The organism is Halomarina litorea (assembly GCF_024227715.1).
Lineage (GTDB): Archaea > Halobacteriota > Halobacteria > Halobacteriales > Haloarculaceae > Halomarina > Halomarina litorea.
In genome coordinates this window covers 1,197,098-1,253,895 of record NZ_CP100448.1, presented here as the reverse complement: position 1 = coordinate 1,253,895, position 56,798 = coordinate 1,197,098, and the positions used below count along the sequence as shown (strand labels likewise).

The 56,798-nt window shown below is 68.8% G+C and carries 53 protein-coding genes and 1 tRNA gene (2 of these 54 running past the window's edge); 44 read left to right on the top strand and 10 right to left on the bottom strand.

Translation table 11 applies throughout. The features are described from left to right. On the bottom strand, positions 1–179 hold the start of the coding sequence (locus NKG96_RS06880; RefSeq protein WP_254537776.1) for a DUF7289 family protein. Its footprint begins 1,387 nt before the window's first position; only the first 179 of its 1,566 coding nucleotides appear in the window; the start codon lies at positions 177–179; its stop codon lies off the left edge, out of view. 146 nt (positions 180–325) lie between these two features. On the opposite strand from NKG96_RS06880, the gene NKG96_RS21240 reads away from it, so the two are divergent. Further along, positions 326–427 carry a DUF7989 family protein gene (locus NKG96_RS21240; protein WP_497007240.1) on the top strand — a complete coding sequence of 34 codons (102 nt, stop codon included), beginning with the start codon at positions 326–328 and terminating at the stop codon, positions 425–427. A gap of 90 nt (positions 428–517) precedes the next feature. On the opposite strand, the gene NKG96_RS06875 is transcribed toward NKG96_RS21240, so the two are convergent. Then, entirely contained in the window at positions 518–3,622 is a 3,105-nt protein-coding gene (locus NKG96_RS06875; protein WP_254537775.1) for a PAS domain S-box protein, read from the bottom strand. Between the two features lie 9 nt (positions 3,623–3,631). Beyond that, positions 3,632–4,393, bottom strand: a complete 762-nt coding sequence (locus NKG96_RS06870; protein ID WP_254537774.1) for a response regulator — start codon at positions 4,391–4,393, stop codon at positions 3,632–3,634. Between the two features lie 310 nt (positions 4,394–4,703). Here NKG96_RS06870 and glpA point away from each other — a divergent pair, with 310 nt between their 5' ends. From glpA to NKG96_RS06855, 3 genes are read left to right on the top strand one after another with little or no spacing between them, the layout of a single operon-like run. Continuing rightward, positions 4,704–6,392, top strand: a complete 1,689-nt coding sequence (gene glpA, locus NKG96_RS06865; protein WP_256558114.1) for an anaerobic glycerol-3-phosphate dehydrogenase subunit GlpA — start codon at positions 4,704–4,706, stop codon at positions 6,390–6,392. A 3-nt stretch (positions 6,393–6,395) separates the two neighbouring features. Beyond that, entirely contained in the window at positions 6,396–7,652 is a 1,257-nt protein-coding gene (gene glpB / locus NKG96_RS06860) for a glycerol-3-phosphate dehydrogenase subunit GlpB (RefSeq protein ID WP_254537773.1), read from the top strand. Beyond that, positions 7,649–9,022, top strand: coding sequence for an anaerobic glycerol-3-phosphate dehydrogenase subunit C (locus tag NKG96_RS06855; protein WP_254537772.1), 1,374 nt, complete (start codon positions 7,649–7,651; stop codon positions 9,020–9,022). The genes glpB and NKG96_RS06855 overlap by 4 nt, the downstream gene beginning before the upstream one ends. A 10-nt stretch (positions 9,023–9,032) precedes the next feature. Here NKG96_RS06855 and NKG96_RS06850 read toward each other — a convergent pair whose 3' ends face one another. Beyond that, positions 9,033–11,450: an MEDS domain-containing protein gene (locus NKG96_RS06850; RefSeq protein ID WP_254537771.1), complete on the bottom strand. Its 2,418-nt coding sequence runs from the start codon at positions 11,448–11,450 to the stop codon at positions 9,033–9,035. Positions 11,451–11,822: 372 nt separating this feature from the next. Between NKG96_RS06850 and NKG96_RS06845 the strand changes: the two genes are divergently transcribed. From NKG96_RS06845 to NKG96_RS06835, 3 genes are read left to right on the top strand one after another with little or no spacing between them, the layout of a single operon-like run. Beyond that, a complete protein-coding gene (locus NKG96_RS06845) occupies positions 11,823–12,065 on the top strand; it encodes a HalOD1 output domain-containing protein (protein ID WP_254537770.1) in 243 nt (80 codons plus the stop codon). Next, the gene (locus NKG96_RS06840; protein WP_254537769.1) at positions 12,058–12,267 is read left to right on the top strand and encodes a DUF7576 family protein; all 210 of its coding nucleotides are present in this window, start codon (positions 12,058–12,060) and stop codon (positions 12,265–12,267) included. Before NKG96_RS06845 ends, NKG96_RS06840 begins: the two co-directional genes overlap by 8 nt. A gap of 4 nt (positions 12,268–12,271) precedes the next feature. After that, positions 12,272–12,412 (top strand): DUF7563 family protein, encoded by a 141-nt coding sequence (locus NKG96_RS06835; RefSeq protein ID WP_254537768.1) that lies wholly within the window; start codon positions 12,272–12,274, stop codon positions 12,410–12,412. Positions 12,413–12,710: 298 nt separating this feature from the next. Here the strand turns inward: NKG96_RS06835 and NKG96_RS06830 are convergent. Further along, positions 12,711–12,782 (bottom strand) — tRNA-Ala (locus NKG96_RS06830). 278 nt (positions 12,783–13,060) lie between these two features. Here NKG96_RS06830 and NKG96_RS06825 point away from each other — a divergent pair. The 4 genes from NKG96_RS06825 to NKG96_RS06810 are packed head-to-tail and all read left to right on the top strand — an operon-like array spanning position 13,061 to position 15,595. Further along, positions 13,061–13,525 (top strand): 30S ribosomal protein S15, encoded by a 465-nt coding sequence (locus NKG96_RS06825; protein WP_254537767.1) that lies wholly within the window; start codon positions 13,061–13,063, stop codon positions 13,523–13,525. 3 nt (positions 13,526–13,528) lie between these two features. Further along, positions 13,529–14,674, top strand: coding sequence for a hypothetical protein (locus NKG96_RS06820; protein WP_254537766.1), 1,146 nt, complete (start codon positions 13,529–13,531; stop codon positions 14,672–14,674). Further along, on the top strand, positions 14,671–14,967 hold the full coding sequence (locus tag NKG96_RS06815) for a KEOPS complex subunit Pcc1 (protein ID WP_254537765.1): 297 nt from the start codon (positions 14,671–14,673) through the stop codon (positions 14,965–14,967). The genes NKG96_RS06820 and NKG96_RS06815 overlap by 4 nt, the downstream gene beginning before the upstream one ends. Continuing rightward, positions 14,960–15,595: a 30S ribosomal protein S3ae gene (locus NKG96_RS06810; protein ID WP_254537764.1), complete on the top strand. Its 636-nt coding sequence runs from the start codon at positions 14,960–14,962 to the stop codon at positions 15,593–15,595. The genes NKG96_RS06815 and NKG96_RS06810 overlap by 8 nt, the downstream gene beginning before the upstream one ends. Positions 15,596–15,670: 75 nt before the next feature. Here the strand turns inward: NKG96_RS06810 and NKG96_RS06805 are convergent, their stop codons facing one another. Continuing rightward, positions 15,671–16,081 (bottom strand): cupredoxin domain-containing protein, encoded by a 411-nt coding sequence (locus NKG96_RS06805; RefSeq protein ID WP_254537763.1) that lies wholly within the window; start codon positions 16,079–16,081, stop codon positions 15,671–15,673. A gap of 108 nt (positions 16,082–16,189) precedes the next feature. Here NKG96_RS06805 and NKG96_RS06800 point away from each other — a divergent pair, with 108 nt between their 5' ends. The 3 genes from NKG96_RS06800 to NKG96_RS06790 all read left to right on the top strand — a co-directional run bounded on the left by NKG96_RS06800 (position 16,190) and on the right by NKG96_RS06790 (position 20,058). Then, positions 16,190–16,936 (top strand): protein sorting system archaetidylserine synthase, encoded by a 747-nt coding sequence (locus NKG96_RS06800; RefSeq protein ID WP_254537762.1) that lies wholly within the window; start codon positions 16,190–16,192, stop codon positions 16,934–16,936. A gap of 39 nt (positions 16,937–16,975) precedes the next feature. Then, positions 16,976–18,292 carry a HEAT repeat domain-containing protein gene (locus NKG96_RS06795; RefSeq protein ID WP_254537761.1) on the top strand — a complete coding sequence of 439 codons (1,317 nt, stop codon included), beginning with the start codon at positions 16,976–16,978 and terminating at the stop codon, positions 18,290–18,292. 86 nt (positions 18,293–18,378) lie between these two features. Further along, positions 18,379–20,058: a phospholipase D-like domain-containing protein gene (locus NKG96_RS06790; RefSeq protein ID WP_254537760.1), complete on the top strand. Its 1,680-nt coding sequence runs from the start codon at positions 18,379–18,381 to the stop codon at positions 20,056–20,058. A 39-nt stretch (positions 20,059–20,097) separates the two neighbouring features. Here NKG96_RS06790 and han read toward each other — a convergent pair whose 3' ends face one another. Further along, positions 20,098–21,993, bottom strand: coding sequence for a Hef-associated nuclease (han, locus tag NKG96_RS06785; protein WP_254537759.1), 1,896 nt, complete (start codon positions 21,991–21,993; stop codon positions 20,098–20,100). 108 nt (positions 21,994–22,101) lie between these two features. On the opposite strand from han, the gene NKG96_RS06780 reads away from it, so the two are divergent. The 4 genes from NKG96_RS06780 (at position 22,102) to NKG96_RS06765 (ending at position 25,386) form a co-directional block, all read left to right on the top strand. After that, positions 22,102–22,629, top strand: coding sequence for a Mov34/MPN/PAD-1 family protein (locus NKG96_RS06780; protein WP_254537758.1), 528 nt, complete (start codon positions 22,102–22,104; stop codon positions 22,627–22,629). Next, positions 22,626–23,120 carry an FAD synthase family protein gene (locus NKG96_RS06775; RefSeq protein ID WP_254537757.1) on the top strand — a complete coding sequence of 165 codons (495 nt, stop codon included), beginning with the start codon at positions 22,626–22,628 and terminating at the stop codon, positions 23,118–23,120. The genes NKG96_RS06780 and NKG96_RS06775 overlap by 4 nt, the downstream gene beginning before the upstream one ends. Before the next feature lie 48 nt (positions 23,121–23,168). Beyond that, complete coding sequence (locus tag NKG96_RS06770; RefSeq protein WP_254537756.1) at positions 23,169–25,052, top strand: S9 family peptidase; 1,884 nt, start codon at positions 23,169–23,171, stop codon at positions 25,050–25,052. A 91-nt stretch (positions 25,053–25,143) separates the two neighbouring features. After that, on the top strand, positions 25,144–25,386 hold the full coding sequence (locus NKG96_RS06765; RefSeq protein WP_254537755.1) for an Rdx family protein: 243 nt from the start codon (positions 25,144–25,146) through the stop codon (positions 25,384–25,386). A 15-nt stretch (positions 25,387–25,401) separates the two neighbouring features. On the opposite strand, the gene NKG96_RS06760 is transcribed toward NKG96_RS06765, so the two are convergent. Beyond that, positions 25,402–26,553 carry a pyridoxal phosphate-dependent aminotransferase gene (locus NKG96_RS06760; RefSeq protein ID WP_254537754.1) on the bottom strand — a complete coding sequence of 384 codons (1,152 nt, stop codon included), beginning with the start codon at positions 26,551–26,553 and terminating at the stop codon, positions 25,402–25,404. Continuing rightward, on the bottom strand, positions 26,550–26,951 hold the full coding sequence (gene ribH / locus NKG96_RS06755) for a 6,7-dimethyl-8-ribityllumazine synthase (RefSeq protein WP_254537753.1): 402 nt from the start codon (positions 26,949–26,951) through the stop codon (positions 26,550–26,552). Before ribH ends, NKG96_RS06760 begins: the two co-directional genes overlap by 4 nt. A 144-nt stretch (positions 26,952–27,095) precedes the next feature. Here ribH and NKG96_RS06750 point away from each other — a divergent pair, with 144 nt between their 5' ends. From NKG96_RS06750 to NKG96_RS06625, 26 genes are all read left to right on the top strand, one after another. Continuing rightward, positions 27,096–28,928: a flippase activity-associated protein Agl23 gene (locus NKG96_RS06750; RefSeq protein WP_254537752.1), complete on the top strand. Its 1,833-nt coding sequence runs from the start codon at positions 27,096–27,098 to the stop codon at positions 28,926–28,928. 25 nt (positions 28,929–28,953) lie between these two features. Then, positions 28,954–30,108 (top strand): 5-(carboxyamino)imidazole ribonucleotide synthase, encoded by a 1,155-nt coding sequence (locus tag NKG96_RS06745; RefSeq protein ID WP_254537751.1) that lies wholly within the window; start codon positions 28,954–28,956, stop codon positions 30,106–30,108. A gap of 57 nt (positions 30,109–30,165) precedes the next feature. Further along, positions 30,166–30,795 (top strand): 5-(carboxyamino)imidazole ribonucleotide mutase, encoded by a 630-nt coding sequence (gene purE, locus NKG96_RS06740; RefSeq protein WP_254537750.1) that lies wholly within the window; start codon positions 30,166–30,168, stop codon positions 30,793–30,795. Between the two features lie 168 nt (positions 30,796–30,963). Beyond that, positions 30,964–31,371, top strand: coding sequence for an NADH-quinone oxidoreductase subunit A (locus NKG96_RS06735; protein ID WP_254537749.1), 408 nt, complete (start codon positions 30,964–30,966; stop codon positions 31,369–31,371). 47 nt (positions 31,372–31,418) lie between these two features. Beyond that, complete coding sequence (locus NKG96_RS06730) at positions 31,419–32,054, top strand: NADH-quinone oxidoreductase subunit B (protein WP_438267417.1); 636 nt, start codon at positions 31,419–31,421, stop codon at positions 32,052–32,054. A 79-nt stretch (positions 32,055–32,133) separates the two neighbouring features. Then, positions 32,134–33,816, top strand: coding sequence for an NADH-quinone oxidoreductase subunit D (locus tag NKG96_RS06725; protein ID WP_254537747.1), 1,683 nt, complete (start codon positions 32,134–32,136; stop codon positions 33,814–33,816). After that, on the top strand, positions 33,813–34,955 hold the full coding sequence (locus NKG96_RS06720; RefSeq protein ID WP_438267400.1) for a complex I subunit 1/NuoH family protein: 1,143 nt from the start codon (positions 33,813–33,815) through the stop codon (positions 34,953–34,955). Before NKG96_RS06725 ends, NKG96_RS06720 begins: the two co-directional genes overlap by 4 nt. Before the next feature lie 49 nt (positions 34,956–35,004). After that, a complete protein-coding gene (locus tag NKG96_RS06715; protein WP_254537746.1) occupies positions 35,005–35,466 on the top strand; it encodes a NuoI/complex I 23 kDa subunit family protein in 462 nt (153 codons plus the stop codon). Between the two features lie 448 nt (positions 35,467–35,914). Continuing rightward, positions 35,915–36,190, top strand: a complete 276-nt coding sequence (locus NKG96_RS06710; protein ID WP_254537745.1) for an NADH-quinone oxidoreductase subunit J — start codon at positions 35,915–35,917, stop codon at positions 36,188–36,190. Next, positions 36,190–36,582 (top strand): hypothetical protein, encoded by a 393-nt coding sequence (locus NKG96_RS06705; RefSeq protein WP_254537744.1) that lies wholly within the window; start codon positions 36,190–36,192, stop codon positions 36,580–36,582. The genes NKG96_RS06710 and NKG96_RS06705 overlap by 1 nt, the downstream gene beginning before the upstream one ends. Further along, complete coding sequence (gene nuoK / locus NKG96_RS06700) at positions 36,582–36,884, top strand: NADH-quinone oxidoreductase subunit NuoK (protein ID WP_254537743.1); 303 nt, start codon at positions 36,582–36,584, stop codon at positions 36,882–36,884. The genes NKG96_RS06705 and nuoK overlap by 1 nt, the downstream gene beginning before the upstream one ends. 2 nt (positions 36,885–36,886) lie before the next feature. Further along, complete coding sequence (gene nuoL / locus NKG96_RS06695) at positions 36,887–38,923, top strand: NADH-quinone oxidoreductase subunit L (RefSeq protein ID WP_254537742.1); 2,037 nt, start codon at positions 36,887–36,889, stop codon at positions 38,921–38,923. Further along, the gene (locus tag NKG96_RS06690; protein ID WP_254537741.1) at positions 38,923–40,497 is read left to right on the top strand and encodes a complex I subunit 4 family protein; all 1,575 of its coding nucleotides are present in this window, start codon (positions 38,923–38,925) and stop codon (positions 40,495–40,497) included. Before nuoL ends, NKG96_RS06690 begins: the two co-directional genes overlap by 1 nt. Next, positions 40,498–42,003 carry an NADH-quinone oxidoreductase subunit N gene (locus NKG96_RS06685; protein ID WP_254537740.1) on the top strand — a complete coding sequence of 502 codons (1,506 nt, stop codon included), beginning with the start codon at positions 40,498–40,500 and terminating at the stop codon, positions 42,001–42,003. 125 nt (positions 42,004–42,128) lie between these two features. Next, positions 42,129–43,628 carry a DHH family phosphoesterase gene (locus tag NKG96_RS06680; RefSeq protein WP_254537739.1) on the top strand — a complete coding sequence of 500 codons (1,500 nt, stop codon included), beginning with the start codon at positions 42,129–42,131 and terminating at the stop codon, positions 43,626–43,628. 205 nt (positions 43,629–43,833) lie between these two features. Beyond that, positions 43,834–44,643 carry a CBS domain-containing ParB/RepB/Spo0J family partition protein gene (locus tag NKG96_RS06675; RefSeq protein ID WP_254537738.1) on the top strand — a complete coding sequence of 270 codons (810 nt, stop codon included), beginning with the start codon at positions 43,834–43,836 and terminating at the stop codon, positions 44,641–44,643. A 127-nt stretch (positions 44,644–44,770) separates the two neighbouring features. Beyond that, positions 44,771–45,748 carry an ABC transporter ATP-binding protein gene (locus NKG96_RS06670; protein WP_254537737.1) on the top strand — a complete coding sequence of 326 codons (978 nt, stop codon included), beginning with the start codon at positions 44,771–44,773 and terminating at the stop codon, positions 45,746–45,748. Next, positions 45,745–46,548 carry an ABC transporter permease gene (locus NKG96_RS06665; protein WP_254537736.1) on the top strand — a complete coding sequence of 268 codons (804 nt, stop codon included), beginning with the start codon at positions 45,745–45,747 and terminating at the stop codon, positions 46,546–46,548. The genes NKG96_RS06670 and NKG96_RS06665 overlap by 4 nt, the downstream gene beginning before the upstream one ends. A gap of 55 nt (positions 46,549–46,603) precedes the next feature. Beyond that, positions 46,604–48,307: an acyl-CoA mutase large subunit family protein gene (locus tag NKG96_RS06660; RefSeq protein WP_254537735.1), complete on the top strand. Its 1,704-nt coding sequence runs from the start codon at positions 46,604–46,606 to the stop codon at positions 48,305–48,307. 101 nt (positions 48,308–48,408) lie between these two features. After that, on the top strand, positions 48,409–50,397 hold the full coding sequence (gene acs / locus NKG96_RS06655) for an acetate--CoA ligase (protein ID WP_254537734.1): 1,989 nt from the start codon (positions 48,409–48,411) through the stop codon (positions 50,395–50,397). Between the two features lie 252 nt (positions 50,398–50,649). Then, positions 50,650–52,098, top strand: coding sequence for an ABC transporter substrate-binding protein (locus NKG96_RS06650; RefSeq protein WP_254537733.1), 1,449 nt, complete (start codon positions 50,650–50,652; stop codon positions 52,096–52,098). Positions 52,099–52,186: 88 nt separating this feature from the next. Continuing rightward, positions 52,187–53,191, top strand: a complete 1,005-nt coding sequence (locus tag NKG96_RS06645) for a branched-chain amino acid ABC transporter permease (protein ID WP_254537732.1) — start codon at positions 52,187–52,189, stop codon at positions 53,189–53,191. Then, a complete protein-coding gene (locus tag NKG96_RS06640) occupies positions 53,188–54,366 on the top strand; it encodes a branched-chain amino acid ABC transporter permease (protein WP_254537731.1) in 1,179 nt (392 codons plus the stop codon). The genes NKG96_RS06645 and NKG96_RS06640 overlap by 4 nt, the downstream gene beginning before the upstream one ends. Continuing rightward, positions 54,366–55,124: an ABC transporter ATP-binding protein gene (locus NKG96_RS06635; RefSeq protein WP_254537730.1), complete on the top strand. Its 759-nt coding sequence runs from the start codon at positions 54,366–54,368 to the stop codon at positions 55,122–55,124. The genes NKG96_RS06640 and NKG96_RS06635 overlap by 1 nt, the downstream gene beginning before the upstream one ends. After that, positions 55,121–55,870, top strand: coding sequence for an ABC transporter ATP-binding protein (locus tag NKG96_RS06630; RefSeq protein WP_254537729.1), 750 nt, complete (start codon positions 55,121–55,123; stop codon positions 55,868–55,870). Before NKG96_RS06635 ends, NKG96_RS06630 begins: the two co-directional genes overlap by 4 nt. Further along, positions 55,867–56,580, top strand: coding sequence for a thioredoxin family protein (locus NKG96_RS06625; protein ID WP_254537728.1), 714 nt, complete (start codon positions 55,867–55,869; stop codon positions 56,578–56,580). The genes NKG96_RS06630 and NKG96_RS06625 overlap by 4 nt, the downstream gene beginning before the upstream one ends. Here NKG96_RS06625 and NKG96_RS06620 read toward each other — a convergent pair. After that, on the bottom strand, positions 56,565–56,798 hold the 3' portion of the coding sequence (locus NKG96_RS06620) for a DUF7520 family protein (RefSeq protein ID WP_254537727.1). 54 nt of this gene lie beyond the right edge of the window; 234 of the gene's 288 nt are visible here — the last part of the coding sequence; the start codon falls outside the window, past its right edge — the gene reads right to left on this strand; the stop codon is at positions 56,565–56,567. The two genes, NKG96_RS06625 and NKG96_RS06620, sit on opposite strands and share 16 nt — an antisense overlap.

Below are 56,798 nucleotides of genomic sequence, written 5' to 3'. Positions count from 1 at the left end.
GCATGTTCCCCTCGCTGGAGTTCGGACCGCTGTTGCGTGTCCTCCAGTGCCACCGACCCGAGGGCCACCACCGCGGTCGTCCCGAGCAGCGTCAACCCGAGGAGCAGGACGACCCCGATGACCGACGCTTCCCCGCGCGCAGCCCCGATAGACCGTCCACTCGCCGACGGCGAACTCATATCGTATTACGTGATATTCCCGTAAGCATAAAACAAGCGGCTATACGGATTTCGCCGCCGCCCCGGGAATCGATTAAGGTTCTCTAAGGTGTCATTGTCACACTCATGAAGGCCTTAAGTAGCGAGCGTTGCTATCACTTCGCACGATGGCCCGAGAGACGCTGAAAGACGTGAGCCACACACCCCCGAGCGGGGAGCGAGTCGACCGAGTCTGGGAACGAGGCGAGGAGAAGCACCCCGAGGAGTAACCGACGAGCCGAGTTCTCCGGGACCACCGAACCGCCGAGCGACCGCACCGCCTCCTCTTCTCGACGCGCTGCGCTCCCGTCGCGCGTCCGTCACCCGAGCACGTCGTCCCCCGTCGGGAGCGACGGCCGGTCGTCGACCACCTCGAACCGCGCGCCGCCCGTCTCGCCCTCGGTGGCGGCGACGGCCCACGAGTGGGCCTCGACGATGTCGCGGACGATGGCGAGGCCGAGGCCGGTGCCGCCCTGCCGGGTGGTGTGGCCGTGGTCGAACACCGCCTCGCGCTCCTCGGGCGGAATGCCGGGCCCGTCGTCCTCGACGTAGAACCCGCCGGAGAGCGGTCCCACCCGCACGGTCACGTCCCCGGCGTGTTCGACCGCGTTGCGAAACAGGTTCTCGAAGACCCGGAGCAGTCGTGCCTCGTCGGCCGGAACCGACCCGACGTCGGGGGCGATCTCCAGCGTCGCCCCGCGGGTGTCGACGCTCTCCCAGGCCGCTCGGGCGACCCGTTCCAGGTCGACGAGGGTCGTCTTGCCGACGACCCGTCCCTGGCGGGTGAGGGTGAGCAGGTCGTCGATGAGGCCGTTCATCCGCCGGGTCGCCCGCTCGATGGCGTCGAGTCGGGTGAGGTCCTCGTCGCGACGGGCGAGGTCGAGGTTCAGCGAGACGACGTCCAGCGGATTGCGCAGGTCGTGGCTGACGATGCTCGCGAAGTCCTCCAGTCGCTCGTTCTCACGGCGTAGCCGACGCTCGTGGGTCTCGCGTTCGACCTCGAAACGAATCCACTGGAGCATCAGGCTCACGAACGTCTGTTCGGCGTCGCTGAACGTCTCTCGGGGGGCGTCGCTGACGAAACAGAGCGTCCCGACCACCTCGTCGTCGGTCACCATCGGCACGCCGATGTACGACCCGAGCGACCCCCATCGGTCGCCTCCGTCGGTGAGTCGGGCCGCGTCGTGGACGCTGTGGACCGAGCGCGCGGCGACCGTCCGGGCGCAGGGCGTCGTCGAGAGGGACGTCACCCCCGACGGGGTCAGTTCGTGGTCGCCGCTGGTGGCGACCACCTCCCGTTCGTCGGCGGCCTCGCTGACCCGCGTCAGGTGCCCGTTGTCCATCCCCAGCCGTTCACAGCCGATGACGAGGATGCGAGGGAGCTTCTCGTCGAACGTGAGGTCCATGCGCGAGGCGACGTCCGCGAGACGACGGAGGGCGCGTTCGCCCGCCCGGAGTTCCCGCTCCATCCGGTGGCGCTGGGTGATGTCGGCGATGAACCCCTCGAGCGCCCGGACCTCGCCGTCGTCGAACACCCCCTGTCCCTGCTCCCAGACCCAGCGCACCTCGCCCGCGCTCGTTCGGATGCGATAGGTCAGTTCGAACGGGTGTCGGCGGTCGAGCGCGGTCTGGACGGTCTCCCAGACGGCCTCGCGGTCGTCGGGGTGGACGACCTCCCCCCACGTCGGGTCGCCGGCCTCGATGGCCCGCGGGGGGTAGCCCGCGAGTTCGCGGCTCCCGTCGCTGACGAACTCCATCGGCCAGTCGGGTTCGTTCGTACAGCGGTAGGCCATCCCCGGCAGGTTCGAGAGCAGCGTGGAGTACTGCCGGCGGCTCTCGCGGAGTTCCCGTTCGATGCGGACCCGCTCGGTGATGTCGCGCGCCTCCGGGATGAGCAGGTCCACCTCGCCGTTCTCGTCCGTGACCGGCTTGATGGAGAAGTCGGTCGTCACCACGTCGGTCGGCCCGTGGACTTCGACCTCGCGGCGGACGAACTCGCCGCCCGCGGCCTGCTCGACCAGGTCGCGCAACATCGCCTGCGTCGCGTCGTCGTCCGCGAACCATCCCGTCTCCCAGATGGGCTTGCCGACGACGGCCTCGCGCGTGAGGCCGCCGAACGCGAGCGCCGTCTCGTTGGCCTCCAGCAGGGTGCCGTCGGGCGAGAGCAACCCGGTGAACTGGTAGGTCTGGTCGAAGATGGCCTCGTAGCGGCGCTCGCGCTGTCGGCGCTCGGAGACGTTCCGGAGGATGCCGACGGTGCCCCGCAGTTTCCCCTCGGGACCCCGCGGGAGGAACGAGAGGGTGAGTTCACAGGGGACCCGTTCGCCGTCCCGGCGGACGATGACGACCTGCGTCTGGGTGACCCGGTGGGTCGCCCCGCTCTCCATCAGGTCGTGGATGACCGTCTCGATACGCTCGACCTCCGTGCCGTCGAGGACCAGCGAGACGTGTTCGCCGAGGAGGGTCGTCCGGTCGTAGCCCGTGATGCTCTCGACGGCGGCGTTGCAGTCGATGAGGCGGCCATCGAGGTCGAGGAGGTAGAGGCCGTCGCCGATGGCCTCGAGCATCTCCCGGTAGCGGAGCAGTTCCTCGCGGCGCTCCTCGCGTTCGGTCACGTCGATGAGCGACCCGAGGACGGCGGGGGCGCCCTCGTACTCGACGTAGCTCCCGTGGACCTCCACGAAGAGCGTCGACCCGTCCTTGCGGAGTCCCTCGAAGACGTACTGGGCGTCGGAAACCCGCCCTTCGAGGCGGTCGCGGAGCCGGCTCCTGACGACGTCGCGGTAGGACTCGGAGACGAGGTCCGCGGGCGAGATACCGTCCAGCAGTTCGGACTGCTCGTAGCCGAACAGTTCCGCGAGCCGGGGGTTGACGTACCGGAACCGGTCGTTCTGGATGAGGTAGATGCCGACGAGATTCTGCTCGACGAGGGTGCGATAGAAGCCGCCGCCCGGTCGTGTCTCGCCGTCTCCCGGAGACGGGCCAGTCGTCCTGACCCGGGCGCTGGCGACGGCCTCGCGGAGTCGCTGGCCGAGCGTCTCGAGCGCCGCCGTGCCCCCGCCCTTCCGGAGGTAGTCGGTCGCTCCGGCCTCGCGGGCGGCCCGTTCGACGGTCGCCCCGCCGCGCCCCGTGAACAGCACGAACGGGAGCGTCGGGTCCCTGACACGGACCGCCCGGAGGAACTCGATGCCGTCCATCCCGGGCATCTCGTAGTCGCTCACCACGCAGTCGGCGCCGTCGAGTCGGTCGAGAGCGGTGGCGGCGTCGGTGACCGCGTCGACGACCACGTCGGCGTACTCGCGTTCGAGGAAGGCCCGCGCGGTGTCGAGGTACGCGGGGTCGTCGTCGACGTAGAGGAGGCGAATCGCGTCCGCTCCCGGCCGGTCAGCCCCGCGATTCGCGTCGGAGGCGTTCTGCTCGGCCATCGCCCGGGGTTACTCGTCTCCGGCCACCGCGTCGCGGATGGACCGGGCGAGTCGGTCGTACCCCTCGGGCGTCGTCTCCTTGCGGACGAAGTCGCTGGCCCCGATGGCGATGGCCTCGCCCGCCGCCTGCTCGCTCCCCTTGTTCGTCAGGAGGATGAACGAGACGTCGGGGTACTCCTCGCCGACGGCGTCGAGGAACTCGATGCCGTCGATGCCGGGCATCTTGTAGTCGCTCACCACGCAGTCGACGGGTTCACTCTTCAGGACGGTGAACGCGTCGGGGGCGCTGGTCGCCGTCGCGACCGAGAGGTCGTCGTGTTCGCGTTCGAGGAGGTCGCCCATCGCGCTCACGAAGTCCATCGAGTCGTCGACCAGCAGGACGTGGATGCGGTCGTCGTCCGACTCCGGTCGCGGCCTGGTCGCCGTCGGACGGGGGACGTTCGTCGCTCGCTGGGCGGTCTTCAGGTCACGGCGCATCGCGAGGTCGAGCCACGCCCCCACCTCGTCGGGGTTGGCGGTCAGTTCGACCTGGTCCGCGAACCGGTCGTAGGAGACGAGACCGATGTCCTCCAGCATGGGGAGGTGGTCGTCGAGGAGGTGGTCGCGGGTCGTCGTTTCGTCGTCCTCGGCCGCGATGGCGGCCAGTTCTTCGGTAGTCGCGAGCCGGTTCTGTCGGAGGTGGAACAGGACCTTCCGCCGGTTCCGGTCGGCGAGTGCCGCGAAGAGTTCGTCGCTCGGGATGTGGTCGCCACCGTAGTCGTGCTGTTTCATGGTTCCTCTACATCGGAGCGGTGGCGGACGACCGCCGACTCGCCCCCGTCGGCGCAGACGTGTCTGTCCCCCACCACGTTCCGTCGTACGTGCGTATATCGACGTTCCATACGCTTAACCAAACGGTTAATTATCCGATTTATCCTGCGGGGAAAGATAGTGATGGCCGGTACCGTCCAGCGCGGGACGAGTCGGGGCGAAGCGGGCCACGCGCACCCCGGGCCGTCACCCGCGACGCCGCCGTGCCCGCGCAGATGTCCGATTGCGTGAGTGAAGGGTGAAGTGGCCTCCCCCCGGAGACCCGAGCGACGTGAACGCACCAGCCCACGTGGTCGTCGTCGGCGGGGGGTCGACGGGGACGGGCATCGCGCGCGACCTGGCGATGCGCGGTCTCGACGTGACGCTCGTGGAGAAGGGCAACCTCACCCACGGGACGACCGGCCGGATGCACGGCCTCCTCCACTCCGGGGGGCGGTACGCCGTCTCCGACCGCAAGTCCGCCCGCGAGTGCATCGAGGAGAACTACGTCCTTCGCGACGTCGCGAGCCACTGCGTCGAGGAGACCGGCGGCCTGTTCGTCAAACGCCCCGAGGACACCGACGAGTACTTCGAGGAGAAACTCGCGGGCTGTCGCGCCTGCGACATCCCCGCCGAGGTGCTCTCCGGCGAGGAGGCCCGCGACCTCGAACCGCACCTCGCGCCGGACGTGGACCGGGCCATCCACGTCCCCGACGCCGCCATCGACCCGTTCCGCCTCTGCGTGGCCAACGCCGTCGACGCCGAACGCCACGGGGCGCGCATCGAGACGCACGCCGAGGTGACCGACGTGCGCATCGAGGCGGGCGAAGTCGTCGGGGTGACGGTTCGCCACGAGTCCGGGCCGGGGTCGCGGACCCACGGGAAGGCGGGGGAAACCGAGCGAATCGACGCCGACCACGTCGTCAACGCGACGGGCGCGTGGGCCGGGCGACTCGGTGACCTCGCGGGCGTGGACATCGAGGTGCGCCCCTCGAAGGGCGTGATGACCGTGATGAACACCCGGCAGGTCGACACCGTCGTCAACCGCTGTCGGCCGAAGGGGGACGCCGACATCATCGTTCCCCACGAGACGGCCTGCATCCTCGGCACGACCGACGAGGAGGTCACGGACCCCGAGGACTACCCCGAGGAGGGGTGGGAGGTGGACCTGATGATCGACGAACTGTCGAAACTCGTCCCCATACTCGAAGACGCGCGGACCATCCGGTCGTTCTGGGGCGTCCGCCCCCTGTACGAACCCCCCGAGGTGGGCAGCGCGGACCCGACGGACATCACGCGGGACTTCTTCCTCCTCGACCACGACGGCCGCGACGACCTGCCCGGCATGACGAGCATCGTCGGCGGGAAACTCACCACCTACCGGATGATGGCCGAACGCATCGCGGACCACGTCTGCGAGCGCTTCGGCGTGCGCGCCGACTGCCGGACCGCCGACGAACCCCTCCCCGGGAGCGAGGACCACGAGGTCTTAGACGACGCGATGCGCCGCTTCGGCCTGCGCTCGCCCGTCGCCCGGCGGTCCTCCCAGCGTCTCGGGTCGCGCACTGAGGCCGTCCTCTCGTCGTGCGACCCGAACCCCGTCCTCTGTTCGTGCGAGGCCGTCTCGCGCGCCGAGGTGCGCGACGCCGCCGCCCAGTCGGGGACCGACCTCAACGCCGTCCGCCTCCGCACGCGGGCGTCGATGGGCAACTGTCAGGGCGCGTTCTGCTGTCACCGGATGGCGAGCGAACTGTACCCCGCACACGACGAACCGACGGTGGACGACGCGCTCTCGGAACTCGTCGAGGAGCGCTGGAAGGGCGAGCGCCACGCCCTGTGGGGCGAACAGCTCTCGCAGGCGGCACTCAAGTACACCCTGCAGGCGACGACGATGAACCGGGACGCGGACCCCGTCGGGACCGACGTGGCGTGGGGGGACTTCGACGCCGGGGAGCGACCGGCCACCGACGGGGGGCGGTAGCCCGTGGCCATCGAGGACGACGTCCTCGTCGTCGGGGGCGGACTCGCGGGCGCGACGGCCGCTCTCGCCGCCGCGCGCGAGGGCGCGCGGGTGCGACTCGTCTCCCACAAGGAGAGCACGCTCCGGCAGGCGACCGGACTCGTCGACGCCCTCGGCGCCGTCGATGGGAGCCTCGTCGCCGACCCGTTCGGCGCCGTGAGAGACCTCCCCGAGGGACACCCGTATCGGACGCTCGGTGTGGACGCCCTCCGGGCGGGCCTCGGCCTGTTCGACGAGGTGGTCGAGGGCTATCTCGGGGCACACACCGACGCGAACGCTCTCGTGCCCACCCACGGCGGGTCGGTCAAACCCACCGCCCGGTACCCCGAGTCGGTCGCGCCGGGACTGGCGAGCGCTCCCGACGACACCGTGCTCGTGGGCTTCGAGACGCTCACGGACTTCGACGCGCCGCGGGCGGCGGCCCACCTCGACCGGGCGGGCGTCCCGTTCGACGTCCGAGGCGTCACGCTCCCGTTCCCCGCCGACCTGCGGGCGGACGCGACGGTGACGCGCTACGCGGACGTACTGGACGAGGGCGTCGAGGGCGAGTCGGACGCGCTGTCGGCGCTCGTCGAGTCGGTGAAACCCCACCTCGGCGGGGCCGAACGGGTCGGCTTCCCCGCGATACTGGGGCACGACGAGGGGCCGGCGGTTCGGCGTGACCTCTCGGACGCCCTTGACGCAGCCGTCTTCGAGGTGCCGATGGGGCCGCCCTCCCTGCCGGGGATGCGACTGGCCGACCAGTTGTACCGCGCCCTCGACGAGGCGGGCGTGCGCATCGAGACGGGCACCCCCGTCGTGGACGCGACGAGCGAGGACGGGCGCATCGAGACGGTGACGGTCGAACACGTCCACACGGCAGTGCCCTACGCCGCCGCCCAGTACGTCCTCGCGACGGGCGGACTGGTCGGGAAGGGCATCGGGTCGGGCCGTGGGGCGGTCCGCGAACGGGTGTTCGACTGTCACGTCCCGCACCCGGAGGACCGCTACGACTGGTCGGCGGCGGCGGCCTACGGCGACCACGCGTTCGCCCGGTTCGGCGTCGTCGTGGACGACGAGGCCCGACCGCTGGACGCGACGGGCGCGGTGGAGTACGCGAACCTGCGGGCCGCGGGCGGCGTCGTTGGCGGAGCCGACATCGCCGCCGAGAAGTCCGGCAGCGGCGTCTCGCTGGCGACGGGATACACCGCCGGCCGACTGGCCGGCGAGGAGGCGACATGAGCACACCAGACACGAACACGAACGCGGACGACGCGAGTGCGGACGGGGAAACGACGGACGACTGGACCTACGTCTTCGGGGACCCGGGGTCGCTGGCCGGCGGCGAACCGGACCTCCGGCCGGGGTCGGACAACTGCTACAAGTGCTCGTCGTGTGACGTCTCCTGTCCCGTCGCCGAGGTGGACGACGAGTTCCCCGGCCCGAAGTTTCAGGGGCCGGAGCAGTGGCGACTCAAGCGACAGGGCGACCACGACATCGACCCCTCGGTGTCGAAGTGCTCGAACTGCATGCGCTGTGACGACGCCTGTCCCTCCGGGGTGCCCCTCTCGCAGATGCACAACACCGCCCGCGCCGAGTACGTCGAACGCCACGTCAGCAAGCGCTCGCTGAAGTACTGGCGCAACCGCGTGCTGTCGAACTACGGCATCCTCGCCCGCCTCGGGTCGAAGGTCCCCCGCCTCACGAACCTCGTGATGGGGTCGCGGGTCACCCGCTACCTGAACGACCGCCTGTTCGGCGTCACGGCCGAACGCGAGTTCCCCGAGTTCGCGGACGAGACGTTCCGCGAGTGGTGGGACGACCGGGGCGGCGACGCCGGGTCGCGCCGCCGGGCGAGGCGGGCGCGCACGCGACGGGACCTCCCCGAGGACGCCGACAGGAAGGTGGCATACTTCCACGGCGACTACTCGAACTTCAACACGCCCCACGTCGCGAAGGCGATGGTCCGGGTCTTCGAGTCGTACGGCTACGAGGTGGCTGTCCCCGATCAGCGCTGTTCGGGCACGCCGATGTTCGCCAACGGGATGCTGGACGACGCCCGCCGGGCCGCCCGGTTCAACGTCGAGACGTTCCACGCCCTCGTCGAACGCGGCTACGACGTGGTCTGCTCGTGTACCTCCTGTTCGATGGCGCTCCGACAGGAGTACCCCGAACTGTTCGACTTCGAGGGCACGGAGGAGGTGGCCGCCCACACCTACGAGGCCCTGGAGTTCCTGCGCATCCACGAGGACCTGCGCGGGGACGTCGCCGCCGCGGACGTCGAGTTCCCGGACCTCGCGTACCACGCGCCCTGTCACGCCCGCAACCAAGGCCTCGAACGGCAGGCCGTCGAACTGTTCGACGACCTCCGGGGGGTGGACGTCGAGGACGTGGGCGACTCCTGTTCGGGAATCTCGGGGACCTACGGGTGGAAGACCGAGAACTACGACACCTCGATGGCGATCGGCGAGGAGATGTTCGAGCACATGGAGGCCGCCGAAGGCGAGACGGGAATGACCGAGTGCCCCACCTGCGCCATGCAGATGAACCACGGGACCGGCTACGAGATTTGCCACCCGCTGGAGGTGCTGGAGGCGGCACTGGTGGAGTGAACAGTAGTAGTCAGTCCTCGAACAGGAGTTCGAACACCTTCCGCTCGCCGACCCGGAGGTGGCCCGTGAACGTCGGCTGTGCGACCCCCATCGCCGTCGCCACCTCCGTCGCCGTGCTCTCCCGGGGCCACTCGAAGTAGCCGTTGTGGTACGCGAGCCGCAGCGCCTCCAACTGGCGCTCCGTCAGTCGGTCCTCGACGGAGCTGTAGAACGACTCGCGCGTCTGAAGTGGCTGTTCGACGCGGCGAATCGACTCGACGGACGCCGTCGACTGCTCCGCGACGAGTTCGTCGGCGAACGCACGGACGTTGGCACTCGCCGGGAGGTCGACGACGACCGTCACGGCGTCGGGCGTCGCCGCCACCTCCGTCACCACCCCGTTGAATGCCCGAACGGTCGGTGGAATCACGTGGTCCTCGTCGAGGATGGCTTCGAACAGCGACGCCCCCTCCCGGTCGGAGATTCGGCGAATCGACGAGATGCTGTTGGCGCGTTCGCCGACCGCGAGGACCTCGTCGGCGTCGTTCCCGGGGACGGTGAGAAAGAGCCGAACCGAATCTCCGTCCATCGGCACGATCGTCTTGACGTCGACCTCGCTGTCGAGGCGGGCCGCGAACTGATGCAACGGGTTGTTCTCGGCGGCCAACCGATAGCTGACCTCGGTCACGCGGTTCGTCCGGAGGCTCGCTTTCGTCTCGGTCGCGTCGATGGCGTAGGCGATCGTCGCCCCGAGTTCCTGCAAGACGGTCCGCTCCATCTGGTTCATCCCGTTGGGCGTCGCCTGGTAGACGTTCAACACGCCCTCCGGGTGGCCCTTCTCGTGGACGAGTGGGACACTCAGCACGGACTTGTGTCCGTTCTCGAGCGCGACCCGTCGCCACTCGTCGAACCCGACGACGGTGAGAGCGTTCGGGACGTACTGTGGCTCGTTCTGGTCGAGCGCAACGCGCGTCGGCGTCGGAACGTCGTTCGTCCCGGTCGTCGCTCCCCCTTCGCTCCGGTCGTCGTCCCCCGGTTCCGGATACAGTTCGTCGAGATACGCCACCCCCGACCCCGCCCACTCTCGCGGTCGAACGCGACCGGTGAGTGGGTCCGTGCCACCGATCCAGGCGAACTCGTAGGAGTCGGCCCCGGCCAGCAGGGAGCAGACGGCTTCTTCGATCTCTGCGCGACTCGTGGCACGAACGAGCGCCTGGTCGATGCGGCGAATCGTCCGGTTGATGCGGTCGAGCTGCTGAAGCTGCGCGTTCTGCTCGGCGAGGTCCCGTTCGTTCTCCACGCGGTCGAGGCCGGCCACCGCCGAGTGGGCGACGGTCTGGATGGCTTCGACCGCCGCCTCGTCGAACGCTGTGGCCCGTGTCGACGCGACGAACAGGACGCCGTGTCGACCGAGTGGTGACACCACACCGCTCTGGAGCACCACGTCCAGTGCAGGCAGTCGCTCGGACGGCTGACTGTTCGACACGACGATATCCTCTCCCGCGACGTACGCCTCCCAGAGGGCCTCTCGATAGCGGTCGGGCAACGAGACATCGTCCGTGTCGACGCTCTGGGGAGTCCAGACGGTGTTCGCTTCGAGCGAGTCCGTCGCGTCGTCGTAGACGAACCCGGCGACCAGCGAGGGTGACGCCACGGTACCGATCGTCTTCACCGCCCGCTCGAGGACGGCGTCGGCGTCACCCGACAGGAACTGGTGACTCGACTCGGCGAGCGTCGAGAGCGTCTCCTTGTGGTGGTCGCGCTGGCTCTGGGTCCTGAGACGGTCGAGGTGGAGGTCGACGACGTCTGCCGCGTCGACCGAGCCCCGTTCGGTCGCGAAGAACTCGTCGGGCGGAAGATACGAGAGGTTCTGCGTGACCGTCGCGTCGTACACCTGGTGGGGGTGCGCCCGGATGATGTCGTGGAGCAACTCCCCGGGGAAGCGCGTGCGGTCGTACTGGCAGAGCCCGACGACCGGCTTGTCCGGGTAGAAGTCGTTGAGCTTGCCCTCGTACTCCACCAGGTGAGCGAGCGTCGACTCGTCGGCCTCCAGCGCCCACGTCATCTCGCCGGTGATGCGCAATCCATCGTACCCGTCGTCGTGGACGGCGGCGCGCGCCGTCTCGTCGAGGAACGATATCATCGCGTCGGGGTCGAACGTCCCCCCGTCGTACTGCTCGTCGGTCGAGTGGACGCTGAGGTCATCCGCCTCGAGTGCCGCGTCGACGTCGATGCCCGCTTCCCGAAACGACGTGAGAAGCGAGTCACGGGGCGTCTCGTGGGCGACGTACATGACGCGTTCACCCCGGTTGAGCCCCGCTCTGACGAACGGGATGACCCCCGCGAGTTGCTCTCGAGGGGTCTCGAAGACCAGTGCGAGGTGGTTGGTGGGTCCGCTGGGAGACGTCTGCGAGTCGTGGGGTGCCGTCTCTTCCCCCGACCCGTTCATGGCCACGAAGAGGGGATCTGGTAAGACATCACGTGAGCTGCGCGAATATCTTATGTGTTCCTGTTCCAGATACAAATAGTTGGGGGGACACGAGAACGGACGTCCGGTACCGAGTGGATTCGTCCCCCTGCCGTGCTCGAACCTATGCTGATAGGCACCCGTCCGCCGGGGCCGATGAGGAGAGGGTAAAGCGAGACCAAGGACGGGACGTCTCTCTAGCCAATGGAACTTCGCTCTCGAAGCTACCCCCGTTCTCGCCGGTTCCCTTCTGGGTTCGGAGGGGACACGGACGCACCCGAACCGCGAGACTCCGTCGGCACCATCGACCGCACGGAGAGGTACGATACCGACGGGCCGGTAGAACGCTTGCGCGTGGCGCCAGCCCTCTTCGAGGAGGAGGACGCAGTCGGGGCCGTCCTCGCCGAGTTCGTCGCCTCGCTCCTGAACGAGAGCGCGCTGACCATGGAACCGCTCGGTTCCGCGGTCGACCTCGACGCTCTAGTCACCCTCCTCCGGAACGCCGAATCGCGCGTCGAGGTCGGGTTCCCCTACGAACCGCTGTACGTGACGGTGTCGTCGACGGGACTCGTCACGGCCGAGGTCGTCGATGGGTGAGGGCCCGGACTCGTGGCTCGACGAGTGCGCTCGATGTCACCGTCCGCTGGAGAAGGACGTCTGGTACCCCGTTCACACGTCGTGGAACGAGGGCGGTACCACGCTCCGTTCGTTCTGCACCCAGACGTGTCTGCGTCTCTGGGTCACGGCCGCCGACCGGGACGGGGCGGGGACCACCAGCGCGAGGGTGGAGGAGGACTGACGCGATGCCGAAGTGTGGACACTGCGACGCGCACGTCTCGCAGCGGTTCGTGACGGTGTTCAGTGACGCCGACGGGCGGGTGTTCGCCTGCCCAAACTGCTCGGCGACCGCCGGAATCGCGGAGGTCTCCGAGCAGCGGAAGTGACGCGCGCCGTTGGAAAACGAGACGCCGTGCGTCTCGCTGGCGCTCGCTCGTATCGTGCCCGTGAGAACGTCAGTAGACTCGCCGGGATTTGAAGCAGGGAGCGAACAGAGTGAGCGACTGGGGTTCCCCGTCTCGCGTTATCGATTTCCGACTCACGAGGTGGCGAGCACACGCTCCGCGGTGCTCGCAAGGTGGTTCGTCGGAAAACCCGATGGACTCGCCGGGAGTCACGTGAGCGTCAGCGAACGGGACTCAGGCGAGTCCACTGACCGAAGTGAGCGAAGCGAACGAAAGGAAGTGGACTCGCCGGGATTTGAACCCGGGGCCTCTCCCATGCCAAGGGAGTGATCTACCACTGATCTACGAGCCCTCGCAACCCTCTCTACCCAATCCCCTCACTTAACCCCATCGAAGCGACGGGGGCCGTGCGAGGGCGTGCCGTCCGGGGCTCTCCGCGAAATCTATCGACCACATAGTAACCGTTTTGTGCGCCTCGGCCCCAGCGTTCGGTGGGAACAGTACGGCCGCATATCCGACATCGCCGCGGGTGACTCGTTTCGGGGCTCCGCCCCACCCCGCGGCTCTGGGAGTGCGGAAGTGCACTGGGCCGACAGGCCCGCAGCGGTTCGTGCGGTTCCAATCCTAGCTATGGCACGAATGCACACCCGCCGTCGAGGGTCGTCCGGTTCGGACCGCCCCGCGGCAGACGAACCACCGGAGTGGAGCGACGTAGACAGCGGCGCCGTCGAAGAGCGCGTCGTCGAACTGGCAGAGCAGGGCCACGACCCGAGCCAGATCGGCATGAAGTTGCGCGACGAGGGCGTTCAGGGCACGCCGGTCCCGAACGTGAAGCTCGCGACGGGCAAGAAGGTCACCGAGATTCTCGACGAGCACGACGCCGGCGAGGACCTCCCCGAGGACCTCCGCAACCTGCTGGCCCGGGCCGTCCGCCTCCGCGAACACATGGAGGAGCACCCCGGCGACAGTCAGAACAAGCGCGCGCTCCAGAACACGGAGTCGAAGGTCCGCCGGCTAGTGGACTACTACCGCGGCGACGTCCTCGCCGAGGACTTCAAGTACTCCTACGCCGCCGCACAGCGGCTCCTCGAATAAGGGATGTCGGCCGCCCGTGAGTCGGAATCGGAGCCGGACGCCACCGCCGCCAGCGTCGCCGACCGGTGTCGCGACAGCGAGTTCGTTCGCCTGCTCGCGACGCCCGACGGCGACGCCCTCGCGGCGACGGGACTGCTCGCCGACGCGCTCGCCAGCCACGGCGTCGCGTTCCACGCGAGCGTCACCCGGCACCCCGACCCGACCACGGAGGCCGACCTCACCGTGACCGTCGGCCACGCGGGAGGCGACTGCTCGGTCGCCCCCCCGCTCTCGATCACCGCCCACGCGACGGCCGAGCAACTCGACGCCGCGCCCGACCCGGTGCTCGCGCTCGCGGGTGCCGTGGCCGCGGGCGACATCCCCGGGACGCACGCCGACGTGCTGGAGGCCGCGGGTATCGAGTCCGCGCCCGGTCTCGGCGTGCCGACCGACGACGTCGCAGAGGGCCTCGCGCACACCACGTTCGCGCACGCGGCGTTCTCGGGGGACCCCGAGGCGGCCGCCTCGGCACTGGCCGGTGTCGACCGCGACGGTCGGACGCTCGCCTCGCTGCTGGCGCTGGCCGCAGTCGAGAGCGACGAGGCGCCGCCCCGGGCCGCCGAGGCAGTCGAGAGAGCGCTCGGCGCGCATCCGCTCGACGGGCCGTTCACCACCCTCGAAGGGTACGCGGACGTGCTGGACGCCGTCGCCCGGGAGCGGCCGGGAACCGGCGTCGCGCTCGTCCTCGGGACGCCCGAGACGTACCGCGAGGCCGCCCTCGACGCGTGGCGCGACCACGCCGTCGCCGCCCACGCCGCCGTCCGCGATGCGACCCTCGCCCGCCACGACGGCTGTGTCGTGGCGCACGTCGACGCCGCACCCGGCGCACTGGAGACGGCCGCCCGACTGCTCCGGGACTTCCGGTCGCCGGAACCGGTCGTCCTCGCCGTCGAGGCTCGGGAGGACGAGAGCGCCGACGACGGCGACACCGGGGACGACGAGTCCACGACGCACGTCGCGTGCGCGGCGGACCGCGACGTCTCGACGCTGGCCCGCGAGGCGGCCACCGCCGTCGGCGGGACGGCCGTCGCTCGCGGTGAGCGAGCGACCGCACGCGTAGACGCCAGCGAGACGGACGCCTTCGTCGCGGCGGTCCGGGGGGCGCTATGACGTCCGGCCCGGAGTCGACCCCCGACGCAGGCACGGACCCGACGCCGCCCGCGGCGGGCGAGCGCCGGGCCACCGTCCGCACGTCGTTCGCGGACCCCGAGACGGCACGGGCCGTCGCCGACGCCCTCGCGCCGGACAACACCGCCGAGATGCGCGTCGCCGTCGACGGCGACACCGTCACGGCGGCTATCACGCGCGAGACGACCGGCGGCCTGCGCTCGACGGCCGACGACTACGTCACGAATTTGCAAGTAGCACAGCAGTTGACCGACACAGACACCAACCATGAGTGAACGATCAGTCTCACGACGAAAACAGGAGAAACGCTGGTACACCGTGCTCGCGCCCGAGCAGTTCGACCGGGCCGAACTCGGTGAGACCACGGCCAACGACCCCGAACAGGTCTACGGCCGAACCATCGAAACGACGCTCGGCGACCTGAAGGACGACGCCGGCGAGAACAGCACGAAACTCACGTTCAAGATCAACGACGTGGGCTCGGACTCGGCGTACACGGAGTTCGTAGAGCACGCGCTGACCCGCGACTACCTCCGCAGCCTCGTGCGCCGCGGCTCCTCGAAGGTCGAGTCGTTCGTCACCGTCCTGACGACCGACGACTACCGCGTGCAGGTCCAGCCCGTCGCCTTCACGACGAAGAAGGCCGACCACAGCCAGGAGCGCGCCATCCGCAAGCTGATGACGGAGATCGTCGAGGAGGCCGCAGAGGAGCGGTCCTTCGCCGACCTCGTCGACAGCGTCGTCGAGGGCCGCCTCTCGTCGGCCATCTACGGCGAGGCGAAGACCATCTACCCGCTGCGCCGCGTCGAGATTCAGAAGCTCTCCCTCGAAGCGCGACCCGACGAGGTCGCCGAGGAGGAGGAGACCAGCGTCGACGTCGACGAGGAAGACGCCGAGGTCTGATTCGGCCACACGCCGCACCACGGCAGCTTTCTTCACGTCCGCCGCGCCCGAGCGGCGCGACTCGGAGCGGTCGGACTACTCCTCGACGGTGATGCTGCCGACCATCCCGCCGCGCAGGTGGGGGATGCAGTAGTAGTTGTACGTCCCGGCCACCTCGAAGACGTGTTCGTACGTCTCGCCGGGCTGGATGCCGCCGCCGTTGGGCCATGCGTCGTCCGCCGCCTGCTGGGAGTCGTAGCCGCCGGAGGCGAAGTACGACGCACCCTCGGGGAGGCCGTCTTGGAACGCAGTTACGGTGTGCGGGCGCGATCCGCTGTTGCCCCAGACGACGGCGTCGCCCACCTCGACGGTGTACTGTTCGGGCCGGAAGGCGTTGGTCTCCATCCCGACGTCGTACTGACTCGCCGAGAGGCTACTCCCGATACATCCAGCGAGCGAGACGGTGGAGAGGCCGGCGGCCGTCGCGAGGAACGTTCGCCGCTTCATGCGTGCGCGTAGTCGGGTCGGACGTATAGCCGCCGCGATTCTCCACTCCCGTCAGTTCGAAGTCCCGAACCGAAACGACCTAACCCGCCGTCGTCCGAGTGCCGACACATGATGCCCCGGTTCGTCGGGCGACTCGGTCCCGCCGACGCGGTGACCGTGGCGAACGCCGCACTCGGCTTCGCCGCCGCCGCGGCCGTCCTCGTCGACCCGGGACTCGCGGCGCGACTCGTCTTGCTCGCCGCCGTCGCCGACGGTCTGGACGGAGTTCTCGCCCGCGAGACGGGGGGCACCGAAATCGGTCCGTATCTCGACGCACTGGCGGACGTGGCCTCCTTCTGCGTCGCGCCCGCGCTGTTCGTCTTCGCCGTCGCCGCGGACGCGTGGGGGGCCGCCCCGCCCGCCGTCGTCGCCGCCGTCGCGGTACCCGCGCTGTTCGTCGCGATGGGCGTCGTCCGCCTCGGGATGTACACCATCCACGACCCGGCGGGACCCGTCACGGTCGGAGTCCCCACGACGCTCGCCGCGACGGTCCTCGCCGCGCTCTACCTCGCGGGCGTGACGAACCCGACCGTCCTGCTCGGTCTGACGGGCGTGTTCGCCTACCTGATGGTGACGAGCGTCGAGTACCCCGACCTCTACGCCCGCGACGCCCTCGTGATGGGTGCGGTGCAGGTCCTCGCCGTCGCCGTCCCGGGCGTCCTCGGGCGTGCGTTCCCCCGAATCCTCCTCGCGGGCGCACTCGGCTACCTCGTCCTCGGGCCGCGGTTCTACTGGCGGGACGTCCCGACCCGGTCCGAGTCGGGACCCGCCGACCGGTCGCGGGCGGAGACGCACGGTCCCGGCGAGGGCACCTGAAAGGAAACGCTCTTGACTCGCACTGCCGGAGTCTCCCACATGAGCGACGGGGATGACGAACCCGAGGAGACGCCCGAGGAGTCGGCCGACGAGGCCGAGTCCACGGAACCGGCGGCCTCGCCAGAGGAACTCGACTCGCAACTCGACGAGGTCGAGGCCGAACTGGAGGACGCCGAGACCGAGGACGACCTGGACGAGGTGGAGTCGCAGGTCGAGTCCATCGAACGCCGCGTCGAGACCCTCCCCGAGGCCGAGGAGGACGACGAGGAGGACCCGCGCGGCGACCTCGAGGACCGCATCGAGGAGGTCCGCGCGACCATCGAGGACCGGCGCGGCCCGTACGCCGAGGACGTCGCCGAACTGGTGACGGAGGCCGCCGGAACCGTCCGTGACACGCGCTGGACCGACACCGGCGAGGTCGAGGTCCGCGCCGCCGTCGAGGACTTCCTCGAGACGGCCGACGAGACGGTCGACCAGGACGTGGGCTTCGACGGCACCGCGCCCGAGGACCTGGAGGACCACGCCGCCGCCCTCGAGGACGCCGCAGGAGCCATCGAGAGCGCGGGCTACGACGCCGACGAGGACGCCGAGACCATCGCGACGCTCCTCGAAGCCGCCGAGACCCTCCAGTCGGACCTCGACGACGCCCAGGAGTGGTCCGACCTCACCGTCGTCGAACAACTCGACTACCAGGGGTTCTACGACCAGTTGACCGGCAAGACCCGGAAGGACTTCCCGCCGGAACTGAGCGTCGTCCGCATCGCGGAGTCCGAGCGCAACGCCGAGCGCATCCTGCTGGCCCTCGACAACCTGACCTCCGACTTCATGCAGGAGAACTGCATCGCCGCGCTCCGACGACTGGGCGCGCCCGAGGCGTTCGACGAGATGAACGCCCGCGCCCAGAAGCGCAACAAGGAGCCCATCAAGGTCCTCGGGAAGATCGGCGACCCGCGCGCGCTGGAGACGCTCCTGCCGTACATCGACGGCGACTCCGACCCCGCGCTCCAGCGGGTGACCCTCCAGACCATCGGCGAGATCGGCGACGACGAGGCCACGCAGGCCGTCGCCGACCGCCTCGTCGCCGAGGAACCCGAGGTGCGGACGAACGCGGCCCGCGCGCTCGGTCTCATCGGCGACACGCGCGCCGTCGACCCCCTCGCGAACCTGCTCGCGGACGACGAGGACGACTCCGTCCGCACCAGCGCCGCGTGGGCGCTCAACCAGATCGGGACCGAGAAGGCCCTGGAGACCGCCGCCGAGTACGACGACGACCGCTCGTTTATCGTCCAGAACGAGGCGCGGAAGGCCCGTGACGCCCTCGGCTCCGACGAACCCGAGCCCGAGGCGACGGCCTGAGTCCGGACGTTCCACGGACCTCACCCCCGAGTCCGACACCGGGCGTCTCCTGACCTTTTTACCCGAGGACGGGACCACCCCGCCGTGTGTCCCACAGGGTCCTCACCGTCGCACTCCTGACGCTGTTGCTCTGTGGCCCCGTCGCGGGCGGGGCCACGGCGCTCGACGCTTCGGCCGCCGGGGTGCCCGCCGACGGGTCGGCCCTATCCACCCCGGCACCGACCCTCGTCGGCCTGTACCCCAACCCACACGCGACCGATGACCGCGGCGAGTTCGTCGTCCTCGACGTTCGTGGAGGTGCGGAACTGGGCGACTACCGCCTCTGCGACGGCGAGCGGTGCGTCTCCCTCCCGAACCGAACTGCCGAGACGGGGAGGGTCGTCCTGTCGGCCGCTCCCGACCGGGTCGGGAATCTGACCGACACTCCCGTCACCAGCCTCCCGACCCCACTCGACCTCGCCAACGGGGGCGAGACGGTCCGACTGCGCCGAGGCGACACCACCGTCTCGACCGCCCGCTACGAGGACGCCCCCGAAGGGGAGGTGTACGCGCGGACGACCGCTCCCGGAGCGCATCCCCGGTGGACGTGGCGACCCATCGGTTCGACTGACCGCCCCGTCGTGGAGAGCGGGCCGGCGAGCGTCGAGGCGTTCGTCCTCCCCGACGCGCCCGGGGTACCCCTCCGGACCGTCGAGTCCGCGGAGGAGCGACTCCTCCTCGCCGGCTATACCTTCTCTTCGGAGCGAGTCGCGGACGCCCTCGTCGCCGCCCACGACCGGGGGGTCGCCGTCCGGGTGCTGGTGGAGGGGAGTCCCGTCGGCGGGACGACGACCCGGCAGGCGGCCGTCCTCGACCGACTCGTCGCGGCCGGTGTCGAGGTCCGCGCGGTCGGCGGGCCGTGGGCGCGCTACCGCTTCCACCACGCGAAGTACGCCGTCGCCGACAACCGGGCGCTCGTGCTGACGGAGAACTGGAAACCGTCGGGCGTCGGCGGGCGGTCCAGTCGCGGGTGGGGCGCGGTGGTGGACGACCCGACCGTCGCCGAGGGACTGGCGGACACCTTCCGCGTCGACTGGAGGTGGCGCGACGCCGTTCGCTGGGCCAAGTTCCGTCGCGGCCGGTCGTTCGTCCGCGAGCGGGCGGCGAACGGGACGTTCCAGACGCGCCACCCGCCCGAACGGGTCCGGGCGGAGTCCGTCCGCCTGCTGGTCGCCCCGGACAACGCCGAGTCGGGCGTGGTCGGCCTCGTCGACGGCGCGAACCGGTCGCTGGACGTGCTACAGGTGTCCCTCGGCGGGCCGGACGGCCCGTTCACCCGGGCGCTGGTTCGTGCCGCCCGCCGCGGCGTCGAGACCCGAATCCTGCTCTCGGGGGCGTGGTACGTCCGCGAGGACAACCGGGCGCTGGCCGACCGTCTGAACGCACTGGCCGACCGGGAGGACCTCCCGCTGACGGTCCGACTCGCCGTGCCCGGCGAGCGCTTCGGGAAGGTCCACGCGAAGGGCCTCGTCGTCGACGACCGTCACGCCGTCGTCGGGAGTCTGAACTTCAACGCCCACAGCGCCCGCGAGAACCGCGAGGTGGTCCTCGTACTGACCGGCGAGGCTGTGGCGGGGTACTACGGTGACGTGTTCGCGGCCGACTGGAAGGGTAACGATGCGGGGCCACCCGGGGGCGTCCCGGTCGGACTGGTCGGTGCCCTCGGCGTCGCCGGCCTCGGGGCGATGGCACTGGCCAGGGGCATCGAGTTCGAGGGCGGAACGTGAGTCGGAGGAGCGACGCGGGCCGAAAGGCGAAGGCGGCTATCAGTCGTCGCGCAGGAGTGTCGAGCGCAGGTCCTCGTCGATTTCGGCCTCGCTCATCTTCTCGACGAGGGCGTCGAGGACCGCCTCGCGCTTGCCGGGGACGAACTTGATGGACCCGACGACGAGGTGGCCGCCGCCGCTGACGCCCGCGCCGGGATGCTCGTCGGTCAGTTCCGTCACCATCTCGGGGATGTCCAGTCGGACGCCGTCCGAGCGGAGGACGGCGAAGTCCGGGCCGTAGCCGATGGTGATGACGGGGTCGCCGTCGTGCTCGCGGACCTTGTGGTCGTGGACCGCGCCGGTCGTCTTCCCCGGTGCGGGGTAGGTAAAGCGGTGGGCGTGGTTCTCCACGTCGATTCGATAGAGGTTCGCCCCGTTGTCGAGCGTCTCCGCTTCCAGGTGCGGGAGGGTGACGTCGAGTTGGCGGTCCCGGTCGCGTTCGGCACGCGTGGCGAGGAACTCGACGAGTTCCTCGTGGCGCTCCCTGTCGTCGCAGGCGACGTTCAGCACGTCGTTGACGAGGTCGGTGCCGTCGTTGTAGCGCAGGCGGAAGGCGAGGTAGTCGAGGGCCTCGCCGACGTCGTCGAGGGCGTCCTCGTCGTAGCCCTCCTCGGCGGCCAGCGCGAGGTAGTCGTCCATGACCTCGGCGCGCGAGCGGTCACAGAGGCCCGCGACGGCGGGGACGTGGCGTACCTCGTCGGTGATGTCGGGGTCGATCATCCGCGCGAGTTCGACGCACATCATCCCCGTGGTGATGCGGTAGTCCTCGCCGTGGAGGTACGGGTTGACGTGTTCGGCCACGAGGGGTTCGACCGCCTCGGGGTCGGGGTGGTGGTGGTCGACAACGACGATGGGGATGTCGTACTCCGCGAGGGTGCGGTAGGCGGGCGTGTCCTCCTCGGTCGACCCGTTGTCGAGCATCAGGAGGAGGGGGAGTTTCTGGCCGTGGCGCTCCTCGTCTTCCAGCGCGTAGTTCAGGTCGCGCGTGACGTCCTCCATCTCGTAGAAGGGGGCCTTCGACGGGAGGCGACGGAGGTGGTGGCGCGGGGCGCCGACGTCCGCGTGGACGCTCTCGATGTAGCGTTCCAGCGCGTGCTGGAGGGGGACGCTGGCGCACATTCCGTCGCCGTCCGCGTGGTGGCGCATCCGGATTGGTCTGCCGTCGAGGACGGCCCGGCGGAGGGCCTTCGCCACGGTCCGGAGGTCCTCGAAGACCGGCTCGAAGGCCTCCCACTCGACGAGGGGGGCGACGTCGTGCGGTTCGGCGGCCTCGTCGAGGGCGGCGTCGAGGCGTTCGCGGACGGCCCCGGGGTCGTCGACGGGGGACATCGACTCGACTTCGACCTGCACCGAACCGTCGTGTTTCTCCGCCTCGCCGACGAGGGTGACGAGGTCGCCGACGTCGAACTCGGGGTACGTGCGGACGCCTGCCTCCTCGAAGGCCGCGCTGGGGGCGATGCCCGTCTCGTCGCGGACCTGGAAGATGGTCGGGCCGCCCGTCTGTCGGATCTGGACGATTTCACCCGTCAGCCGCACGGTCCCGCCCTGATGGTCGGCGAGGGCGTCGACGGTGACGTCGCTCTCGTCGGATATCGCCTCGGTCTGGTAGTCCTCGAGGGTGGCCTCGCTGAAGCTGAGGTCGCCGTTCTCGCGCACCTCGTCGAGGCGGACGATGAGCGAGTCGCCCACGCCGTACTCGCCCTGCAGGACCGACTCGTGGACGAGTCCGGAGACGTGGTCCGAGACGTCCACGAAGACGCCGTAGGGGACGACGCCGTTGACCGCGGCGTGGTAGTGTTCACCGACGTCGACCGACTCTGTTGTGCAGTCGGGAGCGAGGTCGTAGACCGTGGTAGTAGAGACCGTGCCGGAACTTCCGGCATGCGATGGAGACATTTGCCAACTCTCGGTCCCGCCCGTTTTTAACTTTTGGCAAGCAGTCCCGCCGGGGGCCCGCCCCGCGGTTCCGGAACCCTTAGATGGAAACCGCGACTCTCCCAACACATGCGGCTGTTCCGTTCCGGCGAGGTCCTCGGCATCGCCGAGGCGACCCTCGAGTTCGTCATCGAGGCCTCCGCCCGGACCCACCCCAACGAGTACATGGGCCTCCTGCGCGGCGAGGACGCCCGCTCGCTGGGCCTCGACGAGGAGGGGACGGTCATCACCGACGTGCTGGTTATCCCCGGCACCGAATCGAACCCTGTCAGCGCCACGGTCAAGACGAGCATGGTCCCCAACGACCTCCGTGCGGCCGGGTCGGTCCACTCCCATCCCAACGGCGTCCTGCGCCCGAGCGACGCCGACCTCGCCACCTTCGGCTCCGGGAAGGTCCACATCATCGTCGGCGCGCCCTACGGCCGCGACGACTGGCGGGCGTTCGACCGCGAGGGGGAGCCCCGTGACCTCGACGTGCTCTCGGTCGGCCTCGAGGACCCACAGGAGCGCTTCTTCGACTTCACCCAGGAAGACATCGACGAGGAACTCGAATCCGAGTCCCCCCACGACCGCGGGTGGGAACGGGAGGGCCCATGAACGGGGACGAGTCCGCCGCGGACGGTCCGGACGTCGAGGCGGTGGACCCGGAGACGCGGCGCGTCGTCGCGCAGGGCACCTTCGACCTGTTGCATCCGGGCCACCTCCACTACCTCCGCGAGGCCGCCCAGTTGGGCGAACTCCACGTCATCGTCGCCCGGCGGGAGAACGTCACCCACAAGCCCAAACCCGTCCTCGCGGACCGCCAGCGCCGTGACATGGTGGCCGCCCTCGACTGCGTCCACGACGCCCACCTCGGCCACCTGGAGGACATCTTCGTCCCCATCGAGGCCATCCGCCCCGACGTCATCCTCCTCGGCCACGACCAGCACCACGACGAGGCGGCCATCGAGGGCGCCCTCGCCGAACGCGGCATCGACTGCGAGGTGCGCCGGGCCTCGGGTCGGGAGCCGAACTTCGAGGGCGAACTGTACTCGACGGGCGCCATCATCGACCGCATCTGCGAGGAGCGCTGCCCGCCCGGGGAGTGAGGGCGGCACCCGGTAACGCCTAAGGGGGCCGTCCACGCACGTCGTGGCATGTCGGAGCAGTACCCGCTCGAAGCCCTCGCCAGCCTCCCGTCGTTCTATCATCCCACCGTCTCGCCGGACGGGCAGCGAGTCGCGTTCTACTACGACGGCTCCGGGCGAAACGAACTGTACGTCCAGGACCTCGCGTCGGGCGAACGCACGCGGGTCAGCGACGGGACCGTCCCCCGCGACGCCCGCCACGGCATCGCGTGGGACGCCGACGGGGCGGGCGTCCTCTTCCACAGCAACGAGGGCGGCGACGAACAGACCGACGTCCACCGGATGGACCTCGACGGCACCACCGAGGCACTGGTCGAGAGCGACGGACAGAACACGCTACAGGGCGTGACCGACGACGGCCGCTGGCTCTACTTCACCAGCACGGACGGCGGGCGCTACGACCTGCACCGACTGGACCGCGCGTCGGGCGAGCGCGAGCAGGTGACGGCGTACGACCAGCCGGTGTGGGCGGCCGAAGTCGCCCCGGACGGCGAGCGAATCGCCTACGTGACCAACGAGTCCGCAGACCGGGAGAACCGCGACGTGTATCTCGCGAGCGTCGAGTCGCGCTCGACGGACGACCGGCCGCTGGCCGGTCGAGACGGCTCCGACGCCCGCCGCCTCGACATCGGCGAGGCGGGCGCGGAGGCCTCCGTCGCCGACTGGTCGGCGGATGGCGCTCGACTGCTTGTCGGGGACAACTCCCCCGACACCGACCGCGTGGGCGTCTACGACCTCGACGCGGACACCGTCGAGTGGTTCGGGACCGAGGAGTACGAGGAGCGACCCGTCGCGTTCGCGGGCGACGGGTTCCTCGGTATCAGGTTCCGCGAGTCCGCCGTCGTGCCTGTCGTGTTCGACACTGACGGGGCGAGCGAGGGTCGGGAACTCGACGCGCCCACGGGCGTCGCCGCCTTCCCCGGAGACGAACCCGTCGTCGGCGACGGCACCGTCCTCCTGAGTCAGTCCACCCCGGCGACGCGGGCCGAACTCCTCCGCTACGACCTCTCGACCGACGAGTACGAGCCGCTCGTCGAGGCGGAGTATGGCGCCATCGACCCCGGGGCCTTCGTCGACTGCGAGTTCGTCACCTACGAGTCGACGGACGGCCTCGACGTCGAGGCGCTCCACTACGACGCCCGCGGGGGGCCGGCGTACGACTCCGACGACCCACCGGAGTCCGTCCCCGCCGTCGTGATGGTCCACGGCGGGCCACACGGCGCCGCCCTGCGCTCGTTCGACCCCTACGCGCAGTTCCTCGTCTCGCGGGGCTACACCGTCTTCCAGCCCAACTACCGGGGCTCAATCGGCCGCGGGCGCGAGTTCAAGAACCGCATCCACGGCGACTGGGGCGGGATGGAACAGGTCGACATCCGCGAGGGGGCGCGCTGGCTCGCGGGACGGGACGGTGTCGACGCCGACCGAATCGCCGTCTTCGGCGGCTCCTACGGCGGCTACTCGGCGTACTGTCAGCTCACGATGCACCCCGAGCCGTGGGCGACGGGCGTCGCCAACGTCGGCATCACCGACCTCCCCCTCCTCTACGAGGAGTCGATGCCGCACTTCAAGGCCACCCTCGAAGAGCAGATGGGCGACCCCGAGGAGAACGCGGACCTCTGGCGCGAGCGCTCGCCCGTCACCCACGTCGGAGACATGACCGCGCCCATCTTCGTCATCCACGGCGTCAACGACCCGCGCTGTCCCGTCTCGCAGGCCCGGCGCTTCCGCGAGGCCCTCGAAGACCGGGGCTGGGTCGCGGGCGAGGACTTCGCCTACGAGGAACTGGGCGAACAGGGCCACGGCTCCTCGGACATCGACCAGAAGACCCGCTCGTACCGCCTGCTCGCGGAGTACCTCGCCGAGCGACTGCCCGTCCCGACGGGCGGGGAGTGACGCCGGGACCCGACCCGGACACCGCGACCGGTCGCCCGCAGATACTGCCACGGGGACGGGGGTTTTTCTACACGGTCGTTGATGACCGATTATGGACGACGTGTCGATAGAGTACTGCGCGAACTACGGGCAGCTCTCGAAGGCGACGACGACCCAGCGACTCCTGCTCGACTGGCTCACCACCGACGAGTGCGGCGTCTCCCTCCAGCCGTGTCCCGACCCAGCGTTCCGCGTCCGCGTGGGCGACGAAGTAGTGTGGTCGGTCGACTCGTCCGACCACGTCGACCCGGTGGCGGCCGTCAACGCCGTTCAGCGGGCCGCGAACCGCGGATAGCGGTCGGGGGAGACCTCAGAGGAAGTCGTTCTCGGCCAGTCGCTCGACCGCCTCCCGGAGTCGCTCCTCGCTCGCCGCGTAGGAGAGCCGGGCGTAGCCGGGCGCGCCGAAGGCGCTCCCGGGCACCATCGCGACGTGGGCCTCCTGAATCGCGTCCTCGCACCACTGCTGGTCGTCGTCGTCCACCGGGACCATCATGTAGAACGCGCCGTCACCGACGGGCACGTCCACGTCGTGGTCGGCGAACAGGTCCGCGAGCATCTCGCGTCGGTCGGCGAACGCATCGCGCATCTCGGCGACGAACTCGTCGCACTCCCGGAGCGCGGTCACGCCCGCGTGCTGGACGAAGTTCGTCGCGCACGTCACGGAGTGGCTCTGGAGTTTCCCCGCCTCGTCGACGATGTCGTCGGGCGCGGCGATGTAGCCCAGTCGCCACCCCGTCATCGAGTAGGCCTTCGAGAAGCCGTTGAGCGTGACCGTCCGGTCTTCCATCCCGTCGAGCGATCCGAGGCTGGTCGCCTTGACGCCGTCGTAGGTGATGCGGTCGTAGATCTCGTCGGAGATCACTGTGATATCGTGTTCGACGGCGAGGTCGCGCACCCCTTCGAGGGCGGCGTCGGAGTACACCGCGCCCGTCGGGTTGCTCGGCGAGTTCACGACGAGCAGTTGCGTGTCGTCGCTCACGGCTTCGGCCAGGTCGTCGAGGGCGGGTTCGAGCTGGAACTCGTGGTCCGTCAGGTCGACGCGGGTCAGGTCGCCGCCGGCGATCTTCGCCATCGCCTCGTAGGACACCCACGCGGGGTCGAGGAGGACGACCTCGCTCCCCTCGTCGACGAGCGCCTGGAAGACCTCGAAGAGTCCCTGCTTGCCGCCGGGCGTGACGATGATCTGGTCCTCGTCGTACGGCAGGCCGCGCTCGCCGAGGCGGTCGACGATCTCGGCGCGGAGTTCCGGGATGCCCTTCGAGGGGGCGTAGCCGGTGTGGCCCGCGTCCATCGCGTCCTTGGCGGCCTCGACGACCACGTCGGGCGTCGGGAAGTCGGGTTCGCCGACCGAGAGGTCGACGACGTCCACGCCGTCGGCCTCCAGTTGGCTGGCGAGGTTGCTGACGGCGACGGTGGCACTGGGTTCGATTCTGGTGACGCGGTCCGCGAACTCGCGGTTCATAGCGCACTCACCATGTCGACCGCCCCCTCGACGGCCTTCCCGGCGTTGCCGACCCGTTCGCGGGCCTCGGCGGCGCTCATCCCCGGCCCGGTGATGCCGAGCATGACGGGGGTGTCGCGGTCGAGGCTCACGTCGGTCAGTCCCTGTGCGGCGGCGCTGGCGATGACCTGGTCGTGGTCGGTGTCGCCGGTGACGATGGCCCCGACGACGGCGACGGCCTCGATGTCCTCGCGCCGTGCGAGTCGGTCGGCGGCGAGCGGTGCGTCGTACGCGCCCGGCACGTGGACCGTCTCCACGACGTCCGCGCCCTGTTCTGCGGCCGCGTCGAGGGCGGCCTCCTCCATCTCCTTGGTGACCTCGCGGTTGAACCGCGCGACCACCAGTCCGAGTGCTACCATACCCGCGGCGAGGCGAGCGCACTCCAAAGAAGTACCGTTGTGGGCCAGATTCCGCGGGGACGGCCCGGGGCCGGCGGTCCGCGAGGGTCCGTCGTGTGACACGAACCACAAACCTTCTACCCGGGCACATCGCTCTGTGGGACAATGACAGCAGACCGTCCGGACCGACTGCGGGCCACCCTCGCCGTCGTCGGTGCAATCGCCCTCCTCGCGCTCCTCGCGCGGTTCCTCTTCCTCGGCCACCGGGTCGCCCACTGGGACGAGGGGCGGGTCGGCTACTGGATACTCGACTTCATGCGGACCGGGGAGTTCTCCTACCGTCCCATCATCCACGGTCCGTTCCTCCAGCACGTCAACCGCGCCGTCTTCTCCGTCTTCGGCGCGACGGACGCCACGATGCGCTACGTCCCCGCCCTCGCCGGCGGCCTCCTCCCCCTCACGGCGCTGCTCTTCCGCGACCGACTGGACCGCGTCGAGGTGGCCGCCCTCGCCTTCTTCCTCGCGGCCAACCCCATCTTGCTCTACTACTCGCGGTTCATGCGCGGGGACCCCCTCGTCGGCGCGTTCATGTTCGCCGGGTTCGCCTTCCTGATTCGCCTGCTCGACACCCGGAACCTGCGCCACCTCTTCGCCGCCGTCGGGTTCGTCGCCCTCGGGTTCACCGTCAAGGAGAACGCCCCCGTCTACGTGGTGTGCTGGCTGGGCGCGGCGGCCGTCGTCGGCTACCTGAAGGTCGTCGTCGCCCGCGCACACGGGGAGTACCCTCTCACGGGACTGCGCGCGCGGCTCCGAGGGACCAGCGTCCAGAGGGGAGGCCACGACTGGTCGTCCGCGCCGCAGGCGAACGGCGGCGCGTCGCCGACGGTGACGCCCCGGACCGTCCTCCTCGCCGCCGGCGTCCTCCTGCTCGCGGTCGTCGAGTTCTTCGCGATAATCGTGTTCTTCTACGCGCCGCGGGGGACGGCCAAGAGCGGCCTCGAACTCGTGGAGGCGGCGACCGTCGGGTCGTTCAACGAGTTCTACTCGCTGTGGGGCGACGGCGGCATGTCCGAACACGCCTACCTCCCCTACCTCGGTGACCTCCTCCAGACGCTCGGGGCGGGCGCGGTCGTCCTCTGTCTGTTCGCGCTGCTCGGGTTCGCCCTCGAGAGCTACCGGGAGGGCGGCCCCCGACCCCTCGTCTTCGGGGCGTTCGCGTGGGGTGTCGCCTCCCTGCTCGGCTACCCCATCATTACCGACATCAAGGCGCCGTGGGCGGCCGTTCACGTCGTCCTCCCGCTGGCGATTCCCGCCGCCGCGGGAGTCTCCCACCTCGTCACCGGCGGGTGGGCGCGCTACCGGAGCGCGGACGACGCGATGGCGACGGTCGGCGCGCTCGCACTCGCGCTCGCCGTCGTGAGCGCGGGCTTCGTCGGCTTCACGGGCTACCAGACCGTCTACGCGAACCCCGCCTCCCCCGACAACGAACTCGTCCAGTACGCCCAGCCCTCGGGAGACCTGCACGGGACCATCGCCGCGATGGAGGCGCTCGCCGACCGGAACGAGGGGACCGACGTGGTGCTCTACGGCACCTTCCTCGTGCAGGGCGACCCCATCAGACAGCAGCCCTCCTGTGCGGGCAGCGACGGCTGGTTCAACTCCCTCCCGCTCCCGTGGTACCTCGAACGCAGCGACGCGGAGGTGGCCTGCGCGTACAACACCTCCGCGCTCTCGCTCGTCGAGGAGGAGGGGGACCCGCCGGTCGTCATCACCACGCTCGAGAGCCGGTCGCTCATCGCGGAGCGCTACCCCAACTATGATGTGGTCGTCCAGAAGCTCCGGACGACCGACACGCGGGTGGCGTTCTTCTACGACCCGTCGCGCCTGCCCGCGGACTTCGACACGAGTCACATCCCGACGGCGACGCCGGTCCCCCGGAACACGACCGGGAACGGGAGCGAGAACGGGACAACCACCGCCGCCCTTCGGAGCGGTTAACCGCCCGCGGTAGCACACCCCGCGTATGGAACTGACGACGCCCGGCCCGACCGTCGGCGTGGTCGGCGCGGGACAGCTTGGACGGATGCTCGGAGAGGCCGCCGGTCCACTCGGAATCGAGGTCGTCGCCCTCGACCCGACCGAGGACCCGCCGGCCGCACCGGTCGTCCGGGACACCATCGCCGCCGACTTCGACGACCGGGAGGGACTGCGCGAACTCGCCGAACGCGCGGACGTGCTCACCTACGAGATAGAACTGGCCGACGCGGACCTACTGGACGAGGTGAGCGAGGCGACGGACACGCCCGTCCACCCCGACACCGACACCCTGCGGACGACGCAGGACAAACTCCGCGAGAAGGAGTGGCTGGACGGGGCGGGAATCCCGGTGCCCGCGTTCCGACGCGTGGACGACGCCGAGGACCTGCGCGAGGCCGGCGAGGAACTGGGCTGGCCGGTCATGCTGAAGGCCCGCGAGGGCGGCTACGACGGGCGCGGGAACCTGCCCGTCGAGGGACCCGACGAGGCGGAGGCCGCGCTGGACGAACTCGGCGGGCCAGCCCTCGCCGAGGCGTTCGTCCCCTACGAGCGCGAATTGGCCGTGATGGGCGTCCGCGGCGCGGACGGGACGACGACGTTCCCCGTCACCGAGACGGTCCACGAAGAGGAGATACTGCGGGAGATGGTCGCCCCACCACGTGCCGAAAGCGACGTACTCGCGCGCGCACGCGAGGTGGCGGAGGACGTACTGGACTCGCTGGACGGACGGGGTATCTTCGGCATCGAACTGTTCGAGACGGAGGACGGTGAGGTGCTCGTCAACGAGATCGCCCCGCGCCCGCACAACTCCGGGCACTGGACCATCGAGGGCGCACACACCTCGCAGTTCGAACAGCACCTCCGCGCGGTGCTCGGGTGGCCCCTCGGGTCCTCCGACCCTCGTGGCCCGGCGGTGACGACGAACCTCCTCGGCGACGTCGACGCGCCGGAACCCGCCGTCCTCTCGGGGGTCGAATCCGTACTGGAGACGGCGGGCGCGTCGCTGCACTGGTACGGCAAGCGCGAGGCCCGCCCCCTGCGGAAGATGGGCCACGTAACCGTCGTCGGGACGGACGACGAGGACGCGGACGGACTCCTCTCGCGGGCGCGCGACCTGCGGAAGGGTGTGACGTTCCGCTGATATCGAGCATCGCTGGAGACCGCAATCCCGAAGCGCCCTCCCCTCCCGCCCTCTTGCATGACGCCAGCGCTCCCCGAGGAAGTCCAGTCGCTCGTCGACGACCTGCACGCCGAGGCCGACCGAGACCGGCCGACCGAGGACACCCCCGAGGTGGGCATCGTGATGGGGTCCGATTCGGACCTCGACACGATGTACGGGGCCTACGAGGCCCTGACGGAACTCGGGTTCGCGGAGGTCACCGACGACGACGACCCGCCGGAGGCGCGTTTCACCTTCGAGACGTACGTCGTCAGCGCTCACCGCACCCCCGAGTTGATGTACGCGTACGCGACGACGGCGCGCGACCGAGGTCTGGACGTAATTATCGCCGGTGCGGGCGGGAAGTCGGCGGACCTACCGAACATGACCGCCTCGCTGGCCTACCCGCTCCCGGTCGTCGGGGTCCCGGTTCAGGAGAAGTCGGTCGACTCGGTCATCGGGATGCCGACGGGCGCGCCCATCGTCGCGGTGGACGCGGGCAAGTCGTTCAACGCGGCGCTGTCGGCGGTCCAGATGCTCGCCCGAGAACACGGCGAACTGGAGGACCGCCTCGTCGACTACCACGAGGACCTCCAGGCCGACGTGGGGCGAGTGTCGCGGGCGCTCCACGAGTCGGGGACGGCGGCGTTCCGCGAGGGTAGGGAGTGAGCGACGGCGGGCCGCCGCCGTCGCGCGTGAGACGGTCGCATCCCCAGTGTATCCGGTCCCGAGGGTGTGGACCCGGCAACGCGCACGAAACCGACCGAAGACTGCCTGACGCGCAAGAATCAAGTCTTATATGCGGCCCCATCTAACCCGCAATACGATACAAGCACAATGAGCAACCCGTGGATAGCGATCGGCGCGCTGGGGCTCGTGGCACTCCTCGTCCCACTCGGGATGATGGCGGCATCGAGCCTGCTGCGTCCCACCGTGCCGGAGCAAGGGAAAGCCGCCGTCTACGAGAGCGGCGAGGTCCCGACGGGGAACACGCGCATCCGGTTCAACATCCAGTACTACATGGTCGCGCTGTTGTTCGTCGTCTTCGACATCGAGACGGTCCTCATCTTCCCGTGGACGGTCATCTACCGTGATGCCGTCGCGCAGGTCGGTCTCGCGAAGGCCCTCGTGCCGATGTTGATCTTCATCGGCGTCCTCGTCGTCGGTCTCGGCTGGGCGTGGCGCAACGGAGCGGTCCGCTGGGTGCGGCCCGCAGCAACCGAATCGAACCCGCAAGAAACATGAGCAGCGACAAGCAGCACACCGGCGCACCGAGTACGCAGGAAGCCCGGATGGGCGAGGGAGTGGACAACCGGTTCAACTCCAAACTCAGGGAGGCGTTCGGCTCCTCCCCGTTCATTCTCACCAAGTTCGACAAGTTCATGAACTGGGTGCGGGGTTCCTCGATGTTCATGCTGCAGTTCGGCATCGCCTGCTGCAGCATCGAAATGATGCACACCTACGCGGTCAAACACGACCTCGACCGCTTCGGCGCGGGTGTGCCGCGGGCCTCCCCGCGACAGGCCGACGTCATCATCGTCCCGGGGACCATCGTCTCGAAGTTCGCCCCGCGGATGAAGCGCGTCTACGACCAGATGCCCGAGCCGAAGTTCGTCGTCGGGATGGGGTCGTGTACCATCTCCGGCGGTCCCTTCCACGAGGGGTACAACGTCATCAAGGGCGCGGAGGAGGTCATCCCGGTGGACATCCACGTCCCCGGCTGTCCGCCCCGCCCCGAGGCGCTCATCTACGGCGTCGCCAAGTTGCAGGAGCGAATCGCCAACGGCGAGACCTCTCCCGTGACGGTCAAGCCCTACGAACTGGAGCAGTTCGGGGACCTCGAACGCGACGAACTCGTCCAGCACCTCGCCGACCAGATCGACGAGGAGGACCTCGTCATGCGCTACGACTGGGCTGAGTCACCATGAGCACGCTAAGACGTTCCTGCTCGCGCTGCTGCGCGGGCTGCGACTCATCTGCTCACACTCGACACCGGAGGTGTCTCGCATGAGTCTGGAAGAACCCGAACCGGGCACACGAGAACAGGTCGGCGTCACGAGCGACGGCCTCGACCACGACGCCCTCGCGGACCTGCTCGGCGACCACGTCATCGGTCGCGAGAGCCACGTCAACGCCGAAGGGTTCGTCGTCCGACCCGAGGCGGTCGCCGACGTGCTCACGACGCTCAAACAGCGGGCGGGCTTCGACCACCTGTCGTGTGTCACGGCACAGGAGTACGACGACCGCTTCGAGAGCATCTACCACCTGAAGAAGTACGCCGACCCGACACAGGAACTGAGCGTCGTCGTCCCCGCGGCGAAGGACGACCCGCGCAGCCAGTCGGGCAACGCGGCCTTCCGGACGGCGGACTGGCACGAGCGTGAGGCCTACGACCTCCTCGGCATCAAGTACGACGACCACCCGGACCCGCGGCGGATCCTCCTGCCCGAGACGTGGCAGGGCCACCCGCTCCGGCTGGACTACGACGTCGAGCAGCCACAGATCGCCACGCTCCGCGAACACGCCAACCCCCTGCAGGACGACACGCGCAGCGAGGACGACCCGGACACGATGTTCCTCAACATCGGGCCGCACCACCCGGCGACCCACGGCGTCCTCCACCTGAAGACGACGCTCGACGGCGAGACAGTCGCGGACGTGGACCCCGACATCGGCTACCTCCACCGCTGCGAGGAGCAGATGTGCCAGCAGGGGACGTACCGCCACCAGATCATGCCGTACCCCGACCGCTGGGACTACATCTCGGCGGGCCTGCTCAACGAGTGGGCGTACGCGCGGGCCGCCGAGGACCTCGCGGACCTCGAGGTGCCCGAGTACGCGCAGGTCATCCGGACCATGTCCGCGGAACTCTGCCGGATGGCGGCGCACTTCCTCGCGCTGGGGACGTTCGCGCTCGACGTCTACGGGGACTTCACGGCCATCTTCATGTACAGCACGCGGGACCGCGAGGTCGTCCAGAACATCCTGGAGGACCTGACGGGCCAGCGCCTGATGTTCAACTACTTCAGGCTGGGTGGGGTCGCGTGGGACCTGCCCGAACCCCGCGAGGAGTTCTTCGACAAGACGCGGGACTTCCTCGACGGCCTCCCGGCCAAACTGGAGGAGTACCACGACATGATCTCCTCGAACGAGATCTTCCAGCTCCGGTGTGTCAACACGGGGGTCCTCGAACCCGACGTCGCCAAGAGCTACGGGGCGACGGGGCCGGTCGCCCGCGGGTCGGGCATCGACTACGACCTGCGCCGCGACGACCCCTACGGCTACTACCCCGAACTCGACTGGGACGTCGTCACCGAGGACGGCTGTGACAACTACTCGCGCGTCCTCGTCCGGATGAAGGAAGTCGAGGAGTCGGCGAAGATCGTCGAGCAGTGCGTCGACCTGCTCGAAGACTGGCCGGAAGAGGAACGCGAGATCCAGTCGAACGTCCCGCGGACGCTCAAGCCGGACGTGGACCGCGAGATCTACCGCGCCGTCGAGGCCGCCAAGGGCGAACTCGGCATCTACATCCGCTCGGACGGGACGGACAAGCCGGCCCGGTTCAAGATCCGGAGTCCGTGCTTCTCGAACCTGCAGACGCTCCCCGAGATGGCCGAAGGCGAGTACATCCCGGACCTCGTCGCCTCGCTCGGCAGTCTCGACATCGTGCTCGGTGAGGTCGACAGATGAGCGGGGCGTTCTTCCAGCAGGGCAACGCGACGAACGGGTCGAACGCCACAGCGGGGAACGCCTCGGCGAACGCGTCGGCGAACGGGACCGCGACGGGGACGCTCCCCGACACCATCGGCGGACTGCTCGGCTTCGGCCAGATGGGGCCGTTCGAGACGTTCGTCGCCGCGGTCATCGGCGCGGCGCTCGTCGCCACCTTCCTGCTCACCCTCGTCGCCGTCTCCGGCATCTGGGGCAAGCGGAAGATCACCGCGGCGTTCACCGACCGCATCGCCGTCAACCGCATCGGGCCGTTCGGCCTGCTCATCATCGTGGCCGACGCGGTCCGACTGCTGTCGAAGGAACTCATCATCCCCGAGGGGGCCGACCGCCCGGCGTACGACATCGGTCCCATCGTCATGGCCAGTTCGGCCGTCCTCGGCTTCGCGGTCATCCCGATGGGCAACGGCATCCACCTGGCGGACCCCGAGACGGGACTCGCCTACGTGTTCGCCGTCTCCTCCATCGCCAGCCTCGGCATCCTCATGTGCGGGTACTCCTCGAACAACAAGTACTCGCTCCTCGGCGGCCTGCGTGCCGTCGCACAGAACATCGCCTACGAGATTCCCCTCGTCATCACCGGCGCGTCGGTGGTGCTGTTCGCGGGGAGCCTCCAGATGAGCGAGATCGTCGCCGCACAGACGGAGCCACTATTCACCATCGCGGGCCTCTCGATTCCCGCGTGGTACGCGTTCGTCAACCCGTTCGCGTTCGTGCTGTTCATGGCGGCGAACCTGGCGGAGGTCGGACGCAACCCGTTCGACGTGCCCGAGGCGCCGACCGAAATCGTCGCCGGGTACCAGACCGAGTACTCCTCGGTGTACTTCGTGTTGATGTACCTCGCGGAGTTCCTGCACATCTTCCTCGGTGGGGCCATCATCGCGACGGTGTTCCTCGGCGGCCCGGCCGGACCCATCCTGCCCGGGTTCGTCTGGTTCGTCATCAAGATGCTCGCGGTGTACCTCTTCACGCAGTGGGCCCGGTCGGCGGTGCCCCGCGTGCGCATCGACCAGCTCATCGAGATCGGCTGGAAGGGGATGCTCGTGCTCTCGTTCGCCAACCTGCTGCTGACGGCCGTCATCGTCGGGGTGATCGTCTGAACCCGGCCGCCGGGACCGCCCGGCGTTACACCCCCATCAGACCACAACAATGATTGGAATCCTCAAGGGCATGGCGACCACCATGAAACACGCCCTGGACGGCTCGACGTTCACCGTCGAGTACCCGGACGCCGCACCCGAGGTCAGCCCTCGGTTCCGCGGTATCCACAAGTTCAGCCAGGAGCGCTGTATCTGGTGCCGCCAGTGTGAGAACGTCTGCCCGAACGACACGATACAGATCGTCACGGACGACCAGCGGAACGGCGAGCAGTACAACCTCCACGTCGGCCAGTGTATCTACTGCCGACTGTGCGAGGAAGTCTGCCCCGTCGACGCCATCCTGCTCACCCAGAACTTCGAGTTCACGGCGGACACGAAAGACGAGTTCGCCTACAACAAAGAGCAGTTGAAGAACGTCCCGTGGTACAAGGACATCGACCCGCTCGCGTCGCGCGAACCCGACCGGGGTTCGTGGATCGGCGAGGGCGAGGGCGAAGTGGACTACCAGTAGTACCTTTTTCCACCCCGGGTGCGCCTTCGGCGCACCACTCGGCGCAAAAAGCTACGCTAAAAGCTGCCGTGAGTCACGCGTGGCGCGACTCACGGGGAACCGCACTCACTCGCTTCGCTCGTTCGTGCGGACGCTGTGTGTTCTACGGACCTGATGAGGAGACGGCCAGCCCCCGAGTGAGTAACGGTGGGTGAGGGACCCTCCTCGGCACCGTGCAACCGTGGGCGGTAGCGTCATCGTCGACTCTCGACGAGGCGCGCCCGAGCATCAGCCCCGCCCACCAACCCCCGAACCGGGGTCGTTCGTTCACGACAGGCGATACGAACTGGTACTATTCGCCGCTCGGACCGGGGTGGCGCGTCGAGCCGCGGCGGAAATCCCACTCACGCACGCGCGCTCGCGGACGGTTCTCGAAACGTTGAAACCCGCCGCGAAAGGAGAGCCACCAATGGCAGTCGCAGAAACACTAGCGTTCGCCCTGTTCGCCATCATCACGGTGGGGAGCAGCCTCGGGGTGGTGCTGGTGCGCGACACGTGGCACGCGGCGCTCTTACTCGGCGTCGCGTTGCTCTCCGTGGCCGTGCACTACGTCATGCTGCAGGCTGAGTTCCTGGCGACGATGCAAGTCCTCGTCTACGTCGGCGGGGTTCTCATCCTCATCACGTTCGCCGTGATGCTGGTCCGCAACCCCGACGCGGACGTCGACAAGGAGGTAATGACCTGATGACCTCCCGCCCGCGACTCAAGACCGAAGGGAGCTTCCTCCCCGGGCTGGCGGCCGTCGCACTGTTCGTCGTGATGGCGCTCGTCTTCGTCACCTCCCAGTGGGGCCAACCTGCCGGGTTCGGCGAGGGCTCGATCACCGCGTCCATCGGCTACGCGATGTTCGACCTCGTCGGGCAGGCGTCCCACGAGTCCGAACCGTTCCTCGTGGTCTTCGAGATCATCGACCTCGTGCTCGTCGCCGCGCTGGTAGCGGCCGTGATGCTCGGGACGCGCGACGAGGATAGCCCGTTCCGACAGCTCAGCCAGCGCGTCAAACGGCGCGTCGCGACCGACGGCGGTCGCGTGCTGGGGCGCAGCGAGGACGAAGCGGAGACGGAGGACGAGCACTGATGGTCCCCGTCCAGTACTACCTGCTGCTCTCGGCGGCGGTGTTCTGCATCGGGCTGTTCGGCGTGTTGACGCGCCGCAACGCCCTGTTCTTCCTGATGAGCGTCGAGCTGATGCTGAACGCGGCGAACGTCAACTTCGTCGCGTTCTCCTACCAGACCGGCAACCTGACGGGACAGGTGTTCAGCCTGTTCACGATGGCGCTGGCGGCCGCCGAGGTCGCGGTGGGTATCGGCATCATCCTCGTGCTGTACCGCAACTTCAAGGACGTGGACGTGACTGACGCGACGACGATGAGGTGGTAACTATGGCAGAAGGCGCATTCGCATTCGCACCGGCTATCGCACTGCTCCCGTTCGCCTCGTTCGTCGTGGCGCTCTTCGCGGGGAAGTACCTCCCGAAGCGCGGTGCCCTCGCGGGCATCACCGCCACGCTCGGGTCGCTCCTGCTCTCGCTGTGGGTCCTGTTCACCGTCTACACCGGTGAGACCTACAACGAGGTCATCTACCAGTGGGTGGCCGCGGAGGACCCCGTCGGCCTCCAGTTCGGCCTCCTGCTCGACCAGTTGAGCGCGCTGATGCTCGTCATCGTCTCGCTCATCGCGGTCCTCGTCCACGTCTTCTCGCTCGGCTACATGAACGACGAGGGCGAGACGGGTCTGCCCCGCTACTACGCCGAACTCGGCCTGTTCACGGCGAGCATGCTCGGGTTCGTCATGAGTTCGAACCTGCTGATGGCGTTCATGTTCTTCGAACTCGTCGGCCTCTGTTCGTACCTCCTCATCGGCTTCTGGTTCCGCGAGGCCGGCCCGCCGAGCGCGGCGAAGAAGGCGTTCCTCGTCACCCGCTTCGGGGACTACTTCTTCCTCGTCGGCGTCGTCGCCGTCTTCGGGACCTTCGGGACGGCGGCGTTCGCCGGTCCCGAGAGCTTCCCGCACCTCGCCGAACAGGCGCTCGCGGGCGAGGGCGAGATTCGAACGTTCTTCGGACTGGACCCGCAGGCGTGGTTCAGCGTCATCGGACTGCTCGTCCTCGGCGGCGTGATGGGCAAGTCGGCGCAGTTCCCCTTCCACACGTGGCTCCCCGACGCGATGGAGGGTCCGACCCCCGTGTCGGCGCTCATCCACGCGGCGACGATGGTCGCGGCGGGCGTCTACCTCGTCGCCCGGATGTACGGCTTCTACGCGCTCTTGCCGACCGTACTCGCCGTCATCGCGTTCGTGGGCGGCTTCACCGCCCTGTTCGCGGCGACGATGGCCGTCGTCAAGCGCGAGATCAAGCAGGTCCTCGCGTACTCCACCATCTCACAGTACGGCTACATCATGCTCGCGCTGGGGACCGGTGGGTACGTCGCGGCGGTCTTCCACCTGACCACCCACGCCATCTTCAAGGCGCTGTTGTTCCTCGGCGCAGGGTCGGTCATCATCGCCATGCACCACAACGAGGACATGTGGGACATGGGCGGGCTGAAAGAGCGGATGCCCGTCACCTACTACGCGTTCCTCTCCGGGTCGCTGGCGCTCGCGGGTATCGTCCCCTTCGCCGGCTTCTGGTCGAAAGACGAGGTGCTGTTCGAGGCGCTCGTCCACGGCCTCGGCTCGCCGCTCCTGCTCGGCGCGTGGGCGATGGGTCTGCTCGCCGTCTTCCTCACCGGGTTCTACACCTTCCGGATGGTCCTCCTGACCTTCCACGGCGAACCCCGGACGGAGACGGCGCGCGACCCCCACGGCGTCGGCTGGAACGTCAAGGGGCCGCTCGCGGTGCTCGGTGTGCTGGCGGCCACGATCGGGTTCATCAACATGGTCCCGGTCGCCAAGCTCACCGGCGCGCACATCGACTTCCTGCACACGTGGCTTCTCGGCACGCCCGAGGAGCTGTTCACGGGGCTGCACCACTACGAGGTGCTCCTCGAGGAGTCCGCCGGCTACGAGGCGGTGTACCTCTTCGGCGAGGTCGGGACGATGCTCGCCTCCGCCGCGGTGTCGCTCGGCCTCGCTCTCGCGGGCGCGGGCCTCGCGTGGGTGCTCTACAGTGGCCCGTCGCCCGAGGAGCACACGGACAAACTCGGTTCGGCAAAGACAGTGCTGTTCAACAACTACTACCAGGACGAGTATCAGGTGTGGCTCGCGGAGGGCCTGACGGCCAACGTCGCCCGCGGCGCGGACAAGTTCGACCAGGGCGTCGTCGACGGCGTCGTCAACGGCATCTCCTCCGTCTCCCTCTTCTCGGGGAGTCGCGTTCGCCGCATCCAGACGGGTATCGTGTCTAACTACGCGGCGCTGCTGACGCTGGGCCTCGTGACCCTGCTCGTCGTCGTCGGCGTCCTCGGGGGGTGGTTCGTCTAATGCTCGTCGAGGTCCTCATCGCGCTCTGTCTGCTCGGGGCGGGAATCGTCTTTCTCGCGCCCGACCGCGTCGCCGGGAAGCTCGCGGCGGCCATCAGCCTGCTCCCGGTCCTCGGGAGCCTCTACATGTACGCCACCTTCGACGGGCAGGGCAACGCCCTGCTCGGTGGGACGCTGGCGTTCGAGACCACCGTCGAGTGGCTCACGGTCGGCGGCTATCAGCTGATGTACCACACCGGCCTCGACGGCATCTCGATGCCGCTGGTCGTGCTCTCGACGGTGCTCACGACGCTCGCCATCCTGAGCGCGTGGACACCCATCGACGCGCGCGAGAGCCAGTTCTACGGCCTGATGCTGTTCATGGAGGCGAGCCTCATCGGCGTCTTCGCGGCGCTCGACTTCTTCGTCTGGTTCGTCTTCTGGGAGGCCGTCCTCATCCCGATGTACTTCCTCGTCGGCGTCTGGGGCGGCCCCCGCCGGAAGTACGCCGCCATCAAGTTCTTCGTCTACACGAACGTCGCCTCGCTGATCATGTTCGTGGGCTTTTTCGCCCTCGTCTTCGGTCTCGGCGACTCCATCTCCAGTCTCGGGCTGCCCGAGATCGCACAGGCACTCAACGACGGCCAGCTCGGGTCGCTCGCGGGCCTCGCCCCCGACACCCTCGCGCTGGTCGCGTTCGTCCTGATGTTCTTCGGGTTCGCGGTGAAGGTGCCCGTCGCGCCGCTGCACACGTGGCTGCCGGACGCCCACGTCGAGGCGCCCACGCCGGCGTCGGTCATGCTGGCGGGCGTCATGCTGAAGATGGGGACGTACGCGCTGCTCCGATTCAACTTCACGATGCTGCCGAACGTCGCGGCCGACCTCGCGCCGTTCATCGCGGCGCTCGGGGTCGTGAGCGTCATCTACGGCTCCCTGCTCGCGCTCGCACAGCAGGACCTGAAGCGCATCGTCGCGTACTCCTCCGTCTCGTCGATGGGCTACGTCATCCTCGGACTCGTCGCCTACACGCTGTACGGCGTCGGCGGCGCGACGTTCCAGATGGTCGCCCACGGCCTCATCTCCGGCCTGATGTTCCTCTGTGTCGGCGTCATCTACAACACGACGCACACGCGGATGGTCGGCGACATGTCCGGCCTCGCCGACCGGATGCCCTACACCGTGGGGGCGTTCGTCGCCGGGTCGTTCGCCTACATGGGCCTGCCGCTGATGGCCGGCTTCGCGGGCGAGTTCTTCATCTTCAAGGGCGCGTTCGCCTCGACGGTGCTGGAGGGTGCGCCCATCTTCACGGCCGTCGCGATGTTCGGCATCGTCGTCGTCGCCGGCTACCTGCTCTTCGCCATGCAGCGCACGCTGTTCGGCGACTTCTTCTCGGCGACTGACTACCCGGTCGAGCGCGCGGCGGTCCACGACCTCGTGCCGCTGTTCGTGCTCGTCCTGTTCATCATCGCGCTGGGCACCGCCCCGGACATCTTCTTCGCGATGATCCGGGACGCCTCGGACCCCATCGTCCAGCTGGTCGAGGGTGAACAGGCCGGACTCGACTCCCTCGCCTCGGTCCTCGGAGGTGTTCGCTAGATGTTCCAGTCACTCCAAGTCAGCGGGACGCTCGCGCTCGCGCCGACCATCGTCCTCGGCGTGGCGGCGCTGCTCGTCCTGGTCGTCGACAGTATCGACCCCGACTCGTCGCGCCCGACGCTCCTCGCCGGCCTCTCCGTCGGTGGAGCGCTCGTCGCGCTGGTCGCGACGGGCGTCGTCCTCGTGACCAACGCGGGACAGGCCGTCGACCTGTTCGGCGGCCAGCTGGTCGTCGACGGGATGAGCCTGTTCTTCACGCTCATCTTCACGAGCGTGACGGCGCTGGTCTGTCTCGCCTCGTACGACTACCTCGCCGGCCAGCGCTACAAGGCCGAGTACTACAGCCTCGTCCTGCTGGCGGCGACGGGGATGTCGCTGATGGCGGCGGCGAACTCGCTCGCGACCATCTTCGTGAGCCTCGAACTCGCCTCGCTCCCGTCGTACGCGCTCGTCGCGTTCCTCAAGGGGAACCGCGGGAGCGTCGAGGCGGGACTGAAGTACTTCCTCATCGGCGCGCTGTCGTCGGCGGTGTTCGTCTACGGCATCTCGCTGGTGTACGGGGTCACGGGCCACCTCTCGCTGCCCGCCATCGCGGAGGCGCTGCAGGGTGGCGTTGACGAGGGGCTCGTCGGCGTCCTCGGCATCGGCGTGCTGATGATCATCGGCGGATTCGCCTACAAGACCGCGAGCGTCCCGTTCCACTTCTGGGCGCCGGAGGCCTACGAGGGCGCGCCCGCGCCGATCTCGGCGTTTCTCTCCTCTGCGAGTAAGGCCGCCGGGTTCGTCATCGCCTTCCGGGCGTTCACCGTCGCGTTCCCCCAGGGGGCGCTCGGCGGCGTCGACTGGGTGCTCACCTTCCAGATTCTCGCGCTCGTCACGATGACGCTCGGGAACTTCGCGGCGGCGACCCAGGAGAACGTCAAGCGGATGCTCGCGTACTCCTCTATCGGGCACGCGGGCTACGTGCTCATCGCACTGGCGGCGCTCACCGGGAACGCGGACACGGCGCTCGTGCTCGGTGCCGGGATGATTCATCTCGTCGTCTACGGCTTCATGAACACCGGCGCGTTCCTGTTCATCGCGCTAGCGGAGTACTGGGGCGTCGGGCGCACCTTCGAGGACTACAACGGTCTCGGGTCGAAGGCACCGGTCGCCAGCGTGGCGATGACGGTGTTCCTGTTCAACCTGGCCGGCCTGCCCATCGGGGCGGGCTTCCTCTCGAAGTACTTCCTGTTGCTCGGTGCGGTCAGCGGGGCGACGGTGGGGACGCTCATCCTCGCCGCCGCGCTCATCGTCAACAGCGCGCTGTCGCTGTTCTACTACTCGCGCATCGTCAAGGCACTCTGGTTCGAGGAGGCCGCGGGCGAGTTCGCCATCGACGGCTACCCGACGGGCCTGTACGCGGCCATCGTCGCCGCGGCCGTCGTGACGGTGCTCCTCCTGCCCGCCCTCGGGTTCTTTTCGGACACGGCGTTCGAGGCGGCCGCGACGATGGTCGGCGCGTAACGCCGACCGGTACGCTCGTTTTCGGTTCGAAGTCTCCGCCGACGGCGACGGCCACCCGGAACCGACCGCCGCCGCCGGTTCCGACAGAGGAGAAGCTTTAGCTGTCCGGGTCAGAAAGGTGACGTATGACGACTCGGCTCGTCCTCGGCTGTGGGCCGCTCGGGCACACGCTCATCGACGAGCTACGGGAGGTGCCCGGCGAGATGCTGGTCATCACCGACAACGAGAACCGAGTCGAAACCCTCCGCGGGGAGAACATCCCGGCGCAACTGGGCGACTGTACCGACCCGGCGGCCATCACGCGGTCGCACGGGGGCGACGACCCGTCCGTCGAGAGCGTCGTCGTCGCGGGGCGCGAATCCGACCAGAACCACCAGGCGGCCCTCGCCGCGAAGCAGGCCTTCCCCGACGCGGTAGTCCTCGTGTGCTTAGGGGAGGACCCAACGGACGACCAGCGCGCGGCCATCGCGTCGGTGGCCGACACCGTGGTCGACCCCATCGCGCTCGTCGCCGACGAGGTACTCGGGACCGCCGGGCGGGGAAACCTCCGCCTGCGCCAGCTCCGGCGGGTCCTCCGGGGGCTCGACGGCCCGCTGGCGGTCGTGATGCACGACAACCCCGACCCGGACGCCATCGCGAGCGCGACGGCGCTGGTCGCCATCGCGGCCGCCGCCGGGTGCGAGGCCGAACCCTGTTACTACGGCGACATCACCCACCAGGAGAACCGCGCGCTGGTCAACTTACTGGAGTACGACCTGACGAACCTCGAAGCGGACGACGACCTCTCGCGGTTCGCCGGGTTCGCGCTGGTCGACCACTCCCGCCCCGGCGTCAACGACCAGTTGCCGGAGGACACGCCCATCGACATCGTCATCGACCACCACCCGCCGCGCGAACCCATCGAGGCGACGTTCGTCGACCTCAGGAGCGACGTGGGGGCGACGAGCACCCTGCTCGCGGACTACCTCGACGCCTTCGGTCTCACACCGTCCCAGTCGGTGGCGACGGGCCTCCTCTACGGTATCCGGGTGGACACCAAGGACTTCAGCCGCGAGGTGTCCGTCGAGGACTTCGAGGCCGCCGCCTACCTCCTCCCGTACGTCGACACGGCGACGCTCGAACGCGTCGAGTCACCGAGCATCAGCGTCGACACCATCGAGACGGTCGGTCGGGCCATCCGCAACCGGCAGGTCCGGGGGAGCGTGCTGACTTCCTGTGTCGGTCGGCTCCGGTCGCGCGACGCCCTCGCACAGGCCGCAGACCGCCTGCTCGACCTGGAGGACGTGGCCACGACGCTCGTCTACGGCTACCGCGACGGGACCATCTACGCCTCCGCGCGGACCCGCGGGACGGACCTCGACGTCGGCGAGACGCTCCGCGAGGCGTTCTCGCAGATCGGCGACGCGGGCGGGCACGCCGACATGGCGGGCGCGCAGATCTCCCTCGGGTTGCTCGGGAGCGTCGACGACGAGAGCGGCGAGGAACTCACCGGCATCATTGAGGACGTGATCAACGACCGCTTCTTCGAGACGCTCCGGTCGCGGCCCGACTGGGACGTGACCGAGTTGTACCGGGAGGGCATCGGGGGGTTGCCCGTCGGGGCGAACGAGGACAGGGAGACCTGAGGCCGCAACGCGGCTGAAGGTCTCCCGATTCCGAGCGACGACCGAAGGGAGCCGCGAGGACAGGGAGACGTGAGCGAGCGAAGCGAGTGAACGGCACCGACCAGTCGAACGGCTCCGAACGGCCGAATGCCGCCCTGACGACCCGTGGGCGCGGACGGTCACCCCCACCGGGAGGCTTTTGCCCGGCAGTTCCCTCCACAGAGTAATGGCCGAGGGCGAGCACAAGCCGCGCGTCAAGGACTACATGACCCGCGACGTGGTCACGGTGGGCGTCGACGAGACGGTCGACGACGTGAAGCGTCGCATCTCCGAGAGCAAGGAGCACTCCGGGTTCCCGGTGTGTGACGGGCGGCGCGTCCACGGGTTCGTCAGCGCCCGCGACCTCCTCCTGGCGGAGGACTACGAGCCGATGTTCAAGGTGATGAACGACGACCTCATCGTCGCGCACCCGGACATGGACATCACCGACGCCGCGCGCGTCATCCTGCGGTCGGGCATCCAGAAACTCCCCGTCGTCGACGACACGGGCAACCTCGTCGGGATCATCTCGAACGCCGACGTGGTGCGCTCGCAGATCGAGCGCGCGACGCCGAGCAAGGTGGAGAAACTCATCGAGACTCTGCGGAACATCCACGGGGTCGACATGCGTCAGGAGCGCCGCAAGGTGGCGCTCTCGCGACTCACCCCAACGCAGTCGCGCGTCTACACGGACGAACTGGAGGGACGCTCGTACGAACTCCAGAACGGGCTGGCGGAACCGCTCGTCGTCATCGACAACGGCGGGGACCGACTGCTCCTCGCGGACGGCCACCACCGCGTGAAGGCCGCCAACCGGCAGGGCATCGAGGAGATGGACGCCTACGTCATCGTCCTCGACGAACGGGTCCCCCTCGGCATCGCAGAGACCGCCCGCAAGGAGAACCTCGTCGACATCGACGACATTCAGGAGGTCGACTACGCCCACCACCCCCTCGTGGAGACGACCAAGCGCCTCCAGAAACAGGACCGGGACTGACGGCGCGCGGAGACGTTCGGCCCCGAGGGGGTGAACCCCCGCGAGAGAACTCGAGGCGGGGATTGTAGCAACCGGCGAACTTTTGGAGTCCGGTGCTGTACCTGTGGTACTTGGTACCACCCGACAGATGCGTCTGACAACGGCCAACCGGGAGCGACAGGAGCCACCGACAGCCGTGGCCGTCGACCGCCTCGTGAAGCGCTACGGGGAGGTGCGGGCCGTCGACGGCGTCTCGTTCAGCGTCGACCCCGGGTCGGTCGTGGGACTGCTCGGGCCGAACGGCGCGGGGAAGACGACGCTCATCAAGTGCGCCCTCGGCCTGCTGGTCCCCGACGAGGGGACGGTGCGCGTCGACGGCGTCGACGTCCGCGACCCGGCGGTCTACCGCCACGTCGGGGCGATGCTCGAGGGCGCGCGCAACCTCTACTGGCGGCTCACGGTCCGCGAGAACGTCCGCTTTTTCGCCAGCCTGCAGGGCATCGACTCGCGCGAGCGCCGGGAGGAACACGCCCACCTGCTGGACTCGCTGGGACTCGGCGCGTACGCCGACACCGCGGTCAACGACCTCTCGCGCGGGATGAAACAGCAGGCGGCGCTCGCGTGCACCCTCGCGCGCGAGACGCCCGTCGTCTTCCTCGACGAACCGACGCTCGGTCTGGACGTCGAGGCGTCGTACGCCCTCCGCCAGCGACTCCGCTCGCTGGCCGAGGAGGAGGGCCGGACGGTCCTCGTCTCCAGTCACGACATGGACGTGCTCCAGGAGGTGTGCGACCGCCTCGTCGTCCTCAACGAGGGACGGGTCGTCGCCGACGGGAGCGTCGACGACCTGACGGGGGCGCTCCGGACGCGGGCCTACCGCGTCACGCTTGCGGGGCCGCTCGCCGCGCGCGAACGTGAGCGACTCGCCGCCGACCACGGCGTCGAGCGCTGGCAGTGGCTCCCCGAGGGCGTCCGCTTCGAGGTGACGCTCGACGACGCGGCGGCCTTCTACGACCTCGTGGACGCGGTCCGCGCCCTCGACACCGACCTCCTGTCCGTGACCGCCGTCGAACCCAACCTCGAAGACGCGTTCCTTCGGCTGACGAACGACCGGGGGGCGGCGTGAGCCTCGGGACTCCCTCCCGGCGTGCGGTGCGGGAGACGGTCGTCCTCGCCCGGGCCGTCGCGTACAAGTCGCTCGTCTTGCGGGTGCGCTACGCGTTCAACACCGTGACGAGCCTCGTCACCATCTACGTCTTCTTCGCGCTGCTGGTGTTTGGCGGGCGGGAACTCGCCCCGCAGGCCATCGCGAACACGCTGGACGGCATCGTCGTCGGGTTCTTCCTCCTCCTGATGGCGACGGTGGCCTACGCCGACCTCTCGTGGGACCTCACCCGCGAGGCGCAGTGGGGGACGCTCGAACAGTTGTACATGTCGCCACAGGGTTTCGGGCGCGTCGTCGCGGTGAAGACGGGCGTGAACCTGCTGGTGAGCTTCGGCTACGGGGCCGTGTTGCTCGCGCTGATGGTCGCCACCACGGGCGTCTCGCTCGCCCTCGACCCGCTGACCGTGGTCCCGCTGGGACTGCTGACGCTCGCCTCCGCCGTCGGCGTCGGGTTCGCGCTCGGCGGCCTCGCGCTGGTGTTCAAGCGCATCGAGAACCTCTTTCAACTCGTCCAGTTCGCGTTCGTCGCCCTCGTGGCCCTTCCCGTCGAGGAGGCACCGGTCCTGAAACTGCTCCCGCTCTCGCTGGGGAGTCACCTCCTCCGGCGGGCGATGGGCGAGGGGGTGGCGCTGTGGGACCTCCCGACGGGTGACCTCGCACTCCTCTGTCTGACGGCGGCGGGCTACCTCGGCTGTGGCTACGTCCTCTTCCGACGCCTCTCACGGGAGGCGCGCAGGCGCGGGACGCTCGGGCAGTACTGAGTTCGGCGGGGAACGGCCCGGAATCTTCATGGCGCGGCGCGGCAAGGCTTGTGGTATGTTCGACGAGGACGACCTCCGGGAGATACGCCAAGAGCGCGAGCGCTGGGAGGACGACACCCTCGACCCGGTGCTCGACGCCCACGGCGAGCGGAAAGACCGGTTCGCCACCGTCTCGAACCACCAGGTCGACCGCCTCTACACGCCCGACGACGTGGCCCCGGAGGACTTCGACGAGGACCTCGGGTTCCCCGGCGAGGAGCCGTATACCCGCGGGCCGTACCCGACGATGTACCGCGGGCGGACGTGGACGATGCGCCAGTTCGCCGGCTTCGGCACCGCCGAGGAGACCAACGAGCGCTTCAAGTACCTCGTCGACGAGGGCCAGACCGGCCTGTCGACGGCGTTCGACATGCCCTCGCTGATGGGCCTCGACTCGGACGACCCGATGAGCCTCGGCGAGGTGGGCAAGGAGGGGGTCGCCGTCGACACCCTGCGGGACATGGAGATTCTCTTCGACGGCATCGACATCAGCGAGGTGTCGACGAGTTTCACCATCAACCCGAGCGCCATCGTCATCTACGCGATGTACGTCGCCCTCGCCGACGAGCAGGGCGTCCCCCGCGACCAGATTCGGGGGACCTTCCAGAACGACATGCTGAAGGAGTTCATCGCACAGAAGGAGTGGGTCATCCCGCCCGAACCGTCGGTCGATATCGTCACCGACACCATCGAGTTCGCCGTCGAGGAGACGCCGAAGATCTACCCCGTCTCCGTGTCGGGCTACCACATCCGCGAGGCCGGGTCGACCGCGGTTCAGGAACTCGCGTTCACGCTCGCCGACGGCTTCGCGTACGTGGAGGCCGCCGAGGAACGCGGACTGGACGTCGACGACGTAGCACCCCTCCTCTCCTTTTTCTTCAACTCGCACAACTCGGTGCTGGAGGAGGTCGCGAAGTTCCGGGCTGCCCGGCGCATCTACGCGAACGTGATGGGCGAGCGCTACGGCGCGGAGAAACCCGAGTCCAAGCGCCTGAAGTTCCACACGCAGACGGCGGGGCAGTCGCTGACCGCCCAGCAACCGCTCAACAACATCATCCGCGTCACCCTGCAGGCGGCCGCCGCGGTGATGGGCGGGACACAGAGCCTCCACACCAACAGCTACGACGAGGCGCTCGCCCTGCCCAGCGAGGAGGCGGTCCGGATCGCGCTCCGGACCCAGCAGATACTCGCCGAGGAGTCGGGACTCGCCGACACCGCCGACCCGATGGGCGGGTCCTACGCGGTGGAGGCGCTGACCGACGAGGTCGAGGAGGAGACGATGGCCTACATCGACCACATCGCCGAGATGGGCGACGGCTCCATCCTCGACGGTGTCCTCCGGGGCATCGAGGAGGGGTACTTCCACCGCGAGATTCAGGACGCGGCCTACGAGTATCAGGAGCGCGTCGACGAGGGCGAGGAGGTCGTCGTCGGGGTCAACAAGTACACCTCCGGCGGCGACGCCGACGACACGGAGATTCTCAAGGTGGAAGACGAGGTGAGCGACCGCCAGTTGGCCCGCCTCGAATCGGTCAAGGAGGAACGCGACGACGACCGCGTCGAGGAGACCCTCGCGGCCCTCGACGAGGCCATCCAGAACGGCGAGAACACGATGCCGTACGTCATCGACGCGGTGAAGGCCTACGCGACGATGGGCGAGATCATGGAGGTCTACGAGGCCGAACACGGCAGCTACACCGAGACGGCGAGCGTCGCCTGAGTCCGGAACTCGCCTTCTCTCGCCGACCGCATCCGATTCCGTCCTCTCGGCGGTAACGCTATTACGACCCGTGAGAACACGCCACGTGGTGAGCTGACCTCATGAGCGATTCCGACGAGGACGTCCAACTCGAGGCACGACTGCGCGAACAGGAGTACTTCCGACCCCCGGCGCGGTTCGTCGGGCAGGCGAACGTCTCGGACCCGGCGGTGTACGACCGGTTCGACGAGTTCCCCGACGGGTTCGAGGAGTACGCCGTCCTCCTCGACTGGGACGACCACTGGGACGCGGTCCTCGACGCCTCGAACCCGCCCTTCTTCCGGTGGTTCACCGGGGGGCGGCTGAACGCCTCGTACAACTGCGTGGACCGCCACCTCGCAGACCGGAAGAACCAGGCCGCCCTCGTCTGGGAGGGCGAGCACGGCGACCGGCGTACCCTCACGTATCGGGACCTCTACCGCGAGGTCAACGAGTTCGCGGCCGCCCTCCGGAGCGAGGGCGTCGACGAGGACGACGTGGTGACTGTCCACTTGCCGATGGTGCCCGCCCTCCCCATCACGATGCTCGCCTGTGCCCGCATCGGCGCGCCGCACTCGGTGGTGTTCGGGGGGTTCTCGGCGAGTGCGCTGGCCGAACGGGTCGACGACGCCGGGTCGGACTTCGTGGTGACCATCGACGGCTACTACCGGCGCGGCGAGTTCCTCGACCACGTCCAGAAGGCGGACGCCGCGATGGAAGAGACCGACCGCGACCCCGAGGTGCTGGTCTGGACCAGACACGACGAGGTCCACGAGTCGGTGAGCATCAGCGACGACTACACCCTCGTCTCCGAGGTGCTGGCCGACCACGAACGCGAACGGGTCGAACCGGTTTCGCGGGACGCCGAGGACCCCCTGTTCCTGATGTACACGTCGGGGACGACGGGCAAGCCGAAGGGCTGTCAGCACCGCACCGGGGGGTATCTCGCGTACGCGGCGGGCACCTCGAAGTACGTCCTCGACATCAAGCCCGAGGACACCTACTGGTGTGCCGCCGACATCGGCTGGATAACGGGGCACAGCTACATCGTCTACGGCCCGCTCGCACTCGGGACGACGAGCGTGATGTACGAGGGCGCGCCCGACTTCCCGCACAAGTCGCGTATCTGGGAGCTAGCCGAGAAGTACGACGTCGACATCTTCCACACCTCGCCGACGGCGGTCCGCCAGTTCATGAAGTGGGGCCCCGAACACGTCGAGGGCTACGACTTCTCGTTCCGGCACATGACGACGGTGGGCGAACCCATCCAGCCGGAGGCGTGGCTCTGGTACTACACGCACATCGGGCGGGAGAAGGCGGTCATCGTCGACACGTGGTGGCAGACGGAGACGGGCGGCCACCTCATCACGAACCTGCCCGCGCTGGCGGACATGAAACCCGGGAGCGCCGGCCTCCCCGCGCCGGGCATCGACCCGGCCATCGTCGACGACCGGGGCGAGGAGATCGACCCCGCATCGGGGCGGGCGGGCAACCTCGTCATCCGGAAGCCGTGGCCGGGGATGCTCCAGACGGTGTACGGCGACGACGACCGGTTCGTCTCGACCTACTGGGAGGAGTTCTCCGACACGGGGAGCGACGACTGGCGCGACTGGAACTACAAGGCGGGCGACGGGGCCGTCCACGAGCGCGACGGCTACTGGCGCATCCTCGGGCGACTGGACGACGTGATGAACGTCGCGGGCCACCGGTTGGGGACGATGGAACTCGAGTCGGCCGTCGCCGAGGTGGAGGACGTCGCGGAGGCGGCCGTCGTCGCCCGCGACCACCCCGAGAAGGGCGAGGTGCCCGAGGTGTACGTCGTCCTCCGGGAGGGGGTCGAGGCGAGCGACGAGGTCCGCGGGCGCATCGTGGAGGCGGTCGAAGACGAGATCGGGAAGTTCGCCCGCCCCGCGAACGTCGCCTTCGTCGACGACCTGCCGAAGACGCGGTCGGGGAAGATCATGCGACGCATCCTCGAGAACATCTCGAACGACGAGGACCTCGGGGACACGACCACCCTGCGGGACCCCGACGTGCCCGAGCAGATTCGTCGGCAGGTTCAGGGAGACTGAACGGGCGCCGGGTTTCTCCCCCTCCTGGTCGCAGTCGGGACCGACGACGACCGGTCTCCGGGGAAACCGGCGCGTCGAGCGTCCTCGGCCCAAATAGCGGATTCGTACATCTCTCGAGAGGTGAGGAACAAACTACCATCCGCGAGAGCGATGTCCGGACAATCGGGCGATGGCGTCGTGAAACGACGACACCGTTTAACGATGCTTTTAATCACAACAGTTAATGTAGTCGGCTACTCGTGGTGTGTTAGTATGTCAGACGGTAGCAACCGACTAACGAGGCGGGACGTTCTGAAAGGCGCAGGGGTAGCGGGAACGGCGGGACTCGTCGGCCTCGCCGGGTGTACGACCGAGGACACCGCCGGTGGGGGTGGTGGCGGTGGTGGCGGAGGCGACGGTGGCGGCGGTGGCGGCGGTGGCGACAACGGGTCGGGCGGCAACGGCTCCGGCGGTGGCGGCGGGGACGACTATCCCGCCCTCGGCAACTACCCCATCGAGGGGAACACGGCGCTGTTCGGGTTCAACGTCCCGACCACGGGACCGTACTCCTCGGAGGGCGAGGACGAACTTCGGGGGTACGAGATGGCCGTCAAGCACCTCAACGAGGGCGGCGGCTGGGTTGATTCGCAGTTCGACGATCTGTCGGGCGACGGCGTCCTCGGCTACGAGATCGACTACGTGGAGGGCGACACGGCGACCGATCCCAACACGGCGACCCAGTCGGCGAACCGGATGATCAGCCGCGACGGCGTCATCATGTTCAGCGGCGGGTCGTCCAGTGCGACGGCCATCGCCCAGCAACAGGTCGCACAGGACAACAAGGTGCTGTTCATGTGCTGTCTCACCCACTCCAACGAGACGACGGGCATCGAGTGTCGCCGGTACGGCTTCCGGGAGATGTTCAACGCCTACACGACCGGACAGGCGCTGGCACCCGTCCTCAAGGAGGAATACGGTGAGGGGCTGACGTTCTACCAGTTGTACGCCGACTACTCGTGGGGCCAGACCCAGCAGGAGTCGATGAACCAGTTCCTCACGGAGGTCGCAGGGTGGGAACAGGCCGACAGCGTCCCGACGCCGCTGGGAACGGACGACTACGGCTCGTACCTCTCGCAGGCGGCTGACTCGGGGGCGGACGTGCTCGTCCTCAACCACTACGGGCTGGACGGGGCGACGTCGCTCCAGCAGGCAATCGACGCCGGCCTCGACCAGAACATGGAGCTGCTCGTCCCGCTGTACAACCGCCCGATGGCGGAGGCCGCCGGGGGTGCCATCGAGGGCGTCTTCGGCACCGCCGCGTGGGACTCCCAGATAGACAACACCCCCTCGAAGGAGTTCACCGAGGCCTTCGGTCAGGAGTTCGACGGGCGCATCCCGTCCGGACCGGCGCAGTTGGCGTACGCCCAGACGCTCCAGTACGCGGCGGCCGTCGAGCGAGCGGGAACGTTCTACCCGCCAGAGGTCATCCGGCAACTGGAGGACTACGAGTACGACAACATCGGGATGGGCGCGGAGACGATGCGCGCCTGCGACCACCAGGCCATCCGGGACGTGCCCGTCGTCCGCGGCCTCCCCGCCGACCAGCAGTCGAAGGGGTCGTACTTCGAGATCGTGAACATCACCAGCCGGGACGACCTCTGGTACGCCTGCGACGAGGGGCCGGCTGCCGAGTGCGAACTCGGCCCGTACGGCGACGAGTAGTCCACGACATCCCCCACCACACCACGTTCGACACGATGCATCCACGACACATCCACTCGCAAGACAGCGAACCGCGGAGGCCCGGACCGTGACCCTGCCCGTCGTCCCCCTCCAGGTCGCCGGCGACCTCGTCCGACTGGTCATCAACGGCATCACGACCGGGTCCATCTACATCCTGCTGGCCGTCGGTCTCTCCATCATCCTCGGGACGCTCAAGTTCGTCAACTTCGCCCACGGTGCGCTCTACATCGTCGGCGCGTATCTGGGGCTCATCATCGCACAGCAGCCCCGGTTCGGCGGGAAGCTCCCGGAGTGGCTCCAGGACCTCGGACTCATCGACGGGGCCACCGTCGGCCTCGGCTGGGGCTACCTCGCGGCGCTGGTCGTCGTCCCCGTCGTCGTCTTCGTCGTCGGACTGTTGATGGAGCGCTTCGTCGCTCAGCCGTTCTACGACCGGCCCGACACCGACCAGATTCTCCTCACGTTCGGCCTCGCGCTCATCCTCCAGGAGCTGTTCCGCGTGCTGTTCGGCGGACAGAGCCAGTCCATCGCCCAACCGCCGTGGGCAGAAGGGTCCGCACTCGGCCTCCCGCTGGTCGGGGACGTCCTGCGCTTTTTCGGCGTGAGCGGGGTCTCGACGTGGCGGCTGGTCATCATCCTCATCACCGCCGTCCTCGTCGGTATCGTCTACCTGCTCATCGAGTACACCGACTTCGGCCTGACGGTGCGCGCGGGGACGGTGGACGCGGAGATGGTCGAACTGCTCGGCATCCGCCTCTCGCGGCCGTACCTCGTGGTGTTCGGTATCGGCGCGGCGCTGGCGGGCGTCGCCGGCCTCGTCGGCGGCCCGCTGGTCAACTTCAACCCGGACTACGGCGGCAACATCCTCGTCCCCGCCTTCCTCACCGTCGTCGTCGGGGGCGTCGGGTCGATACGCGGGGCGGTCCTCGGCGGCCTCCTGTTCGGCCTCGTCCAGGCCGGACTCATCCAGTTCGGGTTCGCGGCGTGGTCCGAGGTGGGCATCTACGCGATGGCCGCTATCGTCCTGCTGGTGCGTCCCGAGGGACTGCTCGGTGACGAGGTGGTCGCGTGAGCGACGAGACGCGGGTCGAACGCGAGGGCGTCGCCACCGAGCGGGAAGGACTGCTCGCGACGTGGGCCGAACTGCGAGAACGGGAGAGCGTCGTCGTCGCGGGGACGGCCCTCGCCGTCCTCCTGTTCCCGTACCTGTTCGCCCGCGCGCCGGTCGTCAGCGACGCGCTTCAGGGCTACCAGTCGCTGGCGGAACTCATCCTCATCTGGGGCATCTTCGTCATCGGGTACGACCTCTTGCACGGCTACACCGGCCTGCTGTCGTTCGGGCACGCCGCCTTCTGGGGCGGCGGCGCGTACGCCGCGGGCGTGTTCGCCGCGAACGTCTCGGGGTCGCCGCTGGCGATGCTCGTCGTCGGCACCGTCTTCGCCGCCCTGCTGGCGTGGGTGCTCGGCTTTCTCTCACTTCGGCGCGGGGGTATCTACTTTGCCATCCTCACGCTGGCGTTCGCCCAGATGCTGTACTACATGGCGCTCCAGCCGCTCGCCTCGATTACGGGCGGGGACAACGGCCTCGGCATCGGTCGAAGGACCATTGACCCGCTGCTGGGGTTCATTCCCCTCGAGGCGGGCGTGCCCGTCATCACCGAACTGGTGAGCACGTGGATGTACATGCTCATCGGCGGGGCGATGGTGTTCACCGTCGCCGTCGCCTACCGCGTGCTCAACTCACCGTACGGGATGGTGTTTCGCGCCATTCGCGAGAACGAACAGCGCGCGGAGTTCGTCGGGCTGAACGTCTGGCGCTACAAGCTGATGGCGTTCGTCATCTCGGGGGCCATCGCGGGCCTCGCGGGTGCGCTGTTCGCCATCCACAACGCGCGCGTGCCCGTCGAGTCGCTGTTCTGGACGACCAGCGGCGAGGTGGTCATCATGAGCGTCATCGGCGGCGTCGGGTCGCTGTTCGGCGCGCCACTCGGCGCGGCGGTGTACCTCTACATCGCGAACGTCATCCCGGGGATTCGCGAAGTGATGCTGTTCACGCAGATCGACAAGCTCTTCCCCGGTCCGCAGGCCGTCGTGCTCCCCGAGTGGGCCAACCCGGCGCCCTACTGGCACCTCATCCTCGGGGTGCTGTTCGTCGCCATCGTCGTGTTCTTCCCGCGCGGCGGAGTCTGGGGCGGTATCAAGGACCTCCGACGGACCGTCGCGGAACGACTGCGAGGTGACCGCTGATGGCGTTGCTGGAGACGGAGAACCTCGTCAAGCGCTTCGGCGGCCTCGTCGCGACGGACGACGTGACGATCGGCATCGAGGAGAACGAGCGCGTGAGCCTCATCGGCCCGAACGGGGCCGGGAAGTCCACCCTCATCAACCTCATCACCCGACGGCTGGACCCCTCCGAGGGCGACATCCGCTTCAAGGGCGAGTCCATCGTCGGGTTGAAACCGCACGAGGTGGTCCAACGCGGGGTGAGCAAGTCCTTCCAGACGGCCTCCATCTTCCCGCAGTTGAGCGTGCGAAAGAACGCCCAGATAGCGGCGCTAGCGGCCGAACACGGCTCGTTCCGGTTCAACTTCCTGCGCCACCGCAACCGCTACCCGGAGGTGAACGAGGTGGCCCGCGAGACCCTCGAATCGGTCGGCCTCTGGGACCAGCGCGACGTGGAGGCACAGGACCTCCCCTACGGCGACAAGCGCCGCCTCGAAATCGGCATCGCGCTGGCCGCCGAACCCGACATGCTCCTCATGGACGAACCGACTGCTGGGATGTCCCCCGAGGAGACGGAGGCGACGGTGAACCTCATCGAGGCGGTCAAGGAGGAACGCGGGCTGACCTTCCTGCTGGTCGAACACGACATGGAGATCGTCTTCAACGTCTCGGACCGCATCATCGTCCTCAACCGGGGGGCGGTCATCGCGGAGGGGACGCCCGACGAGATACGCGAGGATCCGACGGTCCAGGAGGCCTACCTCGGAGGTGCGGACCTGTGAGCCGGAGCCAACTCGAGCTGGACGCGGTGGACGCCTCCTACGGCGAGAGCCACATCCTCAGGGACCTCTCGATGCACGTCGAAGAGGGCGAGATTTGCGCCCTGCTCGGACGCAACGGCGCGGGCAAGACCACGACCCTCCGGTCGGTCGCCGGGACCGACGAACCCGAGGTGCGCGACGGGCGCATCACCTTCGAGGGCGAGGACATCACCGACCTCCCGCCCGAGGACGTAGCGGTACAGGGTATCTCGCTCGTCCCCGAGGAGCGACGGGTGTTCCCCGACCTCACCGTCGCGGAGAACCTCCACATCGCGGAGGTGGTGCGCAACTCCTCGAACACGATGGGACGGTCGCTCTCGTTCGAGCGCGACCAGATGGACGACGAGGAGGTGTACGAGGTGTTCCCGCGACTGGACGAACGCCGGGGGCAGAAGGCGGGGACGCTGTCGGGAGGCGAACAGCAGATGCTCGCCATCGCCCGCGCGCTGAAGCAGAACCCCACGCTGTTGATGCTCGACGAACCCTACGAGGGACTCGCCCCGCAGATCATCCAGGCGGTCGAGGACGTCGTCGAACGCATCCGCGAGGAGGGGACCACCATCCTCCTCGTCGAACAGAACGCGGTGGCCGCGATGAAGATCGCAGACCGGTGTTACGTCGTCGACCAGGGCGAGGTCGTCTTCGAGGGGAGCGCCGACGACCTCCGCTCGGACGAGGAGACCAGACAGCGGTACCTCGGCGTATGACGGGCGACGACGCCACCGCCGACGCGCCCGACCTCACGGAGGCCGACGTGGACGCCCTCGTCGACTCGCTCGTCGAGGGCGGCGTCCTCACGGAGCGTGCGGACGGCACCCTCGCCACGACGGCCGAGTTCGAGCAGACGCGGGGCATCTACTACGACACGTACGGGAACGCGACCGACACGGTGTTCCGCGAGTCCGTCGCGAGTTCCTTCGACCTCTCGACGGAGGACGCCGAGGCGCGCATCGAGCGAGAGGGCGTCACCCGCGAGATGTTCGTCGACTACCTTTCGGTCACCTCCCACCTCGACGACGGCCACTCGCGGGTCGACCGCGCCCGGATGGCGATGCTCGTCGGCGAAGTCGCGCCGGACACCCCCGTCCCCGAGGGCATGGCGGAACTGGACGACGAGGGCTACGGCGAGTTCCTCGCAGAGCACGACCGGGCGGCCATGTTCGTCTGGAAGCGCAACTGCGCGCCGTGTGACTCGCTGAAGCGCGACCTCGACGAGATTCTGGCCGATCTGCCCGAGTCGGTCGCCGTCGCGGGCGTCGACGGGGAGTCCGTGGACGCGTTCCGCCGCGAGTTCGAGGTGGAGGCCGCGCCGTCGATACTCCTCTTCGCCGACGGCGAGGCGCGCGAGGGCCTCCGGGGGTACGTCTCGCCGGAGCAGGTCGCCGCGGCCGCCGAACGGGCCTACGGGCCGGACTGACCGCCCGGTCCCGCCCCGCCGTCGACGTAGCGCCGCGAGACGAGGACGACGGCACCGACGAACACGCCGAGAATCGTCGCCAGCGTGATGGCGCCGAACGCGGCCATGCCGAGGGGCGTCGGCGGGAGCTGGATGAACCCGAACAGTACGGGGTCCACGTTCGAGTTGAACACGCCGAGGAGGTAGCCGACGACGCCGGTGATGCCGACGACCGTCAG

Excerpts from the sequence above, each read along its gene's own strand:
- NKG96_RS06780 (WP_254537758.1), top strand. The coding sequence starts at position 22,102 with ATGCGGCTGTTCCGTTCCGGCGAGGTCCTCGGCATCGCCGAGGCGACC.
- nuoK (WP_254537743.1), top strand. The coding sequence starts at position 36,582 with ATGGTCCCCGTCCAGTACTACCTGCTGCTCTCGGCGGCGGTGTTCTGC.
- NKG96_RS06730 (WP_438267417.1), top strand. The coding sequence starts at position 31,419 with ATGGGCGAGGGAGTGGACAACCGGTTCAACTCCAAACTCAGGGAGGCG.
- ribH (WP_254537753.1), bottom strand. The coding sequence starts at position 26,951 with ATGGTAGCACTCGGACTGGTGGTCGCGCGGTTCAACCGCGAGGTCACC.
- NKG96_RS06770 (WP_254537756.1), top strand. The coding sequence starts at position 23,169 with ATGTCGGAGCAGTACCCGCTCGAAGCCCTCGCCAGCCTCCCGTCGTTC.
- NKG96_RS06725 (WP_254537747.1), top strand. The coding sequence starts at position 32,134 with ATGAGTCTGGAAGAACCCGAACCGGGCACACGAGAACAGGTCGGCGTC.
- han (WP_254537759.1), bottom strand. The coding sequence starts at position 21,993 with ATGTCTCCATCGCATGCCGGAAGTTCCGGCACGGTCTCTACTACCACG.
- NKG96_RS06670 (WP_254537737.1), top strand. The coding sequence starts at position 44,771 with ATGCGTCTGACAACGGCCAACCGGGAGCGACAGGAGCCACCGACAGCC.
- NKG96_RS06750 (WP_254537752.1), top strand. The coding sequence starts at position 27,096 with ATGACAGCAGACCGTCCGGACCGACTGCGGGCCACCCTCGCCGTCGTC.
- NKG96_RS06735 (WP_254537749.1), top strand. The coding sequence starts at position 30,964 with ATGAGCAACCCGTGGATAGCGATCGGCGCGCTGGGGCTCGTGGCACTC.
- NKG96_RS06650 (WP_254537733.1), top strand. The coding sequence starts at position 50,650 with ATGTCAGACGGTAGCAACCGACTAACGAGGCGGGACGTTCTGAAAGGC.
- NKG96_RS06705 (WP_254537744.1), top strand. The coding sequence starts at position 36,190 with ATGACCTCCCGCCCGCGACTCAAGACCGAAGGGAGCTTCCTCCCCGGG.
- NKG96_RS06715 (WP_254537746.1), top strand. The coding sequence starts at position 35,005 with ATGATTGGAATCCTCAAGGGCATGGCGACCACCATGAAACACGCCCTG.
- NKG96_RS06685 (WP_254537740.1), top strand. The coding sequence starts at position 40,498 with ATGTTCCAGTCACTCCAAGTCAGCGGGACGCTCGCGCTCGCGCCGACC.
- NKG96_RS06625 (WP_254537728.1), top strand. The coding sequence starts at position 55,867 with ATGACGGGCGACGACGCCACCGCCGACGCGCCCGACCTCACGGAGGCC.
- NKG96_RS06870 (WP_254537774.1), bottom strand. The coding sequence starts at position 4,393 with ATGAAACAGCACGACTACGGTGGCGACCACATCCCGAGCGACGAACTC.
- NKG96_RS06800 (WP_254537762.1), top strand. The coding sequence starts at position 16,190 with ATGATGCCCCGGTTCGTCGGGCGACTCGGTCCCGCCGACGCGGTGACC.
- NKG96_RS06660 (WP_254537735.1), top strand. The coding sequence starts at position 46,604 with ATGTTCGACGAGGACGACCTCCGGGAGATACGCCAAGAGCGCGAGCGC.
- acs (WP_254537734.1), top strand. The coding sequence starts at position 48,409 with ATGAGCGATTCCGACGAGGACGTCCAACTCGAGGCACGACTGCGCGAA.
- NKG96_RS06745 (WP_254537751.1), top strand. The coding sequence starts at position 28,954 with ATGGAACTGACGACGCCCGGCCCGACCGTCGGCGTGGTCGGCGCGGGA.
- NKG96_RS06760 (WP_254537754.1), bottom strand. The coding sequence starts at position 26,553 with ATGAACCGCGAGTTCGCGGACCGCGTCACCAGAATCGAACCCAGTGCC.
- NKG96_RS06690 (WP_254537741.1), top strand. The coding sequence starts at position 38,923 with ATGCTCGTCGAGGTCCTCATCGCGCTCTGTCTGCTCGGGGCGGGAATC.
- NKG96_RS06820 (WP_254537766.1), top strand. The coding sequence starts at position 13,529 with ATGTCGGCCGCCCGTGAGTCGGAATCGGAGCCGGACGCCACCGCCGCC.
- NKG96_RS06855 (WP_254537772.1), top strand. The coding sequence starts at position 7,649 with ATGAGCACACCAGACACGAACACGAACGCGGACGACGCGAGTGCGGAC.
- NKG96_RS06835 (WP_254537768.1), top strand. The coding sequence starts at position 12,272 with ATGCCGAAGTGTGGACACTGCGACGCGCACGTCTCGCAGCGGTTCGTG.
- NKG96_RS06775 (WP_254537757.1), top strand. The coding sequence starts at position 22,626 with ATGAACGGGGACGAGTCCGCCGCGGACGGTCCGGACGTCGAGGCGGTG.
- NKG96_RS21240 (WP_497007240.1), top strand. The coding sequence starts at position 326 with ATGGCCCGAGAGACGCTGAAAGACGTGAGCCACACACCCCCGAGCGGG.
- NKG96_RS06850 (WP_254537771.1), bottom strand. The coding sequence starts at position 11,450 with ATGAACGGGTCGGGGGAAGAGACGGCACCCCACGACTCGCAGACGTCT.
- NKG96_RS06805 (WP_254537763.1), bottom strand. The coding sequence starts at position 16,081 with ATGAAGCGGCGAACGTTCCTCGCGACGGCCGCCGGCCTCTCCACCGTC.
- NKG96_RS06825 (WP_254537767.1), top strand. The coding sequence starts at position 13,061 with ATGGCACGAATGCACACCCGCCGTCGAGGGTCGTCCGGTTCGGACCGC.
- NKG96_RS06875 (WP_254537775.1), bottom strand. The coding sequence starts at position 3,622 with ATGGCCGAGCAGAACGCCTCCGACGCGAATCGCGGGGCTGACCGGCCG.
- NKG96_RS06680 (WP_254537739.1), top strand. The coding sequence starts at position 42,129 with ATGACGACTCGGCTCGTCCTCGGCTGTGGGCCGCTCGGGCACACGCTC.
- nuoL (WP_254537742.1), top strand. The coding sequence starts at position 36,887 with ATGGCAGAAGGCGCATTCGCATTCGCACCGGCTATCGCACTGCTCCCG.
- NKG96_RS06635 (WP_254537730.1), top strand. The coding sequence starts at position 54,366 with ATGGCGTTGCTGGAGACGGAGAACCTCGTCAAGCGCTTCGGCGGCCTC.
- purE (WP_254537750.1), top strand. The coding sequence starts at position 30,166 with ATGACGCCAGCGCTCCCCGAGGAAGTCCAGTCGCTCGTCGACGACCTG.
- NKG96_RS06815 (WP_254537765.1), top strand. The coding sequence starts at position 14,671 with ATGACGTCCGGCCCGGAGTCGACCCCCGACGCAGGCACGGACCCGACG.
- NKG96_RS06675 (WP_254537738.1), top strand. The coding sequence starts at position 43,834 with ATGGCCGAGGGCGAGCACAAGCCGCGCGTCAAGGACTACATGACCCGC.
- NKG96_RS06840 (WP_254537769.1), top strand. The coding sequence starts at position 12,058 with ATGGGTGAGGGCCCGGACTCGTGGCTCGACGAGTGCGCTCGATGTCAC.
- NKG96_RS06810 (WP_254537764.1), top strand. The coding sequence starts at position 14,960 with ATGAGTGAACGATCAGTCTCACGACGAAAACAGGAGAAACGCTGGTAC.
- NKG96_RS06795 (WP_254537761.1), top strand. The coding sequence starts at position 16,976 with ATGAGCGACGGGGATGACGAACCCGAGGAGACGCCCGAGGAGTCGGCC.
- NKG96_RS06765 (WP_254537755.1), top strand. The coding sequence starts at position 25,144 with ATGGACGACGTGTCGATAGAGTACTGCGCGAACTACGGGCAGCTCTCG.
- NKG96_RS06710 (WP_254537745.1), top strand. The coding sequence starts at position 35,915 with ATGGCAGTCGCAGAAACACTAGCGTTCGCCCTGTTCGCCATCATCACG.
- NKG96_RS06720 (WP_438267400.1), top strand. The coding sequence starts at position 33,813 with ATGAGCGGGGCGTTCTTCCAGCAGGGCAACGCGACGAACGGGTCGAAC.